The 53,731-nt window shown below is 72.5% G+C and carries 53 protein-coding genes; 25 read left to right on the top strand and 28 right to left on the bottom strand.

Translation table 11 applies throughout. The features are described from left to right. Positions 1-66: 66 nt before the first annotated feature. Positions 67-726 carry a YceI family protein gene (locus ACWGIS_RS30650; protein ID WP_453365728.1) on the bottom strand — a complete coding sequence of 220 codons (660 nt, stop codon included), beginning with the start codon at positions 724-726 and terminating at the stop codon, positions 67-69. A gap of 691 nt (positions 727-1,417) precedes the next feature. Next, positions 1,418-2,275, bottom strand: a complete 858-nt coding sequence (locus ACWGIS_RS30645; protein ID WP_453365727.1) for a haloalkane dehalogenase — start codon at positions 2,273-2,275, stop codon at positions 1,418-1,420. Positions 2,276-2,650: 375 nt separating this feature from the next. Here ACWGIS_RS30645 and ACWGIS_RS30640 point away from each other — a divergent pair, with 375 nt between their 5' ends. Together ACWGIS_RS30640 and ACWGIS_RS30635 are read left to right on the top strand one after the other, a co-directional pair. Further along, positions 2,651-3,196: a MarR family winged helix-turn-helix transcriptional regulator gene (locus ACWGIS_RS30640; RefSeq protein WP_453365726.1), complete on the top strand. Its 546-nt coding sequence runs from the start codon at positions 2,651-2,653 to the stop codon at positions 3,194-3,196. Between the two features lie 179 nt (positions 3,197-3,375). Then, positions 3,376-3,522: a hypothetical protein gene (locus ACWGIS_RS30635; RefSeq protein ID WP_355789191.1), complete on the top strand. Its 147-nt coding sequence runs from the start codon at positions 3,376-3,378 to the stop codon at positions 3,520-3,522. A 336-nt stretch (positions 3,523-3,858) separates the two neighbouring features. Here ACWGIS_RS30635 and ACWGIS_RS30630 read toward each other — a convergent pair whose 3' ends face one another. Next, positions 3,859-4,563 carry a ScbR family autoregulator-binding transcription factor gene (locus tag ACWGIS_RS30630; RefSeq protein WP_453365725.1) on the bottom strand — a complete coding sequence of 235 codons (705 nt, stop codon included), beginning with the start codon at positions 4,561-4,563 and terminating at the stop codon, positions 3,859-3,861. 254 nt (positions 4,564-4,817) lie between these two features. On the opposite strand from ACWGIS_RS30630, the gene ACWGIS_RS30625 reads away from it, so the two are divergent. Beyond that, positions 4,818-5,738, top strand: a complete 921-nt coding sequence (locus ACWGIS_RS30625) for an NAD-dependent epimerase/dehydratase family protein (RefSeq protein ID WP_453365724.1) — start codon at positions 4,818-4,820, stop codon at positions 5,736-5,738. 39 nt (positions 5,739-5,777) lie between these two features. Here ACWGIS_RS30625 and ACWGIS_RS30620 read toward each other — a convergent pair whose 3' ends face one another. From ACWGIS_RS30620 to ACWGIS_RS30605, 4 genes are all read right to left on the bottom strand, one after another. Next, positions 5,778-6,167, bottom strand: coding sequence for a TraR/DksA family transcriptional regulator (locus ACWGIS_RS30620; RefSeq protein ID WP_453365723.1), 390 nt, complete (start codon positions 6,165-6,167; stop codon positions 5,778-5,780). A gap of 69 nt (positions 6,168-6,236) precedes the next feature. Continuing rightward, positions 6,237-7,655, bottom strand: coding sequence for an extracellular solute-binding protein (locus tag ACWGIS_RS30615; protein ID WP_453365722.1), 1,419 nt, complete (start codon positions 7,653-7,655; stop codon positions 6,237-6,239). Continuing rightward, complete coding sequence (locus ACWGIS_RS30610) at positions 7,652-10,348, bottom strand: VWA domain-containing protein (protein ID WP_453365721.1); 2,697 nt, start codon at positions 10,346-10,348, stop codon at positions 7,652-7,654. The genes ACWGIS_RS30615 and ACWGIS_RS30610 overlap by 4 nt, the downstream gene beginning before the upstream one ends. Positions 10,349-10,352: 4 nt before the next feature. Then, positions 10,353-10,730: a hypothetical protein gene (locus ACWGIS_RS30605; protein WP_453365720.1), complete on the bottom strand. Its 378-nt coding sequence runs from the start codon at positions 10,728-10,730 to the stop codon at positions 10,353-10,355. A 211-nt stretch (positions 10,731-10,941) separates the two neighbouring features. On the opposite strand from ACWGIS_RS30605, the gene ACWGIS_RS30600 reads away from it, so the two are divergent. Next, positions 10,942-12,123, top strand: coding sequence for an amidase domain-containing protein (locus ACWGIS_RS30600; protein ID WP_453365719.1), 1,182 nt, complete (start codon positions 10,942-10,944; stop codon positions 12,121-12,123). 122 nt (positions 12,124-12,245) lie between these two features. Here ACWGIS_RS30600 and ACWGIS_RS30595 read toward each other — a convergent pair whose 3' ends face one another. Further along, positions 12,246-13,436: a cytochrome P450 gene (locus ACWGIS_RS30595; RefSeq protein WP_453365718.1), complete on the bottom strand. Its 1,191-nt coding sequence runs from the start codon at positions 13,434-13,436 to the stop codon at positions 12,246-12,248. A gap of 436 nt (positions 13,437-13,872) precedes the next feature. On the opposite strand from ACWGIS_RS30595, the gene ACWGIS_RS30590 reads away from it, so the two are divergent. Continuing rightward, a complete protein-coding gene (locus ACWGIS_RS30590) occupies positions 13,873-14,478 on the top strand; it encodes a hypothetical protein (RefSeq protein ID WP_453365717.1) in 606 nt (201 codons plus the stop codon). An 85-nt stretch (positions 14,479-14,563) separates the two neighbouring features. On the opposite strand, the gene ACWGIS_RS30585 is transcribed toward ACWGIS_RS30590, so the two are convergent. The 6 genes from ACWGIS_RS30585 to ACWGIS_RS30560 all read right to left on the bottom strand — a co-directional run bounded on the left by ACWGIS_RS30585 (position 14,564) and on the right by ACWGIS_RS30560 (position 20,233). After that, the gene (locus tag ACWGIS_RS30585; protein ID WP_453365716.1) at positions 14,564-14,824 is read right to left on the bottom strand and encodes a hypothetical protein; all 261 of its coding nucleotides are present in this window, start codon (positions 14,822-14,824) and stop codon (positions 14,564-14,566) included. A 104-nt stretch (positions 14,825-14,928) separates the two neighbouring features. Beyond that, positions 14,929-16,101, bottom strand: coding sequence for a globin domain-containing protein (locus tag ACWGIS_RS30580; protein ID WP_453365715.1), 1,173 nt, complete (start codon positions 16,099-16,101; stop codon positions 14,929-14,931). 101 nt (positions 16,102-16,202) lie between these two features. Then, on the bottom strand, positions 16,203-16,649 hold the full coding sequence (locus ACWGIS_RS30575; protein ID WP_453365714.1) for an RrF2 family transcriptional regulator: 447 nt from the start codon (positions 16,647-16,649) through the stop codon (positions 16,203-16,205). A 258-nt stretch (positions 16,650-16,907) separates the two neighbouring features. After that, positions 16,908-17,516 (bottom strand): flavin reductase family protein, encoded by a 609-nt coding sequence (locus ACWGIS_RS30570; RefSeq protein WP_453365713.1) that lies wholly within the window; start codon positions 17,514-17,516, stop codon positions 16,908-16,910. A 249-nt stretch (positions 17,517-17,765) separates the two neighbouring features. Beyond that, positions 17,766-18,884 carry a dipeptidase gene (locus tag ACWGIS_RS30565; protein WP_453365712.1) on the bottom strand — a complete coding sequence of 373 codons (1,119 nt, stop codon included), beginning with the start codon at positions 18,882-18,884 and terminating at the stop codon, positions 17,766-17,768. Further along, positions 18,881-20,233 carry an amidohydrolase family protein gene (locus ACWGIS_RS30560; protein WP_453365731.1) on the bottom strand — a complete coding sequence of 451 codons (1,353 nt, stop codon included), beginning with the start codon at positions 20,231-20,233 and terminating at the stop codon, positions 18,881-18,883. Before ACWGIS_RS30560 ends, ACWGIS_RS30565 begins: the two co-directional genes overlap by 4 nt. A gap of 107 nt (positions 20,234-20,340) precedes the next feature. Here ACWGIS_RS30560 and ACWGIS_RS30555 point away from each other — a divergent pair, with 107 nt between their 5' ends. Both ACWGIS_RS30555 and ACWGIS_RS30550 read left to right on the top strand, forming a co-directional pair. Next, positions 20,341-21,108, top strand: coding sequence for an IclR family transcriptional regulator (locus ACWGIS_RS30555; protein ID WP_453365711.1), 768 nt, complete (start codon positions 20,341-20,343; stop codon positions 21,106-21,108). Further along, positions 21,105-22,055, top strand: a complete 951-nt coding sequence (locus tag ACWGIS_RS30550; RefSeq protein WP_453365710.1) for an ornithine cyclodeaminase family protein — start codon at positions 21,105-21,107, stop codon at positions 22,053-22,055. Before ACWGIS_RS30555 ends, ACWGIS_RS30550 begins: the two co-directional genes overlap by 4 nt. A gap of 92 nt (positions 22,056-22,147) precedes the next feature. Here ACWGIS_RS30550 and ACWGIS_RS30545 read toward each other — a convergent pair whose 3' ends face one another. Both ACWGIS_RS30545 and ACWGIS_RS30540 read right to left on the bottom strand, forming a co-directional pair. Further along, a complete protein-coding gene (locus ACWGIS_RS30545; RefSeq protein ID WP_453365709.1) occupies positions 22,148-22,489 on the bottom strand; it encodes a DUF5713 family protein in 342 nt (113 codons plus the stop codon). Between the two features lie 351 nt (positions 22,490-22,840). Further along, on the bottom strand, positions 22,841-23,755 hold the full coding sequence (locus tag ACWGIS_RS30540) for an NADP-dependent oxidoreductase (RefSeq protein ID WP_453365708.1): 915 nt from the start codon (positions 23,753-23,755) through the stop codon (positions 22,841-22,843). Positions 23,756-23,985: 230 nt separating this feature from the next. Here ACWGIS_RS30540 and ACWGIS_RS30535 point away from each other — a divergent pair, with 230 nt between their 5' ends. From ACWGIS_RS30535 to ACWGIS_RS30520, 4 genes are all read left to right on the top strand, one after another. Beyond that, entirely contained in the window at positions 23,986-25,242 is a 1,257-nt protein-coding gene (locus ACWGIS_RS30535; protein ID WP_453365707.1) for a LuxR C-terminal-related transcriptional regulator, read from the top strand. Between the two features lie 342 nt (positions 25,243-25,584). Continuing rightward, on the top strand, positions 25,585-26,106 hold the full coding sequence (locus ACWGIS_RS30530) for an SRPBCC family protein (protein ID WP_453365706.1): 522 nt from the start codon (positions 25,585-25,587) through the stop codon (positions 26,104-26,106). A gap of 105 nt (positions 26,107-26,211) precedes the next feature. After that, entirely contained in the window at positions 26,212-27,576 is a 1,365-nt protein-coding gene (locus ACWGIS_RS30525; RefSeq protein WP_453365705.1) for an FAD-dependent oxidoreductase, read from the top strand. A gap of 220 nt (positions 27,577-27,796) precedes the next feature. Continuing rightward, a complete protein-coding gene (locus tag ACWGIS_RS30520; RefSeq protein ID WP_453365704.1) occupies positions 27,797-28,996 on the top strand; it encodes a hypothetical protein in 1,200 nt (399 codons plus the stop codon). A gap of 81 nt (positions 28,997-29,077) precedes the next feature. Here ACWGIS_RS30520 and ACWGIS_RS30515 read toward each other — a convergent pair whose 3' ends face one another. After that, the gene (locus tag ACWGIS_RS30515; protein ID WP_453365703.1) at positions 29,078-30,643 is read right to left on the bottom strand and encodes a hypothetical protein; all 1,566 of its coding nucleotides are present in this window, start codon (positions 30,641-30,643) and stop codon (positions 29,078-29,080) included. 358 nt (positions 30,644-31,001) lie between these two features. Here ACWGIS_RS30515 and ACWGIS_RS30510 point away from each other — a divergent pair, with 358 nt between their 5' ends. Beyond that, positions 31,002-33,365 carry an AbfB domain-containing protein gene (locus tag ACWGIS_RS30510; RefSeq protein ID WP_453365702.1) on the top strand — a complete coding sequence of 788 codons (2,364 nt, stop codon included), beginning with the start codon at positions 31,002-31,004 and terminating at the stop codon, positions 33,363-33,365. 120 nt (positions 33,366-33,485) lie between these two features. Here ACWGIS_RS30510 and ACWGIS_RS30505 read toward each other — a convergent pair whose 3' ends face one another. Next, a complete protein-coding gene (locus ACWGIS_RS30505) occupies positions 33,486-34,157 on the bottom strand; it encodes a beta-glucanase (protein WP_453365701.1) in 672 nt (223 codons plus the stop codon). Positions 34,158-34,481: 324 nt separating this feature from the next. Here ACWGIS_RS30505 and ACWGIS_RS30500 point away from each other — a divergent pair, with 324 nt between their 5' ends. After that, positions 34,482-35,339 (top strand): isocitrate lyase/PEP mutase family protein, encoded by an 858-nt coding sequence (locus ACWGIS_RS30500; RefSeq protein WP_453365700.1) that lies wholly within the window; start codon positions 34,482-34,484, stop codon positions 35,337-35,339. A 67-nt stretch (positions 35,340-35,406) separates the two neighbouring features. Here the strand turns inward: ACWGIS_RS30500 and ACWGIS_RS30495 are convergent, their stop codons facing one another. The 5 genes from ACWGIS_RS30495 to ACWGIS_RS30475 form a co-directional block, all read right to left on the bottom strand. Continuing rightward, positions 35,407-36,150, bottom strand: a complete 744-nt coding sequence (locus ACWGIS_RS30495) for a phosphotransferase (protein WP_453365699.1) — start codon at positions 36,148-36,150, stop codon at positions 35,407-35,409. A gap of 251 nt (positions 36,151-36,401) precedes the next feature. Continuing rightward, entirely contained in the window at positions 36,402-36,662 is a 261-nt protein-coding gene (locus ACWGIS_RS30490) for a hypothetical protein (protein ID WP_453365698.1), read from the bottom strand. Between the two features lie 132 nt (positions 36,663-36,794). Next, on the bottom strand, positions 36,795-37,583 hold the full coding sequence (locus ACWGIS_RS30485; RefSeq protein ID WP_453365697.1) for an SAM-dependent methyltransferase: 789 nt from the start codon (positions 37,581-37,583) through the stop codon (positions 36,795-36,797). 69 nt (positions 37,584-37,652) lie between these two features. After that, positions 37,653-38,804, bottom strand: a complete 1,152-nt coding sequence (locus ACWGIS_RS30480) for a winged helix DNA-binding domain-containing protein (RefSeq protein WP_453365696.1) — start codon at positions 38,802-38,804, stop codon at positions 37,653-37,655. A gap of 249 nt (positions 38,805-39,053) precedes the next feature. Next, complete coding sequence (locus ACWGIS_RS30475; RefSeq protein WP_453365695.1) at positions 39,054-39,491, bottom strand: helix-turn-helix domain-containing protein; 438 nt, start codon at positions 39,489-39,491, stop codon at positions 39,054-39,056. A gap of 285 nt (positions 39,492-39,776) precedes the next feature. Between ACWGIS_RS30475 and ACWGIS_RS30470 the strand changes: the two genes are divergently transcribed. The 4 genes from ACWGIS_RS30470 to ACWGIS_RS30455 all read left to right on the top strand — a co-directional run bounded on the left by ACWGIS_RS30470 (position 39,777) and on the right by ACWGIS_RS30455 (position 42,948). Further along, positions 39,777-40,154: an SRPBCC family protein gene (locus ACWGIS_RS30470; RefSeq protein ID WP_453365730.1), complete on the top strand. Its 378-nt coding sequence runs from the start codon at positions 39,777-39,779 to the stop codon at positions 40,152-40,154. A 270-nt stretch (positions 40,155-40,424) separates the two neighbouring features. Further along, the gene (locus ACWGIS_RS30465) at positions 40,425-40,667 is read left to right on the top strand and encodes a DUF6411 family protein (RefSeq protein ID WP_453365694.1); all 243 of its coding nucleotides are present in this window, start codon (positions 40,425-40,427) and stop codon (positions 40,665-40,667) included. Positions 40,668-40,774: 107 nt separating this feature from the next. Next, a complete protein-coding gene (gene ppk2 / locus ACWGIS_RS30460) occupies positions 40,775-41,764 on the top strand; it encodes a polyphosphate kinase 2 (protein ID WP_453365729.1) in 990 nt (329 codons plus the stop codon). Positions 41,765-42,138: 374 nt separating this feature from the next. Beyond that, positions 42,139-42,948, top strand: coding sequence for a restriction endonuclease (locus tag ACWGIS_RS30455; RefSeq protein ID WP_453365693.1), 810 nt, complete (start codon positions 42,139-42,141; stop codon positions 42,946-42,948). 158 nt (positions 42,949-43,106) lie between these two features. On the opposite strand, the gene ACWGIS_RS30450 is transcribed toward ACWGIS_RS30455, so the two are convergent. After that, positions 43,107-43,868, bottom strand: coding sequence for a DUF4097 family beta strand repeat-containing protein (locus tag ACWGIS_RS30450; protein WP_453365692.1), 762 nt, complete (start codon positions 43,866-43,868; stop codon positions 43,107-43,109). 581 nt (positions 43,869-44,449) lie between these two features. Here ACWGIS_RS30450 and ACWGIS_RS30445 point away from each other — a divergent pair. Further along, positions 44,450-45,373 (top strand): ScbA/BarX family gamma-butyrolactone biosynthesis protein, encoded by a 924-nt coding sequence (locus tag ACWGIS_RS30445; RefSeq protein WP_453365691.1) that lies wholly within the window; start codon positions 44,450-44,452, stop codon positions 45,371-45,373. A 643-nt stretch (positions 45,374-46,016) separates the two neighbouring features. Here the strand turns inward: ACWGIS_RS30445 and ACWGIS_RS30440 are convergent. Next, entirely contained in the window at positions 46,017-46,616 is a 600-nt protein-coding gene (locus ACWGIS_RS30440; protein ID WP_453365690.1) for a dihydrofolate reductase family protein, read from the bottom strand. Continuing rightward, positions 46,613-47,503 (bottom strand): metalloregulator ArsR/SmtB family transcription factor, encoded by an 891-nt coding sequence (locus tag ACWGIS_RS30435; RefSeq protein ID WP_453365689.1) that lies wholly within the window; start codon positions 47,501-47,503, stop codon positions 46,613-46,615. The genes ACWGIS_RS30440 and ACWGIS_RS30435 overlap by 4 nt, the downstream gene beginning before the upstream one ends. A 160-nt stretch (positions 47,504-47,663) precedes the next feature. Between ACWGIS_RS30435 and ACWGIS_RS30430 the strand changes: the two genes are divergently transcribed. Beyond that, positions 47,664-48,158 carry a TIGR00725 family protein gene (locus tag ACWGIS_RS30430; RefSeq protein WP_453365688.1) on the top strand — a complete coding sequence of 165 codons (495 nt, stop codon included), beginning with the start codon at positions 47,664-47,666 and terminating at the stop codon, positions 48,156-48,158. Between the two features lie 383 nt (positions 48,159-48,541). Beyond that, the gene (locus tag ACWGIS_RS30425) at positions 48,542-48,853 is read left to right on the top strand and encodes a hypothetical protein (RefSeq protein ID WP_453365687.1); all 312 of its coding nucleotides are present in this window, start codon (positions 48,542-48,544) and stop codon (positions 48,851-48,853) included. A gap of 284 nt (positions 48,854-49,137) precedes the next feature. Here the strand turns inward: ACWGIS_RS30425 and ACWGIS_RS30420 are convergent, their stop codons facing one another. Further along, on the bottom strand, positions 49,138-49,305 hold the full coding sequence (locus ACWGIS_RS30420) for a hypothetical protein (protein WP_453365686.1): 168 nt from the start codon (positions 49,303-49,305) through the stop codon (positions 49,138-49,140). A 315-nt stretch (positions 49,306-49,620) separates the two neighbouring features. On the opposite strand from ACWGIS_RS30420, the gene sthA reads away from it, so the two are divergent. The 4 genes from sthA to ACWGIS_RS30400 all read left to right on the top strand — a co-directional run bounded on the left by sthA (position 49,621) and on the right by ACWGIS_RS30400 (position 52,823). Further along, on the top strand, positions 49,621-51,024 hold the full coding sequence (gene sthA / locus ACWGIS_RS30415) for a Si-specific NAD(P)(+) transhydrogenase (RefSeq protein WP_453365685.1): 1,404 nt from the start codon (positions 49,621-49,623) through the stop codon (positions 51,022-51,024). A 137-nt stretch (positions 51,025-51,161) separates the two neighbouring features. After that, a complete protein-coding gene (locus ACWGIS_RS30410; RefSeq protein ID WP_453365684.1) occupies positions 51,162-51,782 on the top strand; it encodes an L-threonylcarbamoyladenylate synthase in 621 nt (206 codons plus the stop codon). A gap of 196 nt (positions 51,783-51,978) precedes the next feature. Then, positions 51,979-52,359, top strand: a complete 381-nt coding sequence (locus ACWGIS_RS30405) for a DoxX family protein (protein WP_453365683.1) — start codon at positions 51,979-51,981, stop codon at positions 52,357-52,359. Continuing rightward, a complete protein-coding gene (locus ACWGIS_RS30400) occupies positions 52,356-52,823 on the top strand; it encodes a peroxiredoxin (protein WP_453365682.1) in 468 nt (155 codons plus the stop codon). The genes ACWGIS_RS30405 and ACWGIS_RS30400 overlap by 4 nt, the downstream gene beginning before the upstream one ends. A 111-nt stretch (positions 52,824-52,934) precedes the next feature. Here ACWGIS_RS30400 and ACWGIS_RS30395 read toward each other — a convergent pair whose 3' ends face one another. Further along, on the bottom strand, positions 52,935-53,168 hold the full coding sequence (locus tag ACWGIS_RS30395) for a chaplin (protein ID WP_453365681.1): 234 nt from the start codon (positions 53,166-53,168) through the stop codon (positions 52,935-52,937). A gap of 313 nt (positions 53,169-53,481) precedes the next feature. Between ACWGIS_RS30395 and ACWGIS_RS30390 the strand changes: the two genes are divergently transcribed. Then, positions 53,482-53,688 carry a hypothetical protein gene (locus tag ACWGIS_RS30390; protein WP_453365680.1) on the top strand — a complete coding sequence of 69 codons (207 nt, stop codon included), beginning with the start codon at positions 53,482-53,484 and terminating at the stop codon, positions 53,686-53,688. Positions 53,689-53,731 lie beyond the last annotated feature (43 nt).

Below are 53,731 nucleotides of genomic sequence, written 5' to 3'. Positions count from 1 at the left end.
GCGGGGTCCCGCACACGGCTGCCTGCTCACCGCCGCCGGCGTCGAGCGGAAATTTTCAGTTACCGGTCAGCCGAGCGGGGTCGTCCGGATCGCGGCGATGTCGAACTGCAGCCGCACCTTCTCGCTCACCATGGCGCCGCCCTCCGCCAGCCTGGTGTCGTACGTCAGCCCCCACTCGGAGCGGTTGATGGTGGTGGTGCCGTCGAAGCCGACCCGCTCGTAGCCGAACGGGTCGACGACGTTCCCGATGTAGGTGAGTTCGAGCACCACGGGCCGCGTCACCTTCTTGATGGTGAGGTCCCCCGTCATGCGGTAGACGTCGGGACCCGCCAACTCCACGGCCGTACTGGTGAATCCCATACGCGGATAGCTGCGCGCGTCCAGGAAGTCGCGGCCGGTCAGGTGGGCGTCGCGCTGCTCCACGCCGGTCTCGACGGAAGCGGTGAAGAGCACGATCTCGGCTTGGGAACGGGAGGGGTCGCGGCCGTCGAAGTACAGACGGCTCTGGTACTCGGTGAAGGAGCCCCGCACCGTGGTCACCATGGCGTGGCGGACCGAGAAGCCGATCCTGCTGTGCGCGGGGTCGATGACCCACTCCCCCGTCAGGGCGGCCAGGCGGGGGTCCGGACGGACGGCCGAGGCGACGCCGGACGAGCCGTACGCGGGCTCGGACACGTCGGGTGAGGTCGTGCGGCGCGACGATGCGCCGCGGGTGAACAGATTCATAAGACACCTGGTTACTTGACCGGCGGTAATTGCGCAAGCATTTCGCAGGCGGACAGAGATTGTCCGACCCCGTATCCGGCGATACGCACACCGTTTCCAGCACCAGGACATTCACGCTTTCCACACATCTTCAGTGGCATTCATATCGACATCGGGGGCACGGCCCGGGGACGCTTCGGTAACCCCGTCGCCATCGTGCGGGCGAGTGCTCACGTCCCCATGGGCCCCGTTGCCGCCCGCACCGGTGGCGCCGCACAGGTGGGTGATCGCGCACGAAACCGGGACGACCAGGACCTCGGGGCGAGCCGGTGGACCCCGAGCGACCGGGCGGCTCAGGGCAACGCGGACGGGCACTCCCGCCTGATCGTTTTCGGCCGGCCCCCTTCCCCTGGACCGCGCCATTTCAGCGCACCATCATTCCGCCTGGCCGAAATCGCCGGTCGGATTTCGTTAAGCGGGAAGCGTCGCACCGCCCCGCCGTCGACATGCGCACCCTTTCCGTTTTCAGCAGGATCGGCCTTCGGCTGTAAAAGAAATGTGCGGGCGGGGCATTCGGCGGTCCGCGGTGCTTTCCATCCCAAGCCGGACCGCGTCGGCCATATCGGCATCCCGCGCCGGACCACCGCATCAGGTACTCGGGGCTCGGCGGTCCGACGAGGCGTCGCGGTGTGTCACGGGCATCACGACCCGGTCAGCGGAGTGCGTGGCGGTCCGCCCACGCGGCGATCGACGCGGCGATCTCCTCGGGTCGGTCCTCCGGGGCGTGGTGCCCGGCCCTGCCGCAGTGGACCGTCTCCAGTGAGGCCATGTGACGGGCGCACCAGTCGGCTGTCTCCGCGTTGACGAGCAGGGTGGGCGTGCCCTCGAAGGTCATGAGCAGCTTGGGTACGTGCGCGCTGGCCGCGAGCCACGGCTGGTACGCCTCCAGGCGGGCCACCAGTTCCGGCGGTTCGCCTCCGAGCGGGAGCTGGCGGGCCCAGGCCAGGAGGGGCCGCCGGCTCTCCGGCGTCGGGTACGGCTCCAGGTACGCCTTGAGGTCCTCGTCGCTCACCGGGGTGAGTACGGCTCCGGAGTACGCGGCGCGCACCAGGAGGTCCTGTTCGAGAACCATCTCCTCGCCGGTGCCGGGCGCGCGGAGGGACTCGACGCGCCGCCGCGCCTGGGCCGACACGTCGTCCCAGGACAGCGGCTTGACGACGCTCTCCAGGAAGGCGACACCGCGGACTCGCCCGGGGTGACGGGCCGCCCAGTCGAGGGCGAGTGCGCCGCCCCAGTCGTGGCCCACGAGTACGACGTCGTCCAGCTCCAGGGCGTCGAACCAGGCGTCGAGGTAGCGGGCGTGGTCGGCGAACAGGTAGGGGATGTCGGGCTTGCCGGAGCGGCCCATGCCGATGAGGTCGAGGGCGAGCAGCCGGCCGCGCCCGAGGCGGGGAAGCACGTTCCGCCAGGTGTGCGAGGAGGCGGGGTTGCCGTGGAGGAGGACCACGGGTGTCCCGCTCCCCGTCTCCTCGTAGTACATGGTCGAGTCGAGTACGTCGATCGTCGGCATGCCGGTGCCCTCTCGTGTGTACGGCTGGTGCTTCGTGATCGGTCGGTGTGCCGGTCGAGCGGATCGGCGTGCCGCGGTGAAGGCGGGTGCCAGGACGTGCGGTCGGCGCGCGCCGCAGTGGGAGCGGATGCCAGGACGTGCGGTCGGCGCGCGCCGCAGTGGGAGCGGATGCCAGGACGTGCGGTCGGCGTTCCGAGGCAGGACCGGTTATCGGATGTGCGGGGCGATCCGTTCGTGACGTCCCTGCCGTGCACGGCGTTCCCCCCGATCGCATGTCGCGCGCGAGAGCCGACCGTACCGTTGGGCGCACTAACGTTAGCGCCACAAACGAAGCTACATCGTTAGGGTGACTAACGCAACGGGTAGGGTGGCGGCATGAACAACGCGGCCGAGCAGGGTCACCCCATGGACGAGGGCGGGGACGTGACGCCCGCACGGCTGCGCGGCATGCCGAGCCGGCTCCTCTCCCACGCGGCCCTGCAAGCGGAGCGGCTGGTGAACGAGGGGCTGGCGGGCGTGGACGCGCGCAAGTGGCACTACGCCGTGCTCGTGGCCCTCCAGGACTCCGGTCCCGCCAGTCAGTCGGTCCTCAGCCGCCGCACCGGCATCTATCGCAGCGACCTGGTCGCCGTCCTCAACGAATTGGCCGCGGGCGGCCACGTGGAACGCACTCCCGACCCGGCCGACCGCCGCCGCAACGTCATCACGATCACCGCGTCCGGCCGTCGCCGCCTGAACCGGCTCGACGAGCTGCTCACGGAGGTGCAGGACCAGTTCCTCGCGCCGCTGGCAGCACCCGAGCGCGAACAGCTCGTCCGGCTGCTCACCCGCCTCGTGGACCACCACGCGCGGAAGGAGCCACGCGCCGCCGACGGCCGACCGGCCCGGCAGCCCGAAGCACAGGGCCGGCCACCCGCGTGACAGCTCCGCCTCGTCACGCGACCCGACGACGCCGGTCCGCCTCCGCGCTCCCCCGTGTGTGCCGCCGGATGCCGCCTGACGCCTACGCGCCGGGCATCGAGGGGCGCTTACTCGCCGTCAGCGGGGTACACGGGCTGTGCACGCATCCGCTGCACCGACCTCGTCACAGGAGGAAAGCCGTGCCAGGCATGATGAACAAGATCAAGGAGTTCGCCAAGAGTCCGCAGGGCCGGCGCACCATCGAGCAGGTACGCCGCACCTCCGCCGATCCGCGGCGCCGTGCCCAGGCGCAGCGTCTCCTGGGCAAGCTGCGCGGGCGCCACTGACATCGGCGCGGAACCGGTACCGCCGGGCGCGACCGGCGGCGGCACCGGAGAGGGACGGGGTGGGGCACGTGCCTGAGTGTGCGCGCGGGACGTGCCGCCCCACCGGTCGCACCTCTCCCGCGGAGACGGCGGTGCGGGCATCGCCCGCTCAGCGCCGCCGCGGTCTCGGCGCCGGCCGCCTCGCGGTGGCCCTGCGCCTGACTCGAAAAAGCTGACCGATCCGGCCGGGACCCGCGCGAGCGTCGGCGCGGAGGGAAGCCGGAGGGCGGCGAATCCGCACGCCCGGTCCGTTTCGGCGTACCGGTCGGAGCCCTGCGGGCCGACCGGTACGGAAAGTCAGACCGCGGCCCGGAGCGGCCCCTGCTCCTCCGCCTGTTCGCCGGCCGGGTCCTCGGAGTCCTCGGCGGCGCGCGCTCCCGCCGCGCCGAGTTCGGCGGCGCGCTCGGCCGTGATGACGAGCCGGCCGAGCACCGCGGGCACGGCGATCGCGGGCAGCAGGTGCTCGAACAGTGTCACCACACGCACTTCGAGGTCCTCGCGCGCGGCGAGGATCTGCGAGTACACCTGCACTCCCGTCCACGCCGCCGAGAACAGCCAGGCACTCTCGGCAGGGTCGACGTGGGGCAGCAACTCGCCCTGTTCCTTGGCCTCGTTGAGCAACCATCTCGACGCGTCGATCCACTGCGTCAGTGCCGCCGTGCCGAACTGCGCCCGCATGTCCTGCTCCAGCGAGAGCCGGGCCACCGCGCTCACCATCGGGTCACGGCGCATCTGGTACGCCACCAGCAGGCCCGTGTCCACGAACTCCTGGAGCCGGGAGGCCTGCCGTCCGACCGTCACCGCGGCGAACTGCTGGCCCAGCACCCCTTCCGCCAGAGCCTGTTTGGAGGGGAAGTGGAAGTACAGGGCACCCTTCGTCACACCCGCCCGCGCCAGCACCTCGCCGATCGTGGCGGCCTCGTAGCCACGTTCGTCGAACACCGCCGCAGCGGCGTTGAGGATCGCCAGCTTCGTACGGACCGCACGCTCCTGACGCGCCACCAGACCTCCCGAAGTTCACGTGCACTCGATCAAGCGGGGCACCGCACCGGGCGCGTCCCCGTATGACCACATGGGTGTTCCTTTGCCGTCGCCCTCTAGAAACAAAACCAGGTAGTCCGTATTTTCACAAGCCACTACACCGTTCAGCACCCGATGAACAGGAACAGAAGGCCCGCTTCCGGCCACCCGGCGGCACCCTACGCACCACAGCAGACACGCTGAGCAACCCGTTCCTCCACCGTCAGGGAGCCCCGATGCCGCCCACTCTGCTCGTCACCGGACCCCGCGGTTTCATCGGGCGGCACATCACCGCCGCCGCCCGCAGAAAACCGGACGTCCGGCTTCGACTCCTCACTCGTACCCCCGATGTGTCGCCCGCCGACGACCGGATCGGCACCGTGACCGCCGATCTGGGCGATCCGCGTTCCCTGCGCGGCATCTGCGAGGGCGTCGACGCGGTGGTGCACTGCGCCTCCGGCATCGGCACCGAGGAAGCGGCCCTGCGCGCCGTCAACGATCTCGGCACCCGGGCCCTCGTCGAGGACGCCCGGCGCCACGGCGTGCGCCGCGTCGTCTACGTCGGCACGGCCGCCGTGTACGGCCACGGCCCCTTCCACGGGGCGGGCGTCGAGGACCTGGTGCCGGCTCCGGAGTCGGCCACCAGCCGTACCCGCGCCGCCGCCGAGCGCCATGTCCTGGACGTCGGCGGCACCGTCCTGCGCCCCCACCTCGTGTACGGCACCGGGGACCGCTGGGTCGTGCCGGGCCTGGCGGGGCTGCTGCGCCGTCTCGGCGCGGGCGTGGACACCCCCGCCCTGCACTCCGCCGTCAACGTCGCCGACCTGGCGCGCCTGGTGCTCGCCGCCGCCCTCACGGACGGCGATGTCACCGGCGCCCACCACGCCAATCATCCCGTCCCGCTGGCCGTGACGGACCTGATCGGCCTCGTCCTCGACCGGTTCGGCCCGCCGCGCCCCGCTCTCACGCCGGAGCAGGCTCTCGACCGGGTGCGGGGGAACGCGCGGGCACATCACCACCTGACCATGCTGACCAACCACCACTGGTTCACCGGAGACGAGCTGTGGCACCGGCTCGGCGTGGACCCGGGCGCGCCGCCCGCGCTGCAGCTGCCCGAGCACGTGCCGACCGGCGCGGAGCAGCCGGCGGGCCGGTGACGCGGCAGGCACGCTGCTGTCCTCGATGCCCGTCCGCGGTCACCGGGGGCGATCGGCGGCGCAGCTCACGCAGGTGCGCGCGGCGGGGCGCACCTCCAGCCGTTCCGGCGGGATGGGCGCTCCGCACCGGTCGCACCATCCGTACGTGCCCCGCTCATGCCGCTCCAGCGCGCTGTCCAGGTCGGTCAGGTGCTCACGCGCACGGGCCAGCAGCGCCGCGACGTGCGCGCGCTCGAAGGCGGTGCTCGACCCCTCGGGATCGTGCTCGTCGTCGACCGCCACCAGCGCGTTGGCCTGCACGATGCCCTCGAAGTCGCGCTCCAGGGCCGCGATCTGCTCGTAGGTGCCCCGGCGCTCGGCGGCGAGCCGTTCGCGGACCGGGTCCGGGGCCCCGTCGGGGGACGCGGCGCCCTCGGGTGCGGTGCTCATGCACAGGAGAACGGTCTCGGACCCCGGCCTGTTCCGGTTGCCGTCCCCGGGTCTGCGGGCGGCGTGCGGTCAGTCGTCCGGCAGGACTTCGCGGAGTGCCTCGTCCAGGTCCCGGGCGAGCCGTCCGTCGCTGGGCGGGTCGGCCGTGAGGAGCCGGCCGAGCTCGGTGGTGAAGGTCTGGGTGAAGGCCCCGTAGAACGGGGTGCGGGGGCGCTGCACGGCCCGCGTGAGCGCCGGCAGCAGGACGGTACGGGCGTAGGCGGGTCTGCCGTGGTCGTCCCGTGGCATCCGGTCGGCGCTCTCGCCGGATGGCGCACCGGTGGCGTCGGGCGTCGCGGCGGACGGCCCGGCCGAACGGCACACCACGGTGTCGTCCTCGTACGCCGACACCCGGGTGGCGGCGAATCCGGCGTCGAGCAGGCACCGTTCGCTCTCCTCGCTGGTCAGGAACCTGATCAGGTCGGTGGCGGCGTCCCGCTGTCCGGAGGACCGGGTGACGGCGAGGTTCTGCCCGCCGAGCACCGCCCTGCCGGGGAGCGTGGTCACGCCGAGCTGCGTCCCCCGCAGGGACTGGTGGAGGCTCTGGTAGGCGTAGGGCCAGTGCCGCAGGAACGCCGTGCGGCCGTTCGCGAAGTCGGTGAGCGAGCCCGCCTCGTCCGACCGGAGGGCGTCCTTGAGGAGGTACGAGGACTGTGTGCGGTTGCGCAGTTCCGCGAGGCCCCTCTCCAGGGCCGCCACGGAGGCGGTGTAGCGGCCGTCCCGGTCGGTGAGGGTGACGCCGCCCGGGGCGGACGCGAACGCCTCGATGCCATTGACGGTACGGCCCTCGTACGCGCCGAACTGCGCCGTCCAGCCCTTCTCGTAGTCGCGGGGCCGGTCCTCTCCGGTCTGCTCGCCGAGGGTCTCCATCAGTTCCTGCAACGTGCCCCGGTCGAGCCCCTTGCTCAGGTCGGTGTTCCGGATACCGGCCTTCTTCAGGTAGTCACGGCGGTAGTAGAGCAGGCCGACATCGCTGTTGAACGGCACCGCGTACACCTGGCCGTCCCAACGCGCCGTGCTGGCCACGGACTTGATGACGTCGTGGTCGTCGACCAGTTCCTTCGGCAGCGCGCGGATCAGCCGCGCCTCGGCGAACTCCGGCACCCAGGTGACGTCGAGGTTGACCACGTCGTACTGCGCGCTGTCGGACTGGAGGGCGCCCAAGAGCTGGCTGCGCTGCTGGTCGGCGGAGCCCGGGAGTTCCACCAGGCGCGCACGGCGACCGGTGCCGCGGCGGTCCTGCTCCGTGTTCCACGCGTCGATGAGCCGCTGCCGGATGCCGCCCCTGCCGGTGACGTCACGCCCGCTGGCCACGACGATGTCGCCCGCCGCGCCCGGGGTGACGGTGGCCCCCGGCTGCCCGGAGGTGCCGCCGCCGGTGCAGGCGGCGCACGCCGTGAGGAGGGCGGCGAGCCAGAGCCGTCCCGCACGCACGCCCGGTCGTCTCATTCGTCCCCCGTTCCGGTCCGCGCCACCTCGTCGCGCAGTCCCGCGACGAGGTCGGTCCTGGTGTCGAGGCAGCGTCCGCCGCTCGCCTCGGAGATGCGCGCGTCGGGCCTGTCCCGGTCGCAGGCGCCGTCGTCGAGGGCCGCCATCACGACGGGAACACCCCGCTCGCGCGCCGACGTCAGGATTCCGCCCAGTGCGTCGCCGTCGGCCAGGCGGTCGTTGTCCTCGTCGTCGGTGACGTAGACGATCAGCTGGGGGCGCTCGTCGTCCCTGCCCCGCCCGGCCATGTGGTCGAGGGCCGCGGTGAGCGCGCCGGCCGGGTCGGCCTCGGCGTCCCGGACGGCTGCCTCCCGGTCGATGGTCCGCTCCGCGTCCGCCCGCCGGTGGCGGTCGAAGGGCAGGAGGACCTCGTACGGGCCGCCGTCCCGCGAGGCGACCGCCCAGATCCCGTACTCGTCGCGGTCGCCGAGCCCGCCGAGCGACTGTTTGAGGATGCCCGGGGCGCCGCCCGCCCCCTCCCACAGGTCCCCCATCGAACCGGAGCTGTCGAGGAGGAACAGGACGCGGCCCGGGCCGTTGGCGTTGCGATACCGCTCCAGGGCCGTCGTCATCGCGTCGCCGGTGGCCGGTTCCGGGAGGTGGCCGGGGCGGGTCAGCGTGCCGGTGCCGGTGCCGTGGGCGGCGAGGAAGTCGTGGTGCTTCGAGACGGCACGGAAGCCGTCCTGTGCGAACACGTCGAGTCCGCCCCGCTCCTCGCCGCCGCCGCTCACCAGCCAGTCGTGGAAGCGCCCGACGGCCTCGTCCCGCGCGTCCCGGTCGCGGTCGGCGTCGTCCCAGCGCACGCGCACGAAGGTGGGGACCAGCGGCGGTATGTCCGTGGGGTACTCGGCGAGCCTCGGCGTGCGGGTCGGGCCGTCGCAGCCGAGCCCGCTGACCATCAGGAACTCGGGGACGAGCGCGGCGGTGCGCTCGTCGGCCTCCCGGTGGTCCGGCAGCGTGCACAGCAGGTCGGAGCCGGTCAGCGAGGGCGGTCCCGGCTGGGCCACGATCCCCTCGGCCCGGCCGACGCTCGTCGCGGAACCGTAGAGACCGACGCTCGCCAGCAGCGCCGAGTCCGTGTACTCGGGGTCGGCGCGCCGTACGTCGGCCTCGTTCTGGCGGCGCAGGAGCTTGTCCCGGAGCGTGGCGAAGGTGGCGCCGGTCCGGTGGCGCACCGACTCCTCGGCGAGGTTCTGCGGCACGGACAGTACCATCGGGGAGTACGCGAACGGGCGGGCGTCCGGTTGAAGCGTCACGTATTTGCGGGGCGGCTCGACCGGCTGCGCCCGTGCCGCGCTCGCCGATGTCGCCGGGATCCAGATGTCCGGCTGGGGGCCGATGTCGCGCTGGGGGTTGAGTTCGTCGCTGACCGGGCGCTGCCAGGGGTCGGACCGGTCGTGGAAGCCCGTCACGGCGTCGGCCGCGCCCGCGCTGTAGACGGTGATCCCGCTGCGCCGGCAGCCGCCGGACGTCGTGTTGGCCGGCGAGGTGAGGTAGGCGTCTTTCGCCTCGCGCACGGTGGACTCGATGTCGGGGTCGGTGAGCAGGCGCAGTTCGAGGGGCGGGCGGCAGGGCGAGGCGCCGGGGTCCGGTCCCCAGGCGACGTAGCCCCCGATGCCCGCGGCACTCAGGACCGTCACCGCGACGACCGTCCGGCGGGGCCGGGAGCGCAGCCAGTGCGGCAGCCGGCCGACGGCCGCCGCCGACAGCACGGCTCGTAGCAGGGGGACGAGCCCTGCGAGGACGCGCCGCGGCCACGGCGCGACCTTCACGGCCCGCCGGTCGGGCCGCCCGGTGGACGGCTTCCGGGCGGGGCCGTCGTGCGGGCGGTGTCCGTGGGGCCTGTCGTCCGGCTGTGTGACGGCCGTCGGCACGGGGACGGTGTCGGGCGGCACGGACGCCGGGGCGGGGCCCGCGAGGACGATGTCGGTGTCGCCCCACCGCTGGGGTTCCCACGGCTCGTTGCGCAGCGTCGTGTAGTGCGCGGACATGTGGGCGGTGAGCGCCTCCGCGAGCTCCTGGAAGGTGACGTCACCGCCGATCCCGTCGGCCCCGCCCTCCAGGAGCCGTACCAGCTCGGCCGTGAACGGCGTCGGGGTCGCGTCGTCGCCCGCGTCGATGCGGTTGTTGGCCTGCGTGCTCATCAGCACGGAGAACCGCCGCCGGTCCGCGAGCGCCTCGCAGACCTGGGCGGCGTTGCCCGCGTTGCAGCAGTCCAGGACGACGACCACGTGCCGGGCCCGGCTGGTGGCCAGCACGGTCAGCACGCTGGAGAAGGGGTCGGCGCCCGGGAACACGGCCCGGCTGCCCGGCACGACGCGCGCGTTGCGCATCTGGAGCCACAGCTCGTCACCCGCGCTGGGCACGGCGCCGTGACCGGCGAAGTAGAAGAGGAGCAGCCCCTCGGCCTCGTCGGCGGCGGTGCGCAGCGACTCGCTGAACGCGTCCAGGTACGGCGACCCGGACACGGTGATGTCGCCTTTGCGGAACACCTCGCCCCGCAGCAGCGCTCCTTCCAGCAGGGCGAGGTTGTGCTCGACGGCGGCGAGATCGCCGGGTACGCCGTGCGGGTCCTTCGGCCGCGTGGAGTCGTAGACGGACACACCGACCAGCAGTGCCCGGTTCACCTCTCCGCGCGGGTCGAAGCGGTGCACCTGCCTACCTCTCGTCGAGGTCCAGCGGGTCGACGTCGTAATCGGGCGGATCGCCGCTCTCGACGGAACGGCGGTTGTCGTACCAGGCCTTGACGCCTCTTCTCACCTGCTTGAACACGATGTCGAACGTGGACTGGGCGGCCGCTCCGCCGAGCAGCAGCAGGATCTCGATCCCGGCGCCCATGGGCCTGCCGTGCTCGTCGGTTCCCTGGTCGTCGCTCCCGGCGCGCTCCTGGAATCTGAGATCGCCGTTCCTGGCCAGTTCCTCCAGCGGTTTCTCCCGCTCCAGCCACTTCTTGAGCGCGCCGATGTCGCTCTGGCTCGCCGTTCCGTCCAGGCGGACCCGGATCGCACGGGTCGCCACACCCTCCCCGTCAGTCATAACTCAGCATCATGGCACGGGTGTTGGTGCCGGGCGAGGGTTCTGCCGGGACGGCGCCCGGCCGGTGGGGACCGGCCGGCGGGGCCCGGATCGCCGTGGGGAGCGCCGCGGAGTGCCCGTGTATCACTTGTGCATCCCCCTTCCCGAACGGCACACACGACGTGCGAAGATGCCCTGCCCCGGTAGGCGTCCGGGGTAGAGGGGAAACTCAGTGAAGTCAAGGAAATTGAGCAGAACGCGGCGGCGCGCCACCATAGTGACGGCGGCGGCCGCATCGGTCGTCGCCGGCGCGGCCATGCTGCCCAACTGGAGTGCCGGCGCGAGCAGCGCCGGAGCCGGTGAGCCCGCGGTGGACGCGGCCACCAAGGCCACCTTCCAGCGGCTGGCGGACGCGGTCTTCACCGACCGCACCGACGCCCTGGTGGACCACAAGCAGAACAAGGGGCGCTCTCCGCTGACGTCCCGCTTCTCGGGCGACGTGGAGCTGTCCTCCTCGCTGGAGAACAAGGAGGACTCCGCGCGGTCCTCGCTGCGCGGCCGCAAGTCCCGCCTCGCCGGCCTCGGTGAGCGGTACAGCTCGGCCAAGACCAGCGTCACCCTGGACAAGACGCGCGTGCGTGACCGGCACGCCACCGTCCAGGTCACCGAGACCACGACGCTGACGTACGAGAAGGTGCGGGGCGACGAGCCGAAGACCACCGGCTTCCAGGCCCACCACAAGCTGACGTTCACGGCGAACCGCTCGGGTGAGTGGCAGCTGACGAACGTGCGCACCACGGACGACGGCTACCTGGCGGTGAACCAGCCGGCCAAGACGACGTTCACGGCCACGACCGCCGACGACAACATGCCCGCCGCCACCCGCTCGGCCACCACCTGGCCCGCACCGGCCAAGGCCAAGAACTTCTCCGCCACGGGCTACGACTACAAGGCCATGGCCGCGTACGCGGAGAAGTACTGGCAGACCTACAACACGGCGTACCCCGACTTCAACGGGGCCGGAGCCGGCGGCGACTGCACGAACTTCGTGAGCCAGTCGCTGAAGGCGGGCGGCTGGAAGCACGTTCCGGGCTACGTCTATGACTACACCAAGTGGTTCGGCAACGCCGACATCCAGTCGGACTCCTTCGTCGGCGTCAACGAGTTCTCCTGGTTCTCGCTGAACTCGAAGCGGGCCACCAGCCTCGCCAACGTCTACCAGATGGACATCGGTGACGTGCTGCAGGTGGACTTCAACAAGGACGGGTCCAAGGACCACACCATGATCGTCTCGTACCGCAGCTCGCGGGGCGTGCCGTACGTGACGTACCACTCCACCAACACCTACCGCAGGTCGGTGGCGAGCATCGTGGCCTCGTACCCGAACGCGGCGTTCTACGCGTACCGCACCTGATCCACCGGCTGGGCCCCGCGGCCGGCACCACCGCACCGGAGTTCTCGGGCGGGCCGGACGCGGGGCTCCGCCGTTTCCGGCGGCGGGGCGACGCGGCCAGGGGACGGTCGCGCGCCCGGCGCTCACAGCCGGTCGACGGCGACCTCCAGACCGCGGATCACGTAGCCCCCTATCTCGTCCTGGAACGAGACCCCGGGCGGTGTCACCATGCGGACGCCCGGCAGGGCGAAGAGGCGGCTGAGGAAGACGTCGGTCTCCGTCATCGCGAGGTCGGCGCCCGGGCAGCGGTGCGGACCGTCGCCGAAGGACAGCCCCATCGCCTTGCCGCTCGTCGTGGGGCGCGCCGGGCACACCAGCAGCGGATCGGCGCCCACCGCCTCGGGATCGGTGTTGGCGTCGTCCACGAAGATGTCGACGCGTGCACCGGCCGGCACGGTGAACGGGCCCGTCCCACCCGGCACTTCGAGGTCGGCGGTGGCTCTGCGGCCGAGGCGGGCGACCACCGGTTCCAGGCGCAGGATCTCGTGGAGCACCGCGAGCCGTTCCTGCGGGTCCCCGGTGCGGAACCGGTCGCGGAGGCCGTCGTCGGTGAACAGGTGCCAGGCGGCGACGCAGATGAACTCGCGGGTGGTGACCATGCCGGCGGCCGCGTAGGTGAGGCACTCCCCCAGGATCTCGGCGTCCTTGCAGCCTTCCGCGATCAGGTGGGAGATGAGGTCGTCGGCGGGCTGTGCGCGGTGGGCGCGGATCGCGGGCCGCACGTCGGCGAGGTAGATGCGCAGCCAGTTGGTGTTCTGGCGGAACAGCCAGTAGATGCCGTGCGGGCTGGTCAGCCCCGGCTTGCCGAACTTCTCGGGGAAGAAGCGCTCCAGCCGGCGCTGGATGCCGGGTCTGCTGCGGGTCAAACCGATGACGCCGCACGCCACGTCGATGGCGACGCCGAAGCTCAGGTCCTCCAGCCGGGCCGTGCCCGTCGTGCGCAGCGGCGTCAGGTGCCGGTCGGTGACGCGCTCCGCGAGTTCCCGGTAGTGCTCGCCCACGCGGCGGGGTGTGAAGTAGCGCGCGGTCTGGCGGCGGTGCTCCCGGTGCTCGGGGCCGTCCCGGTACAGGACGGGACGCCGGATGCGGGCGGGCAGCTTCTCGACGGTCTCGACCCCCAGTCCCGCCTGGACGGTGTCGGGGCTGCGCAGTACGGCGCGGGCCGCCGCGTACCCGCGCACCTGCCACGTTCCGTCGTCGGCGCGTCGCACCGGGCAGCTCTGCCGGGGGTGCCCCCTGTCGATCTTCCGTGCGTCGTCGTCGGTTCTGCTCATCGGCCGGTGCCCTCCGTCGTCGTCGGCCGCCGCGGTGGTGGCCGTCGGTGTGCTCCGACAGACTTCAGGAGAGCGCCGGCGTCCACCAGTACCCGTACAGCCGGGGTCCGGCGCACCGCGGCGGTACGCGGTCCGACGGAGGGGTGTCGTCCGCTCGCACCCGTCCGTAGAAGGCGGCGGGTTCCTTGAGGCCGGCCGGGCCCCGGTGGACGTCGAGGAGCTCCTCCTGCGTCGGAGCCGTTGTCGTGGGCGATCGAGCAGCGGACCCGGGCGACGTACGGGGTGATGTGGGTGAGCAGGCCGTGCATCGCCTGTCTCCCGAGGCTCCGCACCTCGAACTGGCCTCCACCACGCCCCCGTTCAGGGAATCGCAGCGCCTCGTGGTGAGCGAACGGACGGCACCTGGCGGGTAGCGGACGGCCCCTATGCTGACCGCATGACCGATCCGCCGCTCCCCGGCCCGCAAGCGGCTTCCGCCTTCGCGGCCGACGGCACGGACACGCCCGTCCCACGGAGCGACGCCGCCGACGGCGACGCGAACCACCACATCGCCACCTGGACCGTCGAACGCCTGGAAGTGTTCACCGCGCGGACGCGAGGCCCGCACCTCGAAGCGGTGCGCGTCCTGGCGCAGGCATACGCCTACCGTGACGACGAACCCCGGGAGACCCGCCTGCGCTGGGCCCGGCTCGCGCTGCTGGCCAACGAGCGCCTGGACGGCGACGGTCCGTGGGACAAGGCCCGCGCGGCACAGCAGGACTTCATGCTCCGTATGTACATCATCGACGAGGTCGGGCCCGGCGAGGGCGCCTGGAGTCCGGAGGAGCTTGCGGCAGACACCGACAGCGCACTCCCTTCCTCTCCCGTCGAGGCCCGCGCACTCGCCGCGCACTGGCGCGATCTCCCCATCGAGCGGATCGGGGAACTGCGACGGTTGAAGAACCTGACCTCGCATCTCGGCCGGCTGCTGCCCCACCTGCACCCCGGCCCCGTGCGTGACCGCCTTTCCGCCTGGGCGGAGACCCGCCGCCACCTCCCCTGACCCGGACGCGGCGGGCAGGGACCGACGCGTCCGGTGCCGCCCGGCCGCGACCCGCGGGCCGCGTACGAGGGTGACGCGTCCCGCCTCAGCCGGCCACCGAGCAGGAACGGGAGTGATCCCAGTACCGGCGGGTCTCCCTGCTGTCCTCGTCGGTCCCTTCCGGGGCGCCGCAGGTGCACTGGCCGGCGCTGGGGTCGATGAGGTCGGCGGCCTCGCGATGCCCCGCCTCCCGGAGGCGGCCGGCGAGCTGGTGGGCGTAGTCCTCCACGAGGAGCGCGGCTTCCCTGCCCGTACGGCCGGTGCCGTCGCGGCGGAGTTCCTGGACGAGTCTGGCGCGCGCCATCATGCGGGTCGGGCTCCTTCTGCCGTGGGCCGCCGGTGCGTGCGCGGTCCCCGTCAACCTAACAAACGACGGCGCCACGGCTTCCGCGCCCGGAACCGGCGGCCGGATCAGCCCTCGGCGAGCCAGATGTCGGGGCCGAAGACCTCGTAGTGCACGGCGGAGGCCGGCACCCCCCGCTCCAGGAGCTGGGTGCGGACGGCCCGCATGAACGGCAGCGGACCGCAGAGGTAGGCCTGCACACCTTCGGGGAGCGGCGGCAACTGCGCCAGGTCGACCAGCCCGAGCCGGTCGCCCTCCTCCGGGTCCTCCTCGTACCAGAAGTGGACCGTGGCCCCGGGCAGCTTCCCTGCGAGGGCGCGGTGGTCGGCGCGCAGCGCGTGGGCCTGCGGGAAGCGGTCGCCGTGCACGACGGTGACGGGCGCCTCGTAGCGGGTGTCGGCGAGGTGATGGAGCATGGCCAGCATCGGTGTGCACCCGATGCCGGCGGAGACCAGCAGCAGCGGAGCGCCGGGGTCGTCGAGGACGAGATCGCCGTAGGGTGCGGAGAGGTCGATGCGGTCTCCCACGCGCACGTGGTCGTGCAGGTGCCCGGAGACCTCGTTCACCCGCTTCACCGTGATGACACGCGTCGGGTCGGCGGGCGCGCCGGACAGGCTGTACTGGCGTATCTGCCGTGCCCCGTCGGCCAGTTCGACGCGGACGGAGACGTACTGGCCCGGCGCGCAGGAGGGTGCCTCGCGGCCGTCGGCCGGGCGGAGCCGGAAGGAGACGACGTCGTCGGTCTCCGCGACGCGTTCGAGGACCTCCCAGGGACGCCAGGTGTCGCCGAGCAGCACTCCCCGCTCGGCGTACAGCCGGCTCTCGAGGGCGATCAGCGCGTTCGCCATGAGCCAGTACACCTCGTCCCAGGCGGCGGCGACCTCGGGGGTCACGGCGTCGCCGAGCACCTCGGCGATCGCTGCGAAGAGGTGGGTGTGGACCACCTGGTACTGGCCCGCGCTGATGCCGAGCGACGCGTGCTTGTGGGCGATGCGGGCGAGCATGGCGTCCGGGCGGACCTGCGGATGCTCGACGAGTGCCGTCGCGAAGGCGGCGATGGACCCGGCCAGCGCCTGGCGCTGCGTCCCCTCGGCCTGGTTGCCCCTGTTGAACAGGTCCCGGAGCAGCTCGGGGTGAGCGGTGAACAGCCGCTCGTAGAAGCGCTCGGAGATACGCGGCAGTGCCGCCCCCACCGCGGGGAGTGTGGCACGGACAGTCGCTGCGGACGCGTGGGAGAGCACGGCAACCCCTAATACGTATGTTGGATGCTTATTTACGGGTGTGGCGCTTCGCGCGCGGAGGCCCGGTGGACCGGGAGGGGCCGCGCACGTCGTTTTCGAGGTCAGGGCCGCATGTCGCGTCCCCGGCCGATGAGCCCGATCAGTACCGGACCGGTCGGCGGCGCGGTGAGATCCTCGACCGTCAGCGGGTCGAGGGAGGCGTAGAAGGCCTCCTGCGCCTGCCGCAGCGCACCGCGGAGCCGGCAGGCGCCGGCGAGCGGGCACGGCTCGTCCCCTTCGCAGTCCACGACGTCACCGGTCCCCTCCAGTTCGCGGACCAGCCGGCCGATGGACAACGTCCGCCCGTCGGGCGTCAGTTCGAGTCCGCCGCCGCGCCCACGCCGGGACTCGACGACACCCAGGTGCTGGAGCCGGGCCGCGACCTTCGCCAGGTGCGAGTACGGGACGCGCACGACGGCCGCGACGTCACGTGCCGTCGACGGTCCGTCGGCCGTGGCCAGGGCCATGACCGCACGGAGTGCGAGGTCGGTGGACTTCGTCAAGCGCATGGCCGGAGCGTAGATAATACGAATGCTGAATGCAAATTATCCGTCGCCGGATCCCCGACTTGTCCGATCTCTCCGCATATCGCCTTGCCGCCGGGCCGTCGGAACCTGCCCGCCCGGATGCCCGGCGCGCGACCGGGCGACGCGTCGCCGGCCCCGGGCCGGTCCCGGCGGCGGCAACGACCGCCGGGACTACTGGAACGGCTTGACTGGCTGAAGCGGCTTATTGGCTGGACCGATGGGAGCGGCTGGGGCGGCTGCTCAGTCCCGCTGCCAGTCGCTGTAGCGGATCCGCGCGAGGTCCTTGATGTCGCCCATCGCGCCCCACTCGTTCTTCCCCAGGCGGGACAGCGGCCGCAGCAGGCCGATCTCCGGATGCCCGTCCACCACCGTGTCCGCGCGCACGGCGGCGTGCACCACCCGGCCGAACACCACGGTGGAGTTCCCCAGGCACAGGGTCGAGTGCAGACGGCACTCCAGCGCCACCGGCGAGGCGGCCACCCGGGGCGGCTTCACCTTCAGCGACGGTTCCTTCTCGATGCCCACCGCGTCGAACTCGCCCTCCTCGCTGGGGAAGTCGGTCGCGGTGGCGTTGATCTGCTCGAAGAGCTGCTCGGGCGCGAAGTTCACGACGAACTCCCCGGTCTCCTCCACGTTGCGCAGGGAGTCCTTGCGTCCCACGGAGGTGAACTGCACGATCGGCGGGTCGGTGCAGGCGACGGTGAAGAACGAGTGCGGCGCCAGATTGGCGGTCGTGCCGTCGCCCGTGAGGGTCGACACCCACGCGATCGGACGGGGCACGACCACCGCGGTGAGCAGTTTGTAGAACGCACCCTTGTCCATGGACTCGGGTGAATAGTCGATACGCATGTCAGGCAGTATCGCTGGCCCAGAACCTCCCGGCGCAGCCACACCGTATCCCTGACCCGTCGGTGCGCGAGGACCGTCCTCCCGGCCGCTCTCCCGCAGGCCCCGGGCCGCCTTCCCGACGCTGCGGAACGTCCGCCGCCCGGACCTGCGCGGCCTGGAGACCGGCTGGATCGGCTGCATCGGCTGCATCGACGGCACCGGGCTGCCAAGTGGGCCAGGACGACACGGACGACTTCGTCGCGTTCGGCGTCAACCCGCCGAGGCGGCCGGCGGACGGGGCGCCGGCTCGGTCAAGGCGGGCTCCGGGGCCCACACCCGTTCCGCGTAGTCGAGGAAGTTCCGCCCGAGGATCTTCTCGATGCGCTCACTGCGGTAGCCGCGCTGCTCCAGCAGGCGGATCAGTTTCCGGAACTGGTCCACTCCGCGCAGGTCGAGGACGAACGGCAGCGTGTCGCCACGTTCGCCCGCCGCTCCGACGCCCGCCTGTTGGCGCAGGGCCACGTGCTCGACGAGGCTCGCCCGGTAGGCGTCGAGGTCGTCGATGGACGTGACGGGGCCGTCGGTGCCGATCCCGACGTGGTCCTCGCCGCACACGTTCACCGCGTGGTCGATGTGCTCCACCACGTCCGCGGCGGTGGGGTGTCCGGAGACGTCGAGGAACGGCATGAAGTAGATGCCGACGAACCCGCCGCGTGAGGCCACCAGGCGCAGTTCCTCGTCGGTCTTGTTGCGGGGCAGGTCGGCCAGGGCACGACAGCCGGTGTGGTTGACCGAGACCGGGCGCCGGGCGATCCTCGCCGCCTCCAGGCAGGTGCGTTCCCCGCTGTGGGAGAGGTCGACCATGAGGTGCTGCTCGTCCAGGGCCTCGACGAGACCGCGGCCGAACTCGGTGAGGCCCCGGTTGCCCGGTGCCATCGACCCGTCGCCGATGTGGTTGGCCTGGTTGTAGGTGAGCTGGACGATCCGCACGCCCCGCTCGGCGAAGGTGGCGACGCGGCTCAGGTCGTCACCGACGGCGACGGCGTTCTGGAAGCCGTAGATGACCCCGATCCTGCCCTCGCGCCTGGCCCGGTGCACGTCGGCGACCGTGAGGATCTTGGTGAGGTCCGCCGCGTTGTCCCGGATGATCGCGTCCCACACGGCTATTTCGTGCAGGGTGTGCTCGTACGGGGGCAGGTCGCCCATGGTGTAGCCGAGGGTGATGTTGACGGCGGTGAGGCCCGAGGCGTGGGCGTCGGCCAAAGCCCGCGCGTCGATGGCCAGTTGCTCGCTGGAGGCGTTGAGCTGGGCGGCGGCCTCGGACGAGCGCGGGGAGTTGGGGTTGTCGAGCTGCCCCAGCGCGTTGATGATCATGGGAGTGGATGTCATCGGCCCTCCTCGGCCTCGTCGCGCCGGGCGCGGGCGGTGGGGAGCGTCCGGTCGAACTCGTCGCGGACGAAGCGGCGGCCTCGCTTGACGGTCATGGTGAGCGTACGCAACCGGTCGACGCCGAGCGTCGGGTCGTCCGCGAGGACGACGAAGTCGGCGAGCTTGCCCGGTTCGACGCTGCCCATCACGGCCTCGGCGCCCGCGCTGCGGGCTCCGATCAGGGTGGCCGAGCGGAGCGCCTGCGCGGGAGTCATCCCGCAGCGGTCCACGAGGAACGCCAGCTCCTCGTACAGCGCGGGGAACGGGTCGTCGGGGTCGGTCTCGTAGTCCGTGCCGGTGGAGACGTCCACACCGGCCCGGTGCGCCTGGGCGGTGAGCCGGGCCGCGAGTTCGCTGTTGAGGCGGGCACGCTCGGCACCCTCGGGTCCGTCCCCGGCCAGGGCGTCGCCGGCCCACATGGCGGCGGTCGCGTCGAGCACGGTCCCCCGCTCGCGCATCAGGGCGAACAGCTCCTCCACACGAGGGTCGTCCCCTCCCGCGAACCTCGCGTGGTCGACGGGGGGTTTGTGCTTGTAGCTCGTCAACTGCCCCTCGGCGCCCTCGAAGGCGAGCAGCGTGACGTGCGAGACGCTGTCCACGCCGGCCAGGACGACCTGCCGGGGGGAGGCGGGGAACACGGTGGCGTGGGCCCAGACGGGGACGCCCTGGCGGTGGGCCTCTTCCGTGATCGCGGCGACGGCGGTGTGGTCGAGGTCCGCGTAGACCTTGATCGCGGCGGCGTGGGTGCCCCGCGCCATCGCCACGGCCAGGCGCAGGTCCGTGTCGTCCGTGATCGCCTGCATCCACGGCACCGCGCCCGGGGTCTCGCCCTGCGACACCTGGTGGGTGCGCGGATCGTCGAAGAACCCGGGGCCGGCCATGAGCGCGGCGTAGCGGATGTCGGGGCCGGGGATCTCGCCGACGAGCGTGGCCCTGGCCAGGTCGCCGACCTGGCGCAGGTCGTCCGCCATGTCGCGGATCGCGGTGACGCCGCTGTAGACGAGCCGGCGGAGGACCGCCTCGGCCGCGGGCCGGTCGGGAGGCGTCGCGATGTGCTGGTGGGAGTCGATGAGCCCGGGGACGACGAAGAGGCCGTCGAGATCGAAGACCTCTGCGTCCGGCGGGAGTTGAGCGTCCAGTTCGGCATCGTCGCCGACGGCGCGGATCCACGACCCGTCGGTGACGATCGTCGTCGAGGGGCGCAGCGGACCCCCGTGCCCGTCGAACAGCGTGGCACCGCGGTACACGGCGACGGTGCCGTCCGGCGGCGGCGCGTACGGGCCGGGCCCGGCAGAGACCTCGTGAGTCATCTTCACCTCGTGGACGCTTGTTACGGTCTGCGTAACAGCTGTATCGTCACTGGAAACAAGGGCCACCGTACGCTGGCCGCCCTCGGCGCCACAAGGAGTGGTCGGAAGTGCCCGCAGCATCACGCTCGGCGGTGGACAAGGCCCTCGACCTGGTCGAGGCCGTGGCCCGCGCCCCCCGCCCCCCGCGCCTCACGGACCTCGCGGAAGAGGTCGGCCTGCACCGCGCCACGGCCTACCGCGTCCTGCTCGACCTCGTCCGCAGAGGCTGGGTGCTCCGGGCCGGCGACCGCTATCTGCCGGGCACCGCGGTCCTGGGACTGTCGTCCGCCGCGGCCAGGAACTCGCTGACGGCCATCGCCCGTCCCGTGCTGGCGGCCCTGTCGGAGGACACCGGGATGATGGTCAACCTCCAGGTTCCGGAAGCGGACCAGGCCCGGGTCATCGACGTCGTGCGCCCCGAACGCCTCGCGATGATCACGCACTTGATGGGTGAGGCCCTGCCGGTCCACCGGTTCGCCGGCCCGCTCGCCCTGGTCGCCGCGCTCCCCCCGGACGCCCGCGCCCCCTACCTCCGCCTCGCCGAGGAGGCGGGACATCCGCTGACCGGGCCCGAGGGCCTGCTGGCCGACATCGAGCGCACCGAGCGGAGCGGGTTCGCCGTCGAGCACGGCCGCAACGAACAGCTCGTCGCCTCCGTCAGCCGCGCCGTCGTCCCCACCCCGGGCGCGCCCGTGTGCGCCCTGACGGTGGTCGGTCTGGACACGGAGTTCGACGAGTCCCGCGTCGCCGGTCTGCGCCGCCGACTGCGGGCGTCGGCCGACGAGTTGCAGCGCCTCCTCACCCGTACCTCCGAGGTCGAGGACGGAGCCGTATGAGTGGGGTCCTCGTCCTCGACCGCGCACAGACGCGCATCTCCCTGGACCCGCACCGCCTGATGGACGCGGTGGCCACGGCCCTCAAGGCCGTCAGCGACGGGACGGCCTCCGCCCCGCCGAGGATCGCCGCCCGCGCCCCGGCCGGGCTGCTGGGCGCCATGCCCGGATACGTTCCCGGACTGGGCCTCGCGGCCAAACTCGTCTCCGTCTTCGCCGACCCCGCCCGGCCGGGGCGCAGCACGCACCGGGGCGTCGTCGCCGTGTTCGACGCCGAGCACGGCGGCCCGCTGGCCCTGATGGACGCCGAGGCCCTCACGGCGATACGCACCGCCGCGTCCGCCACCCACAGCGCCCGCGCCCTGGCACGTCCAAACCACCGCGCCGTCGCCGTCATCGGCACCGGCGCGCAGGCGCGCGCCCAGGTCGAGTTGCTCGCGGTACTCGACCCCGCGACCCCCGTGACGGTCGCGGGCCGCGACCTGGCCGGCGCCCGACGGCTCGCCGGCCTGCACCCCGCGGCGCGCACCGCCGGGAGCATCGAGGAGGCGGTGCGCGAGGCCGGTACGGTCTTCTGCTGCACCGGCGCGGTCCGCCCCGTGATCGAGCGGGCCTGGCTGGCTCCCGGCACCCACGTCAGCTCCGTGGGCGGCTCCCACGGCCCCGAGCTGGACGCCGCCACCGTCCACGACGCCACCCTCTTCGCGGAGTGGCCCGGCGCCGCCGGCTCCCGAGTACCGGCCGGGGCACACGAGTTGCAGGATCTCCCGGCGGGGCGCACGGTCGCGCTCCTCGGTTCCGTCCTGTCGGGACGGCACCCCGGCAGACGCACGGAGGCCGAGCTGACCGTGTTCAAGTCCACCGGCCACGCCGCTCTCGACGTCGCGGCAGCCCATGTCGCGCACGCCGTGGCCCGAGCGGAGGGCCGGGGCACGATCCTCGACCTGTGACCGCGCCGGCGGGCCCTCCGGACCTATGGGACGAACCTCCCCCAAAACCGCGCTCCTGTCTCCCGCCACCCGGAGACGCGGAGGGCGGGGGCTCACCACTCCCGTGCGGCGACCAGCTCCTCGTGGTCCGCGTCCGCGAACCCGTACGCGTCGGCGACGAACGCGAAGTCCTCTGCGATCTCCTCACGCGCCACGGTCTCGATCTCGCTGCCTGCGGCCTCGAACTCGGCCTCCAGGGCGTCAAATTCCTCCGTGGCAACGGCGGTCAGCGCGTACAGGGCGGCGAGACCGTCCGGACGTTCCGCCTCGATGCGGCCGCACAGCCCCAGCAGGATCTCCCTGCCCCGGTCAAGAACGTGATCGGGGTAGTAGTCGTCCTCGTACAGCGCCCGCAGGAACGGGTGCCGCAACACGTTCTCATTCTTGACCGGCATCCCGCTCACTCCCCGACCGCACCGACGACGTGTTCCCCGGATCATGCCGGACGCCACCGACAACGCCGGGCCCGGACGCCGCGTACGGCCGCACGGCCCGCGGCGGGCAACGCGAAAACCCCACCCCGGGTGACCGGGATGGGGTTCGTGGAGCGCCGGGCAGGCCTTGCACCTGCATCTCCCCGCAGGAAGCGGGGCGTCTTTCCTTGGACGACCAACGCGAGGCGCGGTACCGGGAGTTCGGCGACGCGCTCAACATTGATCATACATCAGTCCCCGTGCGCCGCGCGTCGCCCCCGTGAACACCCCCTTCCCCGCGCCTCCTTCACCGGTGGGACCTCCCGGGCGCCCTCACACCTTGAGGATCAGCTTGCCGCGCACGTGTCCCGCCTCGCTCAACTCCTGCGCCTCTGCGGCGTCGGCCAGCGCGAACGTCCCGGCGACCGGGACGGTGAGCCCGCCCTCCACCGCAAGCCTGCCGTGTTCCGTCAGCCAGGTCCGCACGGTGTCCGACGGAGTGCCGCCCCCGGAGAACACCACGCCGTACTCGGCCGCGTCCTGCGCCGCGATCGTGACGATCCGGTCCGTCGTGCCGCCCCTCAGCTCGATCGAGACGGGCAGCGTGTCGTGTCCGGCGGCGTCGAACACCGCGTCGACGCCGTGCGGGGCGGCGGACCGGACCCGGTCGGCGAGCCCTTGCCCGTACGCGACGGGGACCGCGCCCAGCTCGCGCAGGAAGTCGTGGTTGGCGGGGGACGCCGTACCGACCACCGTCGCCCCGAGCGCCACGGCCAGTTGGACGGCGACCTGTCCGACCGCTCCCGCCGCGCCGTGCAGCAGCAGCGTCTCGCTGGACTTGAGGCCCAGCAGGCCCAGCACCCGCTCCGTGGTCTCACCGGCCACCGGCAGCGTCGCCGCGGCCTCGAAGGAGAGACCGGCCGGCTTGTGGACGATGTCGCCGGCGATGGCGTACTCGGCGTAGGCGCCGGTCTTCGTCCACCCGAACACCTCGTCACCGGGCGCGAAGCCGGTGACCCCCTCGCCGAGCGCGTCCACGACCCCGGCGAACTCCAGGCCCGGCACGGCCGGGAAGGTCGTCGGGTAGAACGCCTCCATCCATCCGTGACGGCGTTTGTGGTCAAGGGGATTGACGCCGACCGTCACCACGCGGACCCGCACCTCGCCCGGTCCCGGTTCCGGCTCGGCGAGCTCGCCGAAGGTGAGGACGTCCGCCCCGCCGAACTCGTCGTAAGTGATCGCCTTCATGGCAACTCCCCGCAGTCGTGTCGCGCGGCCACGGTGATCGGACACCGCGGCCGGTGCCGTCGGCCGACGGCACCTCGACGGCCCGCTGCCCGCCGGTGACCGGCGGCCCGGGGCCTGTCGACGGCTCAAGCCTCGTCCGGGGCGCAGCCCGACCGGGCCGGTCTTCCGGACAGTCGCACCTGTCCGAAAGGACAGCCGGTCCGGCAAGGCCGGTCACTACGCTGAGGCGCATGGAACTGTCCGGCTCCGTGCCCGCCCTGACCGCCGCGTACGACGTCATCCGTCAGCCCCTCGGCGGGATCCTGCCGCGACTGTCCTCCGTCCTCGCCGAACCTGTCCCCCACCGCGCGGCCGCCGAACTGTCCACGCACTGCGCGCACTCGCCGTTCAAGGCCCACGGCGACGAGGACCTCGTCGCCCGCCTCGGCACGGCCGACCTGGCGCCGCTGCTCGACTCGGGCGTCGCGGGCCGCCCCTGGCAGGGGACGCTCACCCTCGCCGGCGCGGAACACCCGGCGCTCGCCGTGCGCAGCGACGCCACACCCCGGGGCGCCGTCCTGCTGCTGGTGCGCGAGGACGACGCCGCGCTCGACCCGGCCGTGCTCGGGTTCGTCCAGGCGCTGTGGGACCTGGTGACCAGCCACGTCGACCGGCTGGCCGCGGAGGCCGTACCGGGGGCGCTGGCCCGTTCGCGCACCGCCGCCGACACGCGGGCCCGGGTGATCGCCGAGCTGGGCGAGGCGCACGCCGCGGCGCTGACCGGACTGCTCGGCGTGCTGCGCGGCCGCGCCACGGACGACGCGGCCGCCCGGGCCGCCGCCACCGATCTGGCCGTCACGGCCCTGCTGGACCTGCGTGCCATGGCCGAACGGGACCAGGAGATCGCCGAGGAGCCGGCCGACGAGGCGTTCGCACGGCTCGCGGAGTCGCTGCGGCCGCTGGTGCGCTACGGCCCCGTCCGGCTGGAGCTGGGCGCCCCGCGGGCGACCAGGCCGCTGGCGGCGGACGTGGCGCACACCGCGCGGGCGGTCGTCCGGGCGGTGCTGATGAAGGTGCTGGAGCAGGAGGCGGTCACCCGGGTCCACATCGGCTGGCAGGTCACGGAGGACGAACTGCGGGCGACCGTGCGGGACGACGGGCCCGGCGTGCTGTCCCACTGCGCCCTGGGCCCGGGCCGGGTGGTGGAACGCCTCGACGTCCTGGACGGACGCCTGGACGTCGACGCCGTGCCGGGCTGGGGCTCGACGGTCACGGCGACCATCCCGCTGCGTGCCACGCGGGAGCCGGCGCCGCACCCGCTGACCTCGCTGGGCGAACGCGAGCTGGAGGTGCTGACCCGGCTGGCACTCGGGCACCGCAACCGCGCCATCGCGCAGGAGCTGCACATCACCGAGTCCACGGTGAAGTTCCACGTCGCCAACATCCTGACGAAGCTGGGCGTCACTTCCCGCGGCGAGGCGGCGGCCCTCTTCCACGCCGCGGCCTGACGCGACGCCCGCGGGACCAGGCTGGCCGGGCGGGGCCCGGCAGACACGGCGGACCCGACGGGACGGGACCGGGAGCCAGCGGGCCCGGGGGCCGCCGGGGCGCTGAGGCCGAGAGGGCTCAGGGGGCCGACGGGGCTTAGGGAGCCTAGGGGGCCTAGGGGGCCTAGGGGGCCTAGGGGGCCTAGGGGGCCCAACGGCCGACCAGGCCGACGGGAGGCTCCCGCGACGACCGCCCCGCGTCGACCCGCAGGTGCCACCCCCCGCCGGCGCGGGACGGAACGGCCGGAGCCCGGTGACATCGTTGCTACCGACGAGTAGGTTGTGGGTGACGAAAGGATCTCCATGCCCCGCACCTACACCGTGACGCGCAGCATTCTCGTCGAGGCGTCGCCCCTGTCCGTGTATGAGGAGGTCAGCCGCCCGGCCCAGATGGGGCGCTGGAGTCCTGAGAACCTCGGCGCGACGGTGACCCGTCCCGACGAACCGGCGGAGCTCGGGCTGGTCTTCGAGGGGCACAACAAGCGCGGCGCGTTCCGCTGGACGACCCGGTGCACGGTGATCGCCGCCGAACCCGGCCGCCGCTTCGCGTTCCGCGTCCACGCCATCGGAGTCAGGCGGCCCCGGCTGCGCGCGCCGATAGCCACCTGGGAGTACCGCTTCGCGCAGGACGGCGCGGCGACGCGGGTGACCGAGTCCTGGACCGACGACCGCCGCTCCTGGCCGGACTTCGTGGCGAACGCCTTCGACCGCGTGGCGACCGGCGGGAAGACCTTCGCGGCCTTCCAGGTCGGCAACATCGACAGGACGCTCCGCAACCTGAAGCGCGAACTGGAGGCCGGCCGGACCGCCCCGACCAGCCCATAAAGCGGCCTTATGAGGTCATCAACCGGACCCCCGTACTAAGTTAGGATTGCCTTAGTTTAGGCTTCCCGACGAGCCAGCCTGTCATCGCTCGAAGGGAACCTGATCATGTCGCGCCCTCTGCGGGTAGCCATCGTCGGAGCCGGCCCCGCCGGTATCTACGCCGCCGATGCGTTGCTCAAATCCGAAGTGGCCGGCGAGCCCGGGGTCTCCATCGACCTCTTCGAGCGGATGCCCGCCCCCTTCGGCCTGATCCGCTACGGCGTGGCCCCCGACCACCCCCGTATCAAGGGCATCATCACCGCCCTCCACCAGGTGCTCGACAAGCCCCAGATCCGCCTCTTCGGCAACGTGGACTACCCGCGCGACATCGATCTGGACGACCTGCGGACCTTCTACGACGCGGTCGTGTTCTCCACGGGCGCGACGGCGGACCGGGCGCTCGACATCCCCGGCGTCGACCTCGACGGTTCGTACGGCGCGGCCGACTTCGTCTCCTGGTACGACGGCCACCCGGACGTCCCCCGCACCTGGCCACTCGACGCGGAGAAGGTCGCCGTCCTCGGGGTCGGGAACGTGGCGCTCGACGTCGCCCGCATCCTGGCCAAGACGGCCGACGAACTCCTGCCGACCGAGATCCCGCCGAACGTCCACGAGGGTCTGCAGGCCAACCGCGCCCGGGAGATCCACGTCTTCGGCCGGCGCGGCCCGGCCCAGGCGAAGTTCAGCCCGATGGAACTGCGGGAGCTGGACCACTCCCCCACCATCGAGGTCATCGTCGACCCCGAGGACATCGACTACGACGACGGCTCGATCGCCACCCGGCGCGGCAACAAGCAGGCGGACATGGTCGCCAAGACGCTGGAGAACTGGGCGATCCGCGACGCCGGCGACCGGCCGCACAAGCTGTTCCTGCACTTCTTCGAGTCGCCCACCGAGATCCTCGGCGAGGACGGCCGCGTCACCGGTCTGCGCACCGAGCGCACCGAACTCGACGGCACCGGCAACGTCAAGGGCACCGGGGCGTACAAGGACTGGGACGTCACGGCCGTCTACCGCGCCGTCGGCTACCTCTCGGACCAGCTGCCCAAGCTGCCCTGGGACCTCGGCACGGGCACCGTCCCGGACGAGGGCGGTCGGGTCATCGAGGCCACCGGCGAGCACCTGCAGTCCACGTACGTCACCGGCTGGATCCGCCGCGGTCCCATCGGTCTCATCGGCCACACCAAGGGCGACGCCAACGAGACCGTCGCCAGCCTGCTGGACGACCACGCGAACGACCGCCTGCACACCCCGGCCTCCCCGGCCCCGGAAGCGGTCGACGCGTTCCTCGCCGAGCGCGAGGTCCGCTACACCACCTGGGACGGCTGGTACCGGCTGGACGCCGCGGAGAAGGCGCTCGGCGCGCCACAGGGCCGCGAGCGGGTGAAGATCGTCGAGCGCGACGAGATGCTGGACGCCAGCGGCGCCTGACGACACGCCGGAGCGGGGCACGGGCCCGCTCCGGAACGCCGGCTCACCGGGGCCGCGTACGGGGTGACGCCCCCACGCGGCCTCCCGGCCGTCCCGGCGGCGGGCGGGGCGAACCCTCTCACGGCGGGGGACGGCGGACGCGCGCCCCCTCCCCCGCACCGCGTGATCGGCACGGCCCATACTGGGGGACGCACGCCGTCTCCCAACGTCAGAGTGATACATGGCCAAGTCCCCCACCGTCCGCGCCTCGGCTCCCGACACCGTGTGGCTGGCACGCGGACGCTATGTCGGCCCCGACGCGGAGGACGTCGTCCGCCGGCGTCTGCGCGAGCAGAAGAGCGACCGGGTCATCCAGGACCACCTCGAACTGGACGACACACCGGACGACACCCGCGACGGTGCCGGGCCTCGCGTGTTCGAGGCGCGATGGCAGGTCTCCGGGGCCGTCACCGTGCGCGCGCGGCTGACGGTCGAGGCGGTTCACGGCAGGACCGACGAGTGGACCTGGTCGCTGGCCGCGGAGGCGGAGCGGCCCTGGGACCTGGCGATGCCGTCGCCCGCCACCATGTTCTGGCCCGAGGACACCGACGTGCCCTGGGACCACGACCTCGTCCCCGGACTGCGCTTCCGTGCCGTCAACCGGCTCCCGGCGCAGGACAAGGAGCTGCGCCGGCTGCTCAACACCGCCGCGCGCCACACCTGGAGCATCCACGTCGTCGTCCACGAGGCGATGACGACCGACGAGCGCGGCCGGCGTCCGCTGGCCCGGCTGATGCCGCCCAGCCTCAGGCACCGCATCGTGGAACACCGCGCCGCGCCCGACCAGTTCCAGATCGTCAACTGGGCGCTGAGCGACCTCGGCGTCCAGGTCCCGCGAGGGGGCGCGGTCGTCCTGCCCGGGTCACCCCCGAGGCCCGGATACGAGGACGACGACTTCACCGTGCGGAGCGTCTTCCTGGACGGCTCGGTGCCCACCGACCTCATCGACACGGTGACGCGCTACGCGGCCCTGCCCAGGCCCCTGGTCGAGGACGCCGCCGCGGCCGTGGCCGGTCTCCGCGAGCAGTGGCACCTGCTGACCGTCGAGGAGGAACTCGCCCATGCGCGCGCCCTGGTGGCCACGTACGCCGAGGCGCTCGACGCGATGACGAAGTCCCGCGACCTGTACCGGGAGGCCGCGGAACTCGCCCACGAGGCGCTGGCCGCCTCCCAGGAGTCCGGCGCCGGCGCCCCGGTCGTCGGGAAGCCGCGCAAGCCCGAGGTCCTCCCCTTCCGGGGCCTGGCGAAGACCTTCGAACGCCTGAAGGACACGGCCGGTTCGCTCCGCCTGCCGGGCGCGGGCCCGGCGTCCCCCGCCCCCCGCGCCGAGGAGCCGGACGCGCACACCGACGGCCGCCGCGACGATGTTCCCTGCTCCTAGGGTCAGTCGTCCGGATCAAGCCGGCCTCGCGGAGTCCGGCACGCCCGCCCGCGGCGCTGCCACCGCTCGCCGGGCGGCCGGTCAGGTGCCCAGGCCGAAGCCCTTCGTCGTGTACGCGCACTCGGTGTAGATGTAGCCGGAGGACAGCTTGGCGGTGTCCGAGGCGGGGGTCGTGCCGGAGGTGCCGGACTTCGACTTGTGCAGGAAGTACGTCGTGCCCACGGGAAGGCTGATCGTCCGCTGCGGGTACTTCTTGCCGGCGCTGCAGGGCTTGAACGACGGGGAGAGCGTGCTCGACGTGGAGTAGGCCGTGCAGCTGCCGCAGCCCTTGAGCGTGAGGCTGCCGGTCACCGGCCCGGTGAAGAGGACGGTGATGTCGTCCGGGCTGTCGTTCTTGAGCGTGACGGTGATGCTGCCGCCGGACGCCGTCGTCGGCAGGCGCTTGCCCGCGGCGGGGACGGTCTGCGCGATCTCCGCGGCGATCGCGATCTTCTTCGCGCGCTCCAGGTTCCTGTGGCCCTTGTTGTCCTTCACGAAGTCGTTCATGGTGCTGAGCGCGTCCGCGAAGTCGCCGTCCTTGTACTGGTCCACGCCGCAGTCGTACGCGCCCGAGCCGGCGCTCTTGTCGGCCCGGCCGACGTCCTTGGCGAGGGCCTGCTCCACACCGGCCTCCTCCCCGTTCAGCCCCTCGACCTGGGAGCTGAGCGCCTTGAGCCGGTCGACGGCCGCGCACGGTTCGTCGCCGCGCACGTCCTTGACCGCCTTGTCGACCGCCGAGCCGACGGCCGCTTGGACCTTCGCCGCGTGCTCCGACTGGGGGAAGGTGGCGAGGAGTTCACCGAAGTGCGCCGGCCAGACCGCGTCGCCGGCGGCCAGACCGTCGGACCCGCACTCGTACAGGGAGGCGGCCAGCCGGTCGTCGGGCCAGGTGGCGAGCGAGCCGAGATCCTTCTTGTCCGTGCTCCGGGAGAGCGTCCGCAGGTAGTCCAGGGGCGGGATGGCGTCGCAGTACTTCTTCTGCGCGTAGGGGGCGCCGACGGTCGTGTAGAAGGTCTTCAGGCGGTCCGGCACCCGCTCGGCCGCCCGGGAGCCGGGGTGGTCGTCCCGGAGGTCGCCGTACGCGCGCCAGGCGTCCTTCAGATCGGCCCGGACGCTCCCGAAGGGCTTGCCGTCGGCGGCCGACACCAGCCGGTCGGCCCGTTCGAGCCGGTCGAGGAGCATCTCCTCGGTCGCCTCGTCACGCGCGCCGTCGTAGAGCACGACGCCGCCGGCCGGGACGGCGAGGAGCACCAGACCGAGCAGGATCGCGACGGGAGCGCCGACGGGCCACGCCAGCCGGGTGCGCAGTCCCACGACCGCGCCGTGGACGGCCGCGAGCACCAGGAAGACCACGTACGCGGTCAGGGCGCCGCCCGAGACGCCGTCGGGGTCGGCGGGCAGCGCGACGAACAGCAGGACCGCGGTCGCGGCCCAGCACACCGCCGCGAGGAGCCAACGGCGCACCAGCACGTAACCGAGCCCCAGGCCGCTGAGGTTCAGCAGTGCGACCGCGACGGCCCGCACCGGGTCGGCGGGAGCGGGTGGCGGCGCGGACGGCATCGGAGGCACGGCGTACCCGTACGTCGCCCCGAACTGATCACCTGACATGTCGGCTCCCCCCGGTCAACTGCGCCCGCATGTCTGCGATTTGGCAGTGTACGTTCAGTGGCCCCGCCGCGACAGTGGGTTCAGACGGTGATCTCGCCAACAGGGCGGTACGAGCCGCCGGAAGACGTTCTTGTCATGCACCTGTACAGACGGCCCGGGCTCGTGCTGTCATGCCAACTGCCGCCCTTTCCAACGTTGTACAGCTCGGGGCGACGAGCCGCCACCCCCCTTCGGCCGATCCGGCCCCCGCCCCGCCTCGCCCCAGCCCCGGACCCGGCCCGGGCTGCCGGCACCGGGCGTCGCGGCCGCTGGACGTACGCGCACGTCCTTGCCCCCACCCGACCCCCGAGGAGTCACGATGCGCAGCACCGCCGCTCCCCCCGCCGCGACCGCCTGGCTCAGACGCGGAGCGAGGCGGATCACCACCGCCCTGGCCACCCTCACGCTGGTGTGCACGGCGGCGCTGACCGCCACGGGCCCGGCACAGGCCGCCCCCGCCGCGTGGACCCCCAAGCCCGCCCCCATGACCACTCCGTGGACGAACCAGGTCCCGGTCGACAAGCCGCTGCCGGAGTACCCGCGCCCTCAGCTCACCCGCCCCGACTGGGCCAACCTCAACGGCATCTGGGACTTCGCCGTCACCTCGGCGGACGCCGGCCGGCCCTCGTCGTTCCCCGAGCAGATCCGGGTGCCGTTCGTCGCTGAGTCCGCCCTGTCCGGCATCCAGCGCAGGATCACCCAGAACGACAAGCTCTGGTACAAGCGCACCTTCACCGTCCCGGCCGGCTGGAACGGCCGCCGCGTCCAGCTCAACTTCGGCGCCAGCGACTGGCGTACGACGGTCTGGGTCAACGGCACGCAGGTCGGAGGCACGCACAGCGGGGGCTACGACTCCTTCTCGTACGACATCACCGACCGGCTCAACGGCGGCACCAACACCGTCGTCGTCTCCGTCTGGGACCCCACCCAGACGGGCGGCCAGGCGATCGGCAAGCAGCGCATCAACGACGTGACGCCGCACGCCGGGGGCGGGATCTTCTACACCGCCGCCTCGGGCATCTGGCAGACGGTGTGGCTGGAGCCCACGTCGGCGGCCCACATCACCCGGCTCGACATGGTGCCCGACCTCTCGAACAACACCCTGAAGGTCACCGTCAGGGGCGACGGCGTCGCGGGGCAGAGCGCCCGGGTGACCGTGTCCTCCGGCTCGACCACGGTGGGCAGCGCGACGGGTCCGGTCGGCAGCACGTTCACGGTGCCGGTCCCCGGCCCGCACCTGTGGACGCCCGAGGACCCCTTCCTCTACGACGTCAAGGCGGACCTGGTCTCCGGGACCACGACGGTCGACTCCGTGGGCAGCTACACCGGGATGCGCTCCATCGGCATCGCGAGGGCCGACGGAGTCCTGCGTCCCGTCCTCAACGGCAGGTTCGTCTTCCAGACCGGCACCCTCGACCAGGGCTACTGGCCGGACGGCATCTACACCGCGCCCACCGACGACGCCCTCAAGTACGACCTGCAGAAGCACAAGGACCTCGGCTTCAACATGGTGCGCAAGCACATCAAGGTCGAACCGCAGCGCTGGTTCTACTGGGCGGACAGGCTGGGACTGCTGGTGTGGCAGGACATGCCGGCGATGGACACCCGCACCCCGGACGGCGCCGCCCGGACGCAGTGGGAGGCCGAGTACGACCGCGTCATCGACCAGCACCGCAGCTCGCCGTCCGTGGTGATGTGGGTCGACCAGAACGAGGGCTGGGGCCAGTACGACCAGGCCCGCATCGCCGACCACGTGAAGGCGTACGACCCCTCGCGGCTGGTCGACAACATGAGCGGCGTCAACTGCTGCGGCGCGGTCGACGGCGGCAACGGCGACGTGCTGGACCACCACGTCTACGTCGGTCCCGGAACCACCGTGCCGAGTGCCACCCGCGCCGCCGTCCTCGGCGAGTACGGCGGCCTGGGCTTCAAGGTGGCCGGCCACGAGTGGTATCCCGGCGGCGGCTTCAGCTACGAGGACCAGCCGGACCGTGCGCACCTCGACAACCGCCTCGTCGGACTCCTCGACGCGCTGCGCGAGGTGCGGATGCCCGCCGGACTCTCCGCGTCGGTCTACACGGAGATCACCGACGTGGAGAACGAGGCGAACGGGCTCCTCACCTACGACCGGCAGGTCGTCAAGGTGGACGCGGCCCGGATCCGGGCCGCCAACAAGGCACTCGTCGACGCGTCCCGGTCGCCGGCCGCGCCCGTCACCCTGCCCGCGAACGAGTACAAATCCCTGCGGGTGACCACCCCCGGCTTCACGAACCGCTACCTGCGGCACCGGGACGGCGCCGCCTACACCGACGTCGTCGACGCGAACAGCACCGCCCTGCTGAAGAACGACGCCACCTGGAAGATCGTGCCGGGCCTGGCCGACAGTGCGTGCTACTCCTTCGAGTCGCGCAACTACCCCGGCCAGTACCTGCGTCACCGCGACTTCCGCGTCTACAAGGAGGCGGGCAGCGGGGACGTGTTCCGGGCCGACGCGACCTTCTGCGCGGTGCGGGGCGCGGGCGGCGCGGTGCGCCTGTCCGCGTCGAACTTCCCCGGGCAGTACCTGCGGCACTACAGCGCCGAACTCTGGCTGGCCACTCCGGGCGGCACCCACGCGTGGGACAACCCGGCCTCGTTCGCCGAGGACACCAGCTGGGCCGTCGAGGCGCCCTGGGCGCCCTGACGGCACGGGGAGCGGCAGGCCCCACCGGGCCGGCCGCTCCCCGCCCACGGCCGCGCTCGAACGTCGTCTTCGGCGGGCCTCCGCCCGGTCCGGCGAGCTGCCGCGAGGACGGCGTCCGGGTCACGCCGTCGCGTCGTCGGCCGGTGGACGGCGGACCACCAGGCGCTCCACGGCGAACGACATCTCCCTGGTCCCCGGATCGGGAGGCGGGTGCCAACGCCCGGCGCACACCGAGAGGTTGACGATGAGGTGGGCGTACCAGTCCTCCCCGACCCCGTTCCCGTCGGCGAAGACACGTGTGCCGTTCACCCACCACACCACGGAGCCGGCGCCGAACTCCACGCTCAGCTCGACGTGCCCGCCCGGACGGACGGCCTCGTCCCGGTGGTAGTGCTGGCCCCCTCGGACGTGGTTGGACAGTTCCAGCAGGTCGGGATTGTCGGGGTGGTACTCGAACACGTCGATCTCCTGGCCGCCGTCCCGCCAGGTCCAGACGGCGGGCCAGGCACCGATCTCCGCGGGCAGGCGGACCCGGGTCTCCAGCACGTCTCCCGTGCGCAGGGTGAACTCCTCCTCGCTCCCCTCGGTGGTCAGCAGGCCGGTGCTCCACAGCCCGTCGCGCCGTCGCCGCGCGCGAAAGGTGCCGGTGCGGCTGTAGGCGGGGTGCGAGACGAGGTGGTCGAGCTTGTCGTCCGTCGGGTTGACGGGACCGCCACCGGGATAGGCCCACGACCGTCCGGCCACCCATTGGGCGCGCGAACTGAAGTCGGCCGTGAAGACGACGTCGGACACAGGCCGGCTCCTTCGGATCGTGGGCGTATGGGGCCCCTTCGGCGGACGGTTCCTCCCCAGCGGGCCGCCGCTCAAGCGCCCGGCGCGGCGCGCCGCCGCCGGAACAACCCGTTGGAGTGAATCCGCCCGCGAGAACGGGGGCCCGAGGAGCGGCAGCCGGGGGCCCGTGAGGAAACCGGCCACCGGAGGCGGGCGAGTGTCCGGAAGAGGAGCGTCCGGTCGAGTGACGGCGATTCGCACCGCCGGCGAGGGCGCTGCGAAGATCACCGCGCACTTCGCCACCACGGCAGTCATCGGCGCTGCCGCCTGCCCCCCGGAGGGTCAATGGGCCACGGCCTCGCACTGCGTGAAGCCATCAGCGACGCGGAGACGACACCGCTGATCGGCGTCTACGACATGTACTCGGCGTCCCTGGCGGCGCGCCACTACGACGGCCTGTTCCTGTCGGGCTTCGGCTTCGCCGCCTCGCACTACGGACTGCCCGACATCGGGTTCATCGCGTGGCCCGACATCGTGGCCTTCGCGGAGCGGCTGCGGCTCGCGTTCCCCCGGCACCACCTGCTCGTGGACATCGACGACGGCTACGCCGACCCGGAGGTGGCCTGTCACGTCGTCCAGCGGCTGGAGCGGGCCGGGGCGTCCGGGGTCGTCCTGGAGGACCAGAGGCGCCCCCGCCGCTGCGGCCACGCGGACGGCAAGCAGATCCTGCCGCTGGAGGAGTACCTGGAGAAGCTCCGCATGGTGCTCGACAGCCGCTCGGAGATGCTCGTCGTGGCCCGCACGGACGCCACGGACGACACCGAGATCGAGCGCCGGGCGGTCGCGCTGGCCAAGAGCGGCGCGGACGTGGTCCTGGTCGACGGGGTGCGCACCGTCGAGTCCATCCGCCGGATCCGCGAGGTCACCGGCGGGGTGCCACTGCTGTTCAACCAGATCGGCGGCGGCAAGTCCCCCCGGCTTTCCCTGTCGGAGCTGACGGAGCTGGGGGTCGACGTGGCGATCTACAGCACCCCCTGCCTGTTCGCCGCGCACGACGCCATCGACGACGCTCTGCGTGGGCTCAAGGACGCGGACGGGCGCCTTCCGGAGCCCGCGCCGGGCGGTGCGACCGTCGCCGCGTCCACGCGGCTCCTGGAGGGCAACATCAGCCGGCACCACGGCAGCCGTCACCTTCCTGTCTGACGGCTCGGCCGAGCAGCCGGGGAGGTGGGCGGAGGCGACCCGGCGGGTCGGCCGGGCCGGGAGACGCTCAGGTCGCGTCCCACAGGCGGCGGTAGAAGTCCATGCGGTGCGGGTCCGGGGCGATGCCGTAGGCCTCCAGCAGGGCGTCCTCCCAGCCGGGGCCGTAGTTCCACCGTGTGTTGTCGGCGGCCACGGCGAGATCGGCCCACCGGTCGGCGGCACCGAGCGCGCCCATGTCGACGTGCGCGGACCAGGAACCGTCGTCGTGCAGCAGCGTGTTCGGGGCGCAGGGGTCACCGTGACAGACCACGAGACGGTCGACCGACGGGGGCTCGGGCAGGTCGGCGGGCACCTCGATGCCCGCCCGCCGGGCCCGGGCCAGCCGCCGGCCCACCGACCAGTCGAAGGGGCACTCCGCGACGGGCAGTCGCTCGTGCAGCGCCCGCAGCCCCGTGCCCAGCGCACGGACCGCCCGCGCCGGTTCGGCCTTCCACCGGTCGCTGACCGCGCTCTCACCGGGCAGCGCGTGGGTGACGAGCCACTCCCCCGAGGCGTCCGATCCGTGGTCGCGCACCCGGGGCACCGGTGTGTAGGCGGCGGCCCAGCGCAGCCGTACGGCCTCGGCCGCCAGGTCGAGCGCCGACCCGGCCGGAGCCCATTTGGCGAAGAGCCCGTCCGGCCCGTCGCCGATGCGGAAAGTGAGTCCGCCGAGCTGGTTCTGCCACACCGGCAGGACCGGACGCCCCTCGGCCAGGGCGGCGATCGGCGCGGGCACCCGCACGGGCGAGAGAGGCGGTCCGGAGTAGAGCATGCGCCGATGATCCGCCGCGGGCCGCGCCGCACGCCAACGGATTTCCGCCGGCGCGAAAGCCGCGGCGGCCGCCGGACTCGGCCGCGGTCGGGGACCCCGGCCGGCGCGTCCGGCGCGCCGCCCGGCGGCCGCCACCGGGGGCTCACCCGAATTGATCGGAATGATGGCAGCGGTGCGCAGAGGACCGGCAGGCCGACCAGGAGCCAAATACGCTCGGCCTGGGCAGTGTTGGCCTTCTCCTCGGCGCGGCGCTAGATCCGGGTCCTGCGCCGGATCGCGGCGACGCGCAGACCGAGGGCCCCGGCGAGCAGCACCCACGCCACGGCGCAGTACGCCCAGGCGGTCACGCCGCGGGCCAGTCCGACGGCCGTCCATATGCCCCAGAGCAGAAGGACGACGCACAGCGACGTCCAGGCGATGTCCGCCAGACGCGTGCGCAATTGGGCCCGCTGCCGGGTCCCCGGTTCGAGGTCACCGAGCCCGGACTCCCGGTCCGTCCCCCGTTGCGACATGTCACCGCTCCCTCCGTTGCCGTGAGGCGTCCCGAGTACCCCCGATCCTGAGGCCGTACGCGGTTCAAGTGCCGTCGGACAAACAGGCGTTGGGGTCGGAGGCCGTGGCCGGAGGTGCGGCCCGGTGGCCCGTCAGGGGATACGCGCCACGCCGGCGTAGATGGCGCTGCCCTCGGGCTCGGGGGCCGGTGCGGTACGGAACCACTCCGGTGCCGTGACCAGGCCGGGCTCGACCAGCTCCAGGCCGTCGAAGAAGCGGCCGACCTGGGCCCGGCTGCGGAAGCCGAGCTGGATGCCGGCCTTCGCGTACTCGGCGGTGACCTGCTCCGCGAGCTCCGGGTAGATGTCGGAGGCGGCGTGCGACAGCACCAGGTGACTGCCCGAGGGAAGCGTGGAGACCAGGTTGCGGACGATGCCGTGCGCGTCCTGCTCGTCGGGGATGAAGTGCATCAGGGCGATCAGGGACAGCGCGATCGGCCGGTCGAAGTCCAGGACGGCTCGGGCGCGTTCGAGGATCGCCGCCGGTTCCCGCACGTCCGCCTGGATGTAGTCCGTGGCACCTTCGCGGTGGCTGATCAGCAGCGCCTCGGCGTGCCGCAGCACGATCGGGTCGTTGTCGGTGTAGACGATCCTGGCGGTCGGCACCAGGCGCTGGACGATCTGGTGCAGGTTGGGCTCGGTGGGTATGCCCGTGCCGATGTCGAGGAACTGGTCGATGCCCTCCCCGGCGAGCCAGGCGGCCGCGCGGTGCATGAACTGACGGTTCTGCCGCGCCGCGTCGCGCGCCTCGGGCGGCAGCTTCTCACCGACGGCCTCGTCGACCGGATAGTTGTCCTTGCCGCCCAGGAGCCAGTCGTAGACCCTCGCGGGGTGCGCCCGGCTGGTGTCGATCTGCGGGGGGTGAGGTGTGTCGGTCGTCATGGCGGGCTCCGGCGCGCGAAGGGGTCCAGTATTTCGATCACCGTAGTCTGGCACACCATCTCGGGCGCCTCACGCGGCAGTTGGGAGCAGTCGCGTCTCCGCCGCGGGCAGCCCCTTGGCCCACCAGTGGTCGTAGCGCCGGTAGACGTCCGGGTCGCGGGCGGCGAGGAACGCGGTGAGCGACGCGGCCTCGGCGGCCAGGCCCTCCCAGGCCCGCTCGGTGAGGTGGTGGAAGGCGGTCGCCTCGACGCCGCCCTCGACGGTGCGCCAGACGCCGGCGACATGTCCGTCGACCAGCAGCGTGGGCAGCACGTCGCCGTTCACCCGTGTCACGACCTTGCGGTAGGCGGGTGGGATCACCCGGCTGCGGTCGGCGTAGGCCAGCAGGACGCTGTCCCACATCGCCATCAGCCTGGGCGGCGCCGGGACGTCCTCGGCCGGCCGGGGCGCCCCGTGGATGTCGTACACCGCCGTGCCCTCGGGCCCCTCCAGCACGTCCAGTTCGTCGGCGAGTGCCTCCACCGCCGCTCTGACCCGCGACCGCTGGACCATCGCGAACTGTGCCATGTCGGCCACGGACGCCGGTCCGAAGCCCTCCAGGTAGCGGCGCACCAGGATGCGCAGCCCGTCCGCGGCGGCCCCGGGCTCCCCCGGCGCGGGCCGTTCGCCCGACGTGACGTACGAGGGACGGTGGCCGTAGGACCAGGGGCCGCCGGTGGGCGCGTGCCACAGCGGCGCGTACTGGCGCAGCATGCGCTGCGCGCCCGACTCCACCGGCCTGCCCACGAGTTCCTCGATCCGCGCGCCCAGTTCGGCCACCGTGCGGGGGCCGTCGGCGAACTTCAGCAGCTCCACGACGAGGGCGTCGGCGTCTGCGGCGGTGAGTCCCGACGCGGTGAACCGGGGGTCGCCGAGCCGGGAGCCGCGCAGCGTCGGCTCCATGGCCGCGCGGAAGGGCGCGTAGTCGTCGGCGTGGACCGCGTGCAGGGTGAGCCGCATCAGCGTGGCCTTCACCGTCCGCCGGCCGGCCACGGCCGCATCGAGGTCGGCCGGGTCGAAGCCGCTCAGCCGGTTCCAGAGCGCCACGTACGGCGACGCGGGCTGCTGCGCCTGCAGGGCGACCAGCCGCCGTACCGCCTCCACGACGTCGAGCGTCTCGCGCCGCAACAGCAACTGCCGGGCGAGCGTGGCACGGTTGAGCGCCTCCGCGGTGATCCTCATGCCGGGATTCTCTCCCGTCCGGGCCGGCGCGGCACAGGGTTTCGCCAGGTCACCCGCCGCTCGGCGCCCGGAGGCCGGGCGGCGCCGCCCGGCCTGCGCCCACCGGGCCGGGATCGCGCCCGGCGCGCGGGCTGCGGACCACTCCCCGCGAGGGACCGGCGCCGCCGGCCGAGGACCCCCGGCACGGCGACACCGCCCTGTCCGGTCGGGGGCGGGACGGCTCGTCGCCGGTCGGGGGCGGGCGTACCGCTACTTCGCGGACACCTTCACGTCGTCCGACGCGACATCACTCGCGTACGCGATGGACAGGCCCGGGACCTCCTGGGCGACGCGGGCCACCATCGCGCGGTGCCAGGCGGCCGGGTACCCGGACTCCGGGTGCGCGGCCCGGTACTCCGCGTCGTCGCGGTAGGTGACGATCCCGGGGTCCGGGAGGCCGGCGAGACCCTTGACGACCTTGCCGACGAACTCACCGGTGAGTCGCTCCAGGTCACCGAGGGCGGCCCGGACGACTCCGGGGATCCGCTCGCCGCCCCGCTCCCACGCCTCGATCGTGGCGGGCGGGACGCCCACGTGCTCGGCCAGCCAGGCCTGGGCCAGGCCGAGGGACTCGCGTACGACCCGGAACTCCGCCGCCGTCATGGCTCTGCCCTCGGACACGCCGTCGGCTTCGCGGTTGTCGCTCATGATGTCCCTTCGGATGGTGGGCCCGGCGGAGAGCTGGTACCCGTAAGACCGGAGAGACAGTCCCGGTCAGGGCCGGACGCCGGTCCCGGGGTCCGCGTCGGCCCCGGCCCGGCCACGGCCGGCCCAGGTCACGGGGCGTACGGGCCTCCCGCCTGGGAGGCTGGTGGCGGTGGCCCGGCCGCACGCCGGTACCGGGCGGCCGCCTCAGGTCCCTCACCGGCCTCTTCGCCGGTCCCTTCACCGGTCCCTTCACCCTCCTGAACGGAGCACGCACCCGTGGCCACGATGACGCTGCACGCCGAAGGGCCCGCTCCCGCGGACGAGGTCTGGCTGCGCTACGTCGCCCCGCGGCGCTGGCCGTCATGGTCTCCGCAGATCCGGGCCGTGCGCGTGGCCGCCGACCGTATCGTCCCGGGCCTGCGGGGCCAGGTCGTCTCCCTGGCCCGGGTCACCGCGTCCTTCGTCATCGAGTCGGTCGACGAGGAGCGGCGCGAGTGGGCCTGGCGGGTACGGCTCGGGCCTTTGCGGCTGCGCCTGCACCACGCCGTCCGGGCCCGCGGGGACGGCACGGCGACGACACTGCGGATGGAGGGCCCGGCGCTCGCGCTCGCCCTGTACGCCGGCCCGGCGCGCCTGGCACTGCACCGGCTCGTACGGCGATGAGCGCCTCGGACGCCGTACGAGCCGGACTCGGCATCACTGCTGAGCCGGACTCGCCGTCGGGCGACGGCCACGCGGTGTGACGACCACCGGCTGCACCGGGACGCACGTGTCGGCGAGACGGCGGGCGGCGCATGAGCGGCTGGGCAGCGGGCACGTGGAACACCCCGGAGGGGCACAGCGCCGCTCCCTGACTCCCCCGTCTCCCGGGAACAGCCGGAGGAACGGGCGGGTCGGCGGTGGACCCCGTCCCAACGAGAACTGAGGTGTGTCATGGTCGTCCTCGCCATCGTCGCCGTGTGCGTCGTCCTGCTGGTCCTGGCCTTTCTGGTACCGCGGCTCTCGCACGGTCCCCAGCGCGGGACGCAGCGCACGCTCGGCGCCGGCTCGCAGGCCGCCGGCAAGGCCCCGGGCCGGCTCGGCCGCTGGCTGAGCAAGCCGTTCCGCAGCAGCTCCAAGGCCGTCGGCCGCAGCGGCTCCACGGGACGCCGGGCGCGCGGTCACATGCCATTCTGAGCTGGTAGGGGTCCTTTCCCGCCGGGCGCCGGCCGACGGCGCCCGGCCCCGGCCACAGCAGCCGGCGAGGTCGCGAGCAGGAGGGAACCAAGTCCGTGGTCGATCCGCTGAGGCCCAAGGCGCCAGCCGAGAGCCGCTCGGGCACCTCCCCCGGGGTGGAACTGCTCGACGGGCTCCAGGTGGACGAGGAGCGGCCGGAACAGCCCGTCCTTCTGGACGGCGACGGCAAGCCCCTCGACACCTGGCGCGAGAACTATCCGTACGACACGAAGCTCGGGCGCAAGTCCTACGAGCGGCAGAAGCGCATCCTCCAGATCGAGCTGCTCAAGCTGCAGAAGTGGGTCCGGGAGACCGGCCAGCGTGTCGTCGTGGTGTGCGAGGGCCGGGACGCGGCCGGCAAGGGCGGCACCATCAAGCGCTTCACCGAGCGCCTCAATCCGCGCGGCGCCCGCGTGGTGGCGCTCGACAAGCCCACCGAGCGCGAGTCCGGACAGTGGTACTTCCAGCGCTACGTCCCCCACCTCCCCGCCCCCGGAGAGATCGTCTTCTTCGACCGGTCCTGGTACAACCGGGCCGGGGTCGAGCGGGTCATGGGCTTCTGCACTCCCGCCCAGTACCGGCACTTCTACGCGCAGGCCCCGGTGTTCGAGAAGCTGCTCACCGACGACGGCATCGTGCTGGTCAAGTTCTGGTTCTCGGTCTCCCGCGGCGAGCAGCGCACACGTTTCGCGATCCGCCAGGTCGACCCGGTACGGCAGTGGAAGCTGTCCCCGACGGACGTGGCCTCCCTGGACCTGTGGGACGCCTACACCCACGCGAAGGTCGACATGTTCCGTGCGACGGACACCCCGTACGCGCCGTGGACCGTGGTGAAGACGAACGACAAGCGCCGGGGGCGCCTCGAGGCGATCCGCCATCTCCTGCTGCGCTGCGACTACACCGCCAAGGACGAGAAGGCGATCGGGGAAGCCGACCCGCTGATCATCGGGGCCGCCGACACCCTGCTGGAGCGCGGCGAGGAACCCAGCGACCTCTCTCCGACCCCGCTGTCCCCCCACCGCGGCGGCCCCGGCCAGCACCCCGACAGGACGGGCTGAGACGGGAGTTGTCGTACGGCGACTCGACCGGCGTCAGGTATGACATGGCGCCGGTCGAGGCCGTTCGTGGTCCTTTCCGACGGCCGCCCTGGGCGCCGGCCGGTCCCCGAAGCCGTCTTGCTCCTACCCGACGGCCCGCCCTGGGCGCCGGCCGGTCCCCGAAGCCGTCCTGATCCTTCCCGACGGCTGGCCCGGCAGGGAGCCGGCCCGAATCGCCTGACGTGACGTCAACTCGTAGGCCTCGCAAGTGATCACGCCGACGGCAGGCGACGTACTGAACTTCTCGATCATGGGCACACGGCAGAAGTGATCTTCGTACTGTCCGTGAGAGGGGATGACCGCGCATGGCCACACCCGTACGCCGAACAGGGCCCATGAACCGTCGGCGCGGCTTCGATCTGCGTTCCACCGCCCTGCTGTTCGGGCTCCTCGCCGCGGTCATCGGCATCCTGGGGGCCGCCGCCAAGGTCGCCAGTGGTGTCCTGGAACGGCGCCCCGAACTGGCCGTCGTCCTCTGCCTGGTGGGCCTGCCGGCCGCCCTGGCCCTGCGCAGCGGCCGACGCCGGTTCTCGGCGAGGCGAGCCGCGCGCCGGGCCGTCGCCGCCCTCGACGAGGGGACCGCCACCGCCCTGCACACCCTGGAGACCGAACCGCTCCCCTCCCCCGCGCCGGCGGCCACCGAGCCGTTCGTCCCGGTCGGCCGGGAACCCACACTCCCGCTCGGCACCGGACCGACGGAGCCGACCGACATCCTTGTCGAAGCGGAGCCCGAGGCGGTCGACTACGAGGCCCTGGACGCCGACGAGTTCGAGCAGGCGGTCGCCGCCCTGTGCGAGCGCGACGGCTGCTCGGACGTCGAAGTCGTCGGAGGGGCGGGCGACTTGGGCGCCGATGTGGTCGCCACCGCGCCGGACGGGCGACGCGTCGTCATCCAGTGCAAGCGGTACTGCGAGGACAACCGGGTCGGCTCCCAGGACATGCAGCGTTTCGGCGGCACGTGTTACACCGTCCACGCCGCAGATGTCGCCGTGGTGGTGACCACCAGCGCGTTCACCGCGCCCGCCGTCGACTACGCCGACCAGTGCGGCATCCTGTGCGTCGACCGCGAGGTCCTGGAGGCGTGGAGCGACGGCACCGGCCCCGAGCCCTGGGCGGTCGCCGCCGACGGCGGTCCCGCCCTCTGACACACCTGCCGCCGGGGTCGGGGCGGCGGAGGGGGGTCCGACAGGCCCGGGCCGGGCGGCCGGCCACCGGCAGCCGGGCCGGACGTCCGGGCCGGACGTCCCGGACCGAGCGGCATACCCTGCCCGGCCGCGGCACACCCGCATGCGCAGAGGTCAGTTCACGCTCGGGCGGCGGTGACGTCACCGTTGACGGTGGTGAGGGTCATCGTGCGGTCCTCGGCGGCGCCGGCGGTGGGCACGGTGACCGAGGGCCGGCCGTTGTCGGTGGTCGCCGAGACCCGGTAGGCGGGGGCGTCGTGCGGGACCGTGACGCGGACCGAGCCGTTCGTGGTGGCCGCGGTCGCTCCGGCCGGGGAACTGCCGCAGTCGAGCACGACGTCACCGTTCACCGTGTCGGCGTGCACCCGCCCGGCCCGCAGGGTCTGCGCGTTGATGGAGCCGTTGCGGGTCGTCAGCCGTACCGCCGCGCCGCGCTCGCCGGAACGGGTCACGCTCACATCGCCGTTGACGGTCGTGAGGTCCAGTCCCGCGGAGAGCCCGGCGACGTCGATGCCGGCGTTGCGGGCGGAGACGCTGACGGCGGTGTCCGCCGGGACGTCGATCTCCGGCATGCGCGGGCACTCCTGGTGGCGCTCGCCCTCCGCCGGGCACGACAGGTCCAGGACCCACGTGTCGTTCCGGTGGGACCAGTGGTGGTCGATCCTGCGGTCGACGCCGACGGTGTCACCGTCGGCGGGTCGCAGTCGTACGCCGTTCTCCGTGGTGATCACCAGACTCGCCCCGCCGGTCAGCGCCGGACTCGTTCCGCCCGCCGGTGAGGCGTCGTCCTGCCCGTGGGCTCCCCCGCAGGCGGCGACAAGAGGGATGACCGCGAGCAGTGCGGCGACCCGCCGTTTGTGCGTCGTTGTCGTTGTGTCCATGACCGCCGGTTTCCCCGCCGCGGCTCTCCCATGGCCCCGCCTCCCGCCTCAGGACAGCTGCCTGCACCCGCCCTCACCCCGTCCCGCCTCCATCAAGGAGCCCGGACTCTCGGGCGCCCTCGACCGGTCGAACCCGCGCATCCCTTCAGGAGTACACACCGCAGTGCACGCCCCGCTCGGCAGTACATCGCACGGCCATCACATAAGAAACCGCCTGCCTGGTTTCTACAGCACTCCAGCCGGACGGTGCCCGATATTCACCCATGCGCCATTCGCCAGCCGCGGCTGCGGTAGCGGAAGGGCTGGCGCCGTTTAGAAACGGGGGCGACCCGTCCGATTCTCGCCAGGCCGGATTCCGCGAAATGCCTTGAAAACAAAACCGGTGGGTCCGTATCTTATCGAGTCGGAACCTCAAGCACCGTCCCCATCCACCCTTGCGCAGACGCGGAAAGAGGCGGCACGAGATGACCCTTCTGACCATTGACCCGGCACACGACACGGCCGCGCCCACCGAACCGTCCGCAGCGGCCCTGGAAGCGAGACCGTCCATACCGACCGGACGTACCGCGGAGAGGGGACCGATGGGGCCGCTCGGCCTCACCACCACCGTCCCCCGCGAGTACGTCCACCGGGCGAGCCATGCCGAGGTCTTCCTCACCGGCTGCCGCAGGCACGACGACGCGCACTACACCCTCAGCGGGCAGTGGCCGCGCGCCCACACCTTCTTCACCACTCCGGACGGCGCGCACCACGACTCGCTGCAGGCGGCAGAAACCATTCGTCAGACGGGTCTCTACCTCGCCCACGCCGAACTCGGGGTCCCCCTCGGGCACCACTTCCTCCTGCACGACCTGACCGTCACCACGCACCCGGACCAGATGGCGATCGGCCCTCTCCCGACCGACCTGGTCCTGCGCGCCACCTGCACCGACGTGGTCCGCAAGGGCAAGCGCCTGGCCGAGTTCCGTATGGACATCACGGTCCTGGGCGACGACGACCGGCCCTACGCCACGGGCGGCGGCCGCTTCACCTGCCTCACCCCCGCCACGTACCGCCGGCTCCGCGGCAGCGGCGACGCCGCCGACACCCCCATCCCCGAGCACCCCTTCGACCGCCCCCACCCCGCTCCCCTCGTGGCACCCGCCGTCGTCGGCAAGCGCAACCCCTTCGACGTCGTCCTCTCCCCCACCGGCCGGCCCCACCACTGGCTCCTCAACCCCGACCCCCGCCACCCGGTCCTCTTCGACCACGGCGGCGACCACTACCCCGGCATGGTCCTCATCGAGGCCGCACGCCAGGCCGCGCACGCCCATCACCTCCCGGTGGACCCCCACACCACCACCCTCGTCACCCGCTTCCACCACTACGCCGAGCTGCGCGCCCCCCTCGTGATCGAGACGACGCTGCGGCCCGGCCCCACGGACACACCGACCGTCGACGTCACCGGCCGGCAGACCGACCGCACCGTCTTCACCACCCAGATCGTCACGCGCACCAAGCCGTAACAGGGACGCAGTCCCGCTCCGCCCGGACCGGCGCACCCCGCGGTGCCGGACGTGATGCGAGCAGGTCCCGAACGGGCGAGCGCCCGGCCGGTGCTTGACGGCACCGCCCTCCCCCTCCGCTCGGCTGTCACGCCGCACAGCGTCCTCCCACAAGGACCACCGAGCGCGCCGACACCCCCCGCCGTCCTCGTCGACGGTCCGCACGACCGCCGCTCTCGGCGACGCACCCGCGCCGTCGATCCGAGAGGCCGTCGTCAGGACCTTCGCCCCCCTCCACGGACGCGTCGGCCCCCTTTCTTCTCGCAGGACGCCGCAGAACTCGCGCACGTGCACGGACCCCGACCCAGGCCGTGCCCCTGCCCCGGCGCCCCGAACGCGACAGCGCCATCATCCGGACCGCGACCGGCTCCTTCGCCGCGCCCGTCGAGGCACGACCGGAATGAGCCGCACCGGTTCGTCACGTCACACGGGAGGGGGCTCATCCGCGAGCGCCCCTCCCGCCGTCCCCGTCACGCCCGTCGGCATTCGTCGTCGCCCCGAGGCGCGACACGGTCCGGAGCCGGAAGGCGGCTCCGGACCGTGTGCCCGTCCCGTCGAGGCACCGCGTCGAGGGGACGGCGCTTCGGCTCAGCGACTCACAGACTCAGCGGATGCGGTCGTAGACGAGAGAGAGCGTCCCGTGCTCGCCGGCGGCCTGGGCGGCGAGATTCCAGCGGCCCGCGGGCAGTCCGTCGTCGAAGAGACGGGGCCCGTCGCCGAGGAGGACGGGAAAGACGGTCAGCGCCAGTCGGTCGACGCGGTCGGCCGCCAGCAGTGCCTTGATGACGCTCGCGCTGGACAGTACGAGGATGTCGCCGCCCTCGGTCGCCGTGAGGTCCGCGACCATGTCGGCGGTCGGCTTGTCGACCACCGTCGTCCGCTCCCACGGCGCCTCGGCGAGCGTGGACGAGAGGACGACCTTGTCCGTGTCCACGAGCCACTTGGCGAACGACTCGTCGCGCGGGTCGACTCCCGCCATACCGATGACGGTCGGCCAGAAGCCGAGGAACCCCTCGGCGTTGACCCGGCCGAGGAGGGCGGTCGTCGCCGGCGCCTGGAGCGCGGCCAGGTGGTCGCGGGCGACGTCGGTGTGGGCGTACGGCATCACCCAGCTCATGTCGAGCGGGTCCCGGCCGGCGTAACGGCCGTCGAGGGACAGGCTCATGTTGGTGACGACCCTGCGGCCGCCGGTCTGCTCGGTCATGTCGTACTCCCTGAATCGCTGCGGTCGTCCGTGCCGTTCGTGTCGTCGTCCGTGCCGTCGTACGTGTCCTGCGTGTCCGCGGCGAGGTGCGCCGCGAGCGTGTCGAGGCTCTGCCCGAAGCCGATCTCGATGCCCGCGATGAAATCCGCGGCGTCGACGGTGCTGTCGGAGATCCGCCAGTGCACGTCGAGTTCGGTGCCGGAGCCGGCGGGCCTGAGGCCGAGGTCGACCCGGGCGGTGAACGCGAGGCCGCCGTCCGGGAGAAGCGGGGAGAGCGTGTAGGTGAGGCGCTCATCGGGGCGTGCGTCGACGACGACTCCCTCCGCGCGCCCCACGACCGGGCCGGAGCCGTCGGCGTCCTCCGCGTCGCGGTACTCGTGGACGATCCGTCCGCCGGGGCGCGCCTCGAAGAGGAGCTCGGAGACGCGGAGGTCGTCCGGCGTCCACCATCGGGCGAGCAGCGGAGCCTCCGTCAGATGGCGCCAGACCAGCCCCGGGCTCCCGCTCAGCGTCCGCAGGAAGCCGAAGGAGCGGCCGTCTGCCCACCCCGGCTCCCCGGCCGCCAGTCGCTCCGCCCGGAGGCTGAGTCCGTGGCGGTCGTAGGTGGCCTGGGGACCGTCGGCCCGTTCCACGGCGTCGGCGAGCGCGACGAGCGCGGCGGCCAGCTCGCGCAGCGGCGTGGCACGCAGAGCGTAGACGCGACGCTGGCCGGTGCGCTGCGAGGTGACGATGCCGGCGCGCTCCAGGGTCTGCAGGTGCTTGGTGGTCTGCGGCTGGCGCGCCTCGGCGAGCTGGGCGAGGACGCCGACCGAGCGGGGCCGCTCGGCCAGCAGGGTCACCAGCCGCCAGCGCGCGGGGTCGGCCAGTGCGGTGAGGAGTGCGTCCATGACCAGTAGTATTCACCCTGCAGAATATTCGCGTCAAGGAATATGAAGTGCCTCTCCGAAAGGGCTTCGAAGTGGGTATGCCTGACGTACGGAAGCGCGCGGTTTCCGGACGCGGCAGCGGCGTCCGACCTGCCGCGACTCCGCAAACGGAGGTCCCCTGATGAAGTCCGGTGGCGCTGACAGTCCCCGCTACGTCGCCGTCTCGGGACCGGCCGAGGCCGGAGCCCGGGAAATCGAGCTGGCGCACGAGGTCGGCGCACTGCTGGGCCGACGGGGAGCGGTGGTGCTCTGCGGAGGGCTGGGCGGGGTCATGGAAGCGTGCGCCGAGGGCGCCACGGCGGCGGGCGGGACGGTCGTGGGCCTGCTGCCCGGTCTCGACCGGACCTTGGGCAACCGGCACCTGACGGTGGCCCTGCCCACCGGTCTCGGCGAACTGCGCAACGGCCTTCTCGTCAACGCCTGCGACGCGCTCATCGCCGTGGGCGGCAGCTGGGGGACGCTCAGCGAGGTGGCTCTCGCGCTCCGCGCGGGCAAGCGGGTCGCCGCCCTCGCCACCTGGGGTGTCCCGAGGGAAGCGCTCTCCGCGCCCGGTACGACCCTGCCGGCGGAGGTCGCCACTCCGGCCGAGGCGGTCACCCACGCGCTCATGCGCTGACGTGCCGACCCGCCGACCCGCTCACCGGCCGACCCGCCGACCCGCCGACTGACACCGTCGCGCGCGACCGACCTCGGCCTGCGCACCCGCCAGCGCAGCGACGTGATCGGGTCAAGCCTTCACCCGTCCGGCGGGTTCCGAAGGTGCACGGAAGTGGCGATTTTGCGTCAGCTACAGATCGCCGCTTTGCCCGTGAATGCGGCTTTCTGACCGACATTTCAGGTTCTTCATACCGCTTTGTGCCAGCTCGCGTGGTGTCCGTGAGCCCATGGCACAGGCCAGGTACCCCCGTGTCTGGATGTCACCCCCATGCACACTTACGTCACCAGGCGAGCGCAGTCCGTGGTCCACCGCTGCCGTCCCGTCCCATGGGGGATATCCGCATGAAGAGCCGCGCAGGCCGTCGCCGTACGCCTCCGCACAGGCCCGCAACGGGGCCCGTCGGCCTTTCGGCAGCCGTGCGGTGGGCGGGCGGGCTCCTGTGCTGGACGCTGGCCGCCGCCATGATGGGCGCAGCGGCGGAAACGGTTCTGCAGCCGACGGCCGACTGGTGGGGAACGGTCTGGCGGGTGCCGTGGTGCCTCACGCCCGTGTGGGCCGTCGCCTGGGCGGTGCTGCGGCAGCGGGAGAAGTCGGCGGCCGGGCGGCGGGAGCTGGACGAGGACGTCCCGGAGGAATTCGGCGAAGCCGCCTGACGACGGTGGGCCTCGCCCGCGTGCGCGGACGGCCCGAGGGCCTGATCCCACCGCGGTGCGCTCGCGGCCCACCGAGTAGCCGTCACCGCGGAGCCAGGCTCGCGCGGCTGCTTGGTCCGCTCATGGGCCGCCTCGAAGCCGCCACTGCCTACCGCGGTCCGCTCGCGGCCCACGCGAGCCGTCACTGTCGGGGAGCGCCGATCACGCGGCGCCGGTGCGGACACCGTTTCGTCCGCGCGGATCGCGCGCCGGGATCGCGCGCCGCGCACCGCGTCCGTGTGGGCTCAGGCGTGGGGCAGCCGGTTGGCCGGCTCCGCGACACCGAAGTCCAGTACGTCCTCCGCGGTGCGGGCGGTTTCGTGCGCGGCCTGCCGGACGCTCGCGAGGACATCGCCCTGCTCGTCGACGAGGCGGTCGTAGATCGGCGCCGGTGCGGTGGGAAGAGCGGGCACGGGAGTGGACTCCTGAGGATCGGCTGCATGACAGGGCCGACCGCCGAGCCGGGGCCGACCAATGGAGGACCCTACGCCACCACGATCGATCATGGACGGCCGGGGAGAGTCCCAGTTCGGAGACGTACGCCACACGCCCGCCGAGGTGACCCGCCACGGGTTCCGCCGCCCGCTCCCTCCCTCCGGACGGGCCGGGCGGCGACGCACCGGCCCGTCGCCGGCCGAGACGCCCCGCCCTCCTGTTGCGGCACGCGTCGGCGACGGCCGGTCCTCCGCTCTTCCGGGACCGGTCTCCCGCCTGCCAGACTCCGGAGGGTGCCCGACTTCGACATGCTTGTCATCGGATCCGGCCCCGGCGGCCAGAAGGCTGCCATCGCCGCGGCCAAACTCGGCCGCCGCGTCGCCGTCATCGACCGCCCCGACATGGTCGGCGGGGTCTCCATCCACACCGGGACGATCCCCTCCAAGACCCTGCGGGAGGCGGTCCTCTACCTCACCGGCCTCACCCAGCGCGATCTCTACGGCCAGAGCTACCGGCTCAAGGAGGACATCACCGTCTCCGACCTGACGGCGCGCACCCAGCACGTGGTCGGCCGCGAAGTGGACGTCATCCGCAGTCAGTTGTCCCGCAACCACGTCGCGCTGTTCGGCGGCACCGGCCGCTTCGTTGACGACCACACCATCGCACTGCGCGAAGTGAACGGCCACGACAGGCTGTTGAGTGCCGAGCACATCGTCATCGCGACCGGCACACGGCCCGCCAGGCCCGCCGCCGTGGAGTTCGACGAACGCACGATCATGGATTCGGACAACGTCCTGCACCTGGAGCGGGTGCCGCGTTCCATGGTCATCGTCGGCGCCGGCGTGATCGGCATGGAATACGCGTCCATGTTCGCCGCGCTCGGCAGCAAGGTCACGGTGGTCGAGAAGCGGCCCGGCATGCTCGACTTCTGCGATGTCGAGGTCGTCGAGTCGCTGAAGTACCACCTGCGCGACCTCGCCGTCACCTTCCGCTTCGGGGAGACCGTCGCCGCGGTCGAACGCCATCCCCGCGGCACGCTGACGGTCCTGGAGAGCGGCAAGAAGATCCCCGCGGACGCCGTCATGTACTCCGCGGGACGGCAGGGACTCACGGACGAACTCGACCTCGGCAAGGCGGGACTGTCCGCCGACCGGCGCGGCCGGATCACCGTCGACGAGCACTACCGCACCGAGGTGCCGCACATCTACGCCGTGGGCGACGTCATCGGCTTCCCCGCGCTGGCCGCGACCTCCATGGAACAGGGCAGAACGGCCGCTTACCACGCGTGCGGTGAACCCGTGAACCGGATGCACGACCTCCAGCCGATCGGCATCTACACCATCCCCGAGATCAGCTTCATCGGGAAGACCGAGGACCAACTGACCGAGGCCCGCGTGCCGTTCGAGGTGGGCATCTCCCGCTACCGCGAACTCGCCCGCGGCCAGATCATCGGCGACTCGCACGGCATGCTCAAGCTGCTGGTCTCCCCCGACGACCGCACGCTGCTCGGCGTGCACTGCTTCGGCACCGGCGCCACCGAACTCATCCACATCGGCCAGTCCGTCATGGGCTGCGGCGGCACCGTCGACTACCTGGTCGACGCCGTCTTCAACTATCCGACACTCGCCGAGTCCTACAAGGTGGCCGCCCTGGACGCCACCAACAAGATCAGGCAGATCGACCGGCTCAGGGACTGACGGGGCACGTCTCCGGCGGCCGGGTCACTCCGGCCGCCGGATTCTCCCCGCCCCCGCGACCCCTCCCCAGGCCCCGCCGGCAGGACTCGGCGCCGGGGCTGCGCCGGGCAGGGCGACGGAGAGCATAAGCTCGGCGGATGGCGAAGTACTTCGACGTGCACCCGGACAACCCTCAGCAGCGCACCATCAGTCAGGTGGCGGACAGCATCCGCTCCGGTGCGCTCGTCGTCTATCCGACCGACTCCTGTTTCGCGTTGGGATGCCAACTGGGGAGCCGGGACGGCATCGACCGGATCCGTACGATCCGGCAGCTCGACGACCGCCACCACTTCACCCTGGTGTGCCAGAACTTCGCCCAACTCGGCCAGTTCGTACGGGTGGACAAGGACGTCTTCCGTGCCATCAAGGCGTCCACGCCCGGCCGCTACACCTTCATCCTCCCCGCGACGAAGGAAGTGCCGCGCAAGCTGCTCCACCCGAAGAAGCACACCGTCGGTGTCCGCATCCCCGACCACGTGGTCGCGCAGGCACTGCTCGCCGAGCTCGGCGAACCGCTCCTCTCCAGCACGCTGCTGCTGCCCGACGAGGACGAACCGCTGACCCAGGGCTGGGAGATCAAGGAACGGCTCGACCACGTGGTGGACGCGGTCGTGGACTCCGGGGACTGCGGGACGGAACCGACGACCGTCATCGACTTCTCCAGCGGTGAGGCCGAGATCGTACGGCGCGGAGCGGGCGACCCCACGCGGTTCGAGTGACGGGCGGCCTCACCGGCCGGTCGTGAACTCCCGCCGTTCCCCCGCTTCTCCCGCTTCCTCCGCTTCCTCCGCTTCCGGGCGGCCGGGGACCAGGGCGTCGAGACCGTGTCCGGTTCCCGCGCGAAGGACGTACCGGCCCGCCCATCCCTCCTTACCGTCGAGTAATATCGCGCGGCAGGCCCCCCGAGGAGGAACCGTGCCCAGGTCCCAACGCTCACCCCTGCTGCTCGCCGGCCTGCTGGCCTCGGCGGGCGTCGTCCATTTCGTCGCGCCGCGGTCCTTCGACGCGACCATCCCCCGCGCACTGCCGGGCGCACCCCGGACGTGGACGTACGCCAGCGGTGTCGTCGAGCTGGCGCTGGCCGCCGGGGTGGCCGTGCCCCGTACGCGGCGCGCCGCCGCCCTGGCGACGGCCGCGTTCTTCGTCGGCGTGTTCCCCGCCAACGTGCAGATGGCGGTGGACTGGCGTCACCGTCCCGCACCCCTCAGGACCGCGGCCCTCGCCCGGCTCCCCCTCCAGGTGCCGCTCGTGCTGTGGGCGCGCGGTGTCGCCAAGAACCAGAAAGGTCTGTCATGACGAGTCGCGTGGACGTGGGCGACAAGGTCGAGGACTTCGCCCTGCCGGACGAGACGGGCACGCCCCGGCACCTGTCCGAACTGCTCGGCGACGGACCGGTCGTGCTGTTCTTCTACCCCGCCGCCCTCACACCCGGCTGCACCGCCGAGGCCTGCCACTTCCGTGACCTCTCGGCCGAGTTCGCCGCCGCCGGAGCACGGCCGGTGGGCATAAGCGGCGACCCCGTGGACCGGCAGCAGGAGTTCGTCGGGCGCCACACGCTGGGCTTCCCGCTGCTGTCCGACGTCGACGGAGCGGTGCGCGAGCAGTTCGGCGTCAAGCGGGGCTTCTCCATCGCTCCCACGAAGCGGATCACCTTCGTGATCGCACAGGACCGCACCGTCCTGGAGGTCGTCCGCAGCGAGCTGCGGATGAGCGTGCACGCCGACCGCGCCCTCGCCGCCCTGAACGCGCACCGCGACTGATCCGCGCGTTCCCGGTGGACGGACGACAAAGGCCCGGGGCGTCGCCCCGGGCCTTCCGTCACAGGTTCGCCGGGCCGCCGGTCGTCACCGAACGGCCCGGGTCACCCGCGATCAGTCGTTGACGCACTTGTTGCCGAACGCCGGGTTCAGCAGACCGACCACGTTGACGGAGTTGCCGCACACGTTGACCGGAATGTGGACCGGAACCTGGATGACATTGCCCGAGAGCACGCCCGGGCTGTTCACCGCGGCTCCGGTTGCGTCGGAGTCGGCGGCGGCTGCACCGGCGGTCCCCAGGACGGACACGGTGGCCAGGGCGGCCGCAGTCATCAGGCGGATACGCATTACAAGCTCCCATCAGTCGCACGGTTGCGGTCTCTTCACCATGACCTCGGGAACCGGCGACCGACATTGATGTACGGCCGAACGGGTCCGGCGGCCCTCGGGGGCCTCGACGAGGCCTCGACGAGCGGGAGTCTCCCGGGGCACGGACGCCACGTCCGGAATGCAGGGATCGGCCGTTGCCGGGACAATTCGAGGTACATCCATCGCTTGTGCGTCTCCAGATGCCGGCACCAGGTGACTCCGGAGCCCGGAAGTGCACCAGAGCGGGCCAGGGGTACCCGTGAGACAGAACAGGTCGACCAGGGAGAACACCATGTCAAAGACTCAGCCCGGTTCGTCTTCCCCGTCCGACGACACGACCACCCCGGACGCCCTTCTGCACACCGGCGCGGGGGGCGAGGTGTCCGCCGAGGACCTGGTGCTCGCCGCGGGCCGTGACGTCAACCCGAAGAACCTCGCCTGGGCGGAGCGCAGGCTGGCGGAGGACGGCCAGGCGGCCATGGACAAGCTCCTGCCGTAAGGAACCGAGGACCGGAGCGGCCGGGCGGTGCACACCGCCCGGC

This window comes from Streptomyces sp. NPDC054842 (genome assembly GCF_053611025.1).
Note: the sequence above shows the minus strand (reverse complement) of the source record. Positions and strands in the feature narration are given on the sequence as shown.

Bases quoted from the DNA above. Each gene is read 5' to 3' on its own strand.
- ACWGIS_RS30440 (WP_453365690.1), bottom strand. From the start codon at position 46,616: ATGACCGAGCAGACCGGCGGCCGCAGGGTCGTCACCAACATGAGCCTG.
- ACWGIS_RS30455 (WP_453365693.1), top strand. From the start codon at position 42,139: ATGAACCGTCGGCGCGGCTTCGATCTGCGTTCCACCGCCCTGCTGTTC.
- ACWGIS_RS30525 (WP_453365705.1), top strand. From the start codon at position 26,212: ATGTCGCGCCCTCTGCGGGTAGCCATCGTCGGAGCCGGCCCCGCCGGT.
- ACWGIS_RS30620 (WP_453365723.1), bottom strand. From the start codon at position 6,167: ATGAGCACCGCACCCGAGGGCGCCGCGTCCCCCGACGGGGCCCCGGAC.
- ACWGIS_RS30475 (WP_453365695.1), bottom strand. From the start codon at position 39,491: ATGAGCGACAACCGCGAAGCCGACGGCGTGTCCGAGGGCAGAGCCATG.
- ACWGIS_RS30430 (WP_453365688.1), top strand. From the start codon at position 47,664: ATGAAGTCCGGTGGCGCTGACAGTCCCCGCTACGTCGCCGTCTCGGGA.
- ACWGIS_RS30480 (WP_453365696.1), bottom strand. From the start codon at position 38,804: ATGAGGATCACCGCGGAGGCGCTCAACCGTGCCACGCTCGCCCGGCAG.
- ACWGIS_RS30560 (WP_453365731.1), bottom strand. From the start codon at position 20,233: ATGACTCACGAGGTCTCTGCCGGGCCCGGCCCGTACGCGCCGCCGCCG.
- ACWGIS_RS30605 (WP_453365720.1), bottom strand. From the start codon at position 10,730: ATGACTGACGGGGAGGGTGTGGCGACCCGTGCGATCCGGGTCCGCCTG.
- ACWGIS_RS30530 (WP_453365706.1), top strand. From the start codon at position 25,585: ATGCCCCGCACCTACACCGTGACGCGCAGCATTCTCGTCGAGGCGTCG.
- ACWGIS_RS30565 (WP_453365712.1), bottom strand. From the start codon at position 18,884: ATGACATCCACTCCCATGATCATCAACGCGCTGGGGCAGCTCGACAAC.
- ACWGIS_RS30490 (WP_453365698.1), bottom strand. From the start codon at position 36,662: ATGTCGCAACGGGGGACGGACCGGGAGTCCGGGCTCGGTGACCTCGAA.
- ACWGIS_RS30390 (WP_453365680.1), top strand. From the start codon at position 53,482: ATGTCAAAGACTCAGCCCGGTTCGTCTTCCCCGTCCGACGACACGACC.
- ACWGIS_RS30540 (WP_453365708.1), bottom strand. From the start codon at position 23,755: ATGAAGGCGATCACTTACGACGAGTTCGGCGGGGCGGACGTCCTCACC.
- ACWGIS_RS30465 (WP_453365694.1), top strand. From the start codon at position 40,425: ATGGTCGTCCTCGCCATCGTCGCCGTGTGCGTCGTCCTGCTGGTCCTG.
- ACWGIS_RS30510 (WP_453365702.1), top strand. From the start codon at position 31,002: ATGCGCAGCACCGCCGCTCCCCCCGCCGCGACCGCCTGGCTCAGACGC.
- ACWGIS_RS30485 (WP_453365697.1), bottom strand. From the start codon at position 37,583: ATGACGACCGACACACCTCACCCCCCGCAGATCGACACCAGCCGGGCG.
- ACWGIS_RS30515 (WP_453365703.1), bottom strand. From the start codon at position 30,643: ATGTCAGGTGATCAGTTCGGGGCGACGTACGGGTACGCCGTGCCTCCG.
- ACWGIS_RS30500 (WP_453365700.1), top strand. From the start codon at position 34,482: ATGGGCCACGGCCTCGCACTGCGTGAAGCCATCAGCGACGCGGAGACG.
- ACWGIS_RS30590 (WP_453365717.1), top strand. From the start codon at position 13,873: ATGACCGATCCGCCGCTCCCCGGCCCGCAAGCGGCTTCCGCCTTCGCG.
- ACWGIS_RS30535 (WP_453365707.1), top strand. From the start codon at position 23,986: ATGGAACTGTCCGGCTCCGTGCCCGCCCTGACCGCCGCGTACGACGTC.
- ACWGIS_RS30575 (WP_453365714.1), bottom strand. From the start codon at position 16,649: ATGCGCTTGACGAAGTCCACCGACCTCGCACTCCGTGCGGTCATGGCC.
- ACWGIS_RS30395 (WP_453365681.1), bottom strand. From the start codon at position 53,168: ATGCGTATCCGCCTGATGACTGCGGCCGCCCTGGCCACCGTGTCCGTC.
- ACWGIS_RS30470 (WP_453365730.1), top strand. From the start codon at position 39,777: ATGACGCTGCACGCCGAAGGGCCCGCTCCCGCGGACGAGGTCTGGCTG.
- ACWGIS_RS30425 (WP_453365687.1), top strand. From the start codon at position 48,542: ATGAAGAGCCGCGCAGGCCGTCGCCGTACGCCTCCGCACAGGCCCGCA.
- ACWGIS_RS30495 (WP_453365699.1), bottom strand. From the start codon at position 36,150: ATGCTCTACTCCGGACCGCCTCTCTCGCCCGTGCGGGTGCCCGCGCCG.
- ACWGIS_RS30625 (WP_453365724.1), top strand. From the start codon at position 4,818: ATGCCGCCCACTCTGCTCGTCACCGGACCCCGCGGTTTCATCGGGCGG.
- ACWGIS_RS30445 (WP_453365691.1), top strand. From the start codon at position 44,450: ATGGGGCCGCTCGGCCTCACCACCACCGTCCCCCGCGAGTACGTCCAC.
- ACWGIS_RS30640 (WP_453365726.1), top strand. From the start codon at position 2,651: ATGAACAACGCGGCCGAGCAGGGTCACCCCATGGACGAGGGCGGGGAC.
- ACWGIS_RS30585 (WP_453365716.1), bottom strand. From the start codon at position 14,824: ATGATGGCGCGCGCCAGACTCGTCCAGGAACTCCGCCGCGACGGCACC.
- ACWGIS_RS30410 (WP_453365684.1), top strand. From the start codon at position 51,162: ATGGCGAAGTACTTCGACGTGCACCCGGACAACCCTCAGCAGCGCACC.
- ACWGIS_RS30570 (WP_453365713.1), bottom strand. From the start codon at position 17,516: ATGCGTATCGACTATTCACCCGAGTCCATGGACAAGGGTGCGTTCTAC.
- ACWGIS_RS30520 (WP_453365704.1), top strand. From the start codon at position 27,797: ATGGCCAAGTCCCCCACCGTCCGCGCCTCGGCTCCCGACACCGTGTGG.
- ACWGIS_RS30545 (WP_453365709.1), bottom strand. From the start codon at position 22,489: ATGCCGGTCAAGAATGAGAACGTGTTGCGGCACCCGTTCCTGCGGGCG.
- ACWGIS_RS30450 (WP_453365692.1), bottom strand. From the start codon at position 43,868: ATGGACACAACGACAACGACGCACAAACGGCGGGTCGCCGCACTGCTC.
- ACWGIS_RS30435 (WP_453365689.1), bottom strand. From the start codon at position 47,503: ATGGACGCACTCCTCACCGCACTGGCCGACCCCGCGCGCTGGCGGCTG.
- ACWGIS_RS30615 (WP_453365722.1), bottom strand. From the start codon at position 7,655: ATGAGACGACCGGGCGTGCGTGCGGGACGGCTCTGGCTCGCCGCCCTC.
- ACWGIS_RS30650 (WP_453365728.1), bottom strand. From the start codon at position 726: ATGAATCTGTTCACCCGCGGCGCATCGTCGCGCCGCACGACCTCACCC.
- ACWGIS_RS30645 (WP_453365727.1), bottom strand. From the start codon at position 2,275: ATGCCGACGATCGACGTACTCGACTCGACCATGTACTACGAGGAGACG.
- ACWGIS_RS30595 (WP_453365718.1), bottom strand. From the start codon at position 13,436: ATGAGCAGAACCGACGACGACGCACGGAAGATCGACAGGGGGCACCCC.
- ACWGIS_RS30400 (WP_453365682.1), top strand. From the start codon at position 52,356: ATGACGAGTCGCGTGGACGTGGGCGACAAGGTCGAGGACTTCGCCCTG.
- ACWGIS_RS30550 (WP_453365710.1), top strand. From the start codon at position 21,105: ATGAGTGGGGTCCTCGTCCTCGACCGCGCACAGACGCGCATCTCCCTG.